51 protein-coding genes (2 of these 51 running past the window's edge) are annotated in these 57,671 nt (G+C 41.7%); 5 read left to right on the plus strand and 46 right to left on the minus strand.

Features of this window, described 5'->3' with window-relative positions; translation table 11 throughout:
* From glgB to parE, 9 genes are all read right to left on the minus strand, one after another.
* A protein-coding gene (gene glgB, locus IGJ44_RS10470; protein ID WP_074535284.1) for a 1,4-alpha-glucan branching protein GlgB crosses the window boundary here: on the minus strand, window positions 1-729 show its 5' end (the start). The gene continues 1,218 nt to the left of window position 1, outside the view; only the first 729 of its 1,947 coding nucleotides appear in the window; the start codon lies at window positions 727-729; the stop codon falls past the left edge of the window.
* A gap of 178 nt (window positions 730-907) precedes the next feature.
* The gene (locus IGJ44_RS10475) at window positions 908-1,315 is read right to left on the minus strand and encodes a hypothetical protein (RefSeq protein ID WP_005229650.1); all 408 of its coding nucleotides are present in this window, start codon (window positions 1,313-1,315) and stop codon (window positions 908-910) included.
* A 98-nt stretch (window positions 1,316-1,413) separates the two neighbouring features.
* A complete protein-coding gene (locus tag IGJ44_RS10480; RefSeq protein ID WP_430605690.1) occupies window positions 1,414-1,860 on the minus strand; it encodes a hypothetical protein in 447 nt (148 codons plus the stop codon).
* 197 nt (window positions 1,861-2,057) lie between these two features.
* The gene (locus tag IGJ44_RS10485) at window positions 2,058-2,867 is read right to left on the minus strand and encodes a DUF1803 domain-containing protein (RefSeq protein WP_074535156.1); all 810 of its coding nucleotides are present in this window, start codon (window positions 2,865-2,867) and stop codon (window positions 2,058-2,060) included.
* An 88-nt stretch (window positions 2,868-2,955) separates the two neighbouring features.
* Complete coding sequence (locus IGJ44_RS10490) at window positions 2,956-3,885, minus strand: manganese-dependent inorganic pyrophosphatase (protein WP_074535155.1); 930 nt, start codon at window positions 3,883-3,885, stop codon at window positions 2,956-2,958.
* A gap of 94 nt (window positions 3,886-3,979) precedes the next feature.
* Complete coding sequence (gene pflA / locus IGJ44_RS10495) at window positions 3,980-4,735, minus strand: pyruvate formate-lyase-activating protein (protein WP_010749400.1); 756 nt, start codon at window positions 4,733-4,735, stop codon at window positions 3,980-3,982.
* A 104-nt stretch (window positions 4,736-4,839) separates the two neighbouring features.
* The gene (gene pflB, locus IGJ44_RS10500) at window positions 4,840-7,068 is read right to left on the minus strand and encodes a formate C-acetyltransferase (protein WP_074535154.1); all 2,229 of its coding nucleotides are present in this window, start codon (window positions 7,066-7,068) and stop codon (window positions 4,840-4,842) included.
* Window positions 7,069-7,337: 269 nt separating this feature from the next.
* The gene (gene parC / locus IGJ44_RS10505) at window positions 7,338-9,800 is read right to left on the minus strand and encodes a DNA topoisomerase IV subunit A (RefSeq protein ID WP_430605691.1); all 2,463 of its coding nucleotides are present in this window, start codon (window positions 9,798-9,800) and stop codon (window positions 7,338-7,340) included.
* An 11-nt stretch (window positions 9,801-9,811) separates the two neighbouring features.
* Window positions 9,812-11,839: a DNA topoisomerase IV subunit B gene (gene parE, locus IGJ44_RS10510; RefSeq protein ID WP_074535153.1), complete on the minus strand. Its 2,028-nt coding sequence runs from the start codon at window positions 11,837-11,839 to the stop codon at window positions 9,812-9,814.
* Between the two features lie 284 nt (window positions 11,840-12,123).
* Here parE and plsY point away from each other — a divergent pair, with 284 nt between their 5' ends.
* Window positions 12,124-12,762 (plus strand): glycerol-3-phosphate 1-O-acyltransferase PlsY, encoded by a 639-nt coding sequence (gene plsY, locus IGJ44_RS10515; protein WP_074535152.1) that lies wholly within the window; start codon window positions 12,124-12,126, stop codon window positions 12,760-12,762.
* A gap of 52 nt (window positions 12,763-12,814) precedes the next feature.
* On the opposite strand, the gene IGJ44_RS10520 is transcribed toward plsY, so the two are convergent.
* The 15 genes from IGJ44_RS10520 to IGJ44_RS10590 all read right to left on the minus strand — a co-directional run bounded on the left by IGJ44_RS10520 (window position 12,815) and on the right by IGJ44_RS10590 (window position 32,686).
* Window positions 12,815-13,690 carry an aldose 1-epimerase family protein gene (locus IGJ44_RS10520; RefSeq protein ID WP_074535151.1) on the minus strand — a complete coding sequence of 292 codons (876 nt, stop codon included), beginning with the start codon at window positions 13,688-13,690 and terminating at the stop codon, window positions 12,815-12,817.
* Window positions 13,691-13,701: 11 nt separating this feature from the next.
* Window positions 13,702-14,493, minus strand: coding sequence for a GTP-sensing pleiotropic transcriptional regulator CodY (gene codY / locus IGJ44_RS10525; RefSeq protein ID WP_005229632.1), 792 nt, complete (start codon window positions 14,491-14,493; stop codon window positions 13,702-13,704).
* A 13-nt stretch (window positions 14,494-14,506) separates the two neighbouring features.
* Window positions 14,507-15,904 (minus strand): ATP-dependent protease ATPase subunit HslU, encoded by a 1,398-nt coding sequence (hslU, locus tag IGJ44_RS10530; protein ID WP_010749393.1) that lies wholly within the window; start codon window positions 15,902-15,904, stop codon window positions 14,507-14,509.
* Window positions 15,905-15,918: 14 nt separating this feature from the next.
* On the minus strand, window positions 15,919-16,461 hold the full coding sequence (gene hslV, locus IGJ44_RS10535; RefSeq protein WP_005229630.1) for an ATP-dependent protease subunit HslV: 543 nt from the start codon (window positions 16,459-16,461) through the stop codon (window positions 15,919-15,921).
* 22 nt (window positions 16,462-16,483) lie between these two features.
* Window positions 16,484-17,422 (minus strand): tyrosine recombinase XerC, encoded by a 939-nt coding sequence (xerC, locus tag IGJ44_RS10540; protein WP_080544137.1) that lies wholly within the window; start codon window positions 17,420-17,422, stop codon window positions 16,484-16,486.
* A gap of 195 nt (window positions 17,423-17,617) precedes the next feature.
* Window positions 17,618-19,054: a flotillin family protein gene (locus tag IGJ44_RS10545; protein ID WP_167827073.1), complete on the minus strand. Its 1,437-nt coding sequence runs from the start codon at window positions 19,052-19,054 to the stop codon at window positions 17,618-17,620.
* A gap of 13 nt (window positions 19,055-19,067) precedes the next feature.
* On the minus strand, window positions 19,068-19,493 hold the full coding sequence (locus IGJ44_RS10550) for a hypothetical protein (RefSeq protein WP_016610793.1): 426 nt from the start codon (window positions 19,491-19,493) through the stop codon (window positions 19,068-19,070).
* 119 nt (window positions 19,494-19,612) lie between these two features.
* Window positions 19,613-20,914 carry an FADH(2)-oxidizing methylenetetrahydrofolate--tRNA-(uracil(54)-C(5))-methyltransferase TrmFO gene (gene trmFO / locus IGJ44_RS10555; RefSeq protein ID WP_005229622.1) on the minus strand — a complete coding sequence of 434 codons (1,302 nt, stop codon included), beginning with the start codon at window positions 20,912-20,914 and terminating at the stop codon, window positions 19,613-19,615.
* A 151-nt stretch (window positions 20,915-21,065) separates the two neighbouring features.
* The gene (topA, locus tag IGJ44_RS10560) at window positions 21,066-23,144 is read right to left on the minus strand and encodes a type I DNA topoisomerase (RefSeq protein WP_167827074.1); all 2,079 of its coding nucleotides are present in this window, start codon (window positions 23,142-23,144) and stop codon (window positions 21,066-21,068) included.
* Window positions 23,145-23,286: 142 nt separating this feature from the next.
* Window positions 23,287-24,165, minus strand: a complete 879-nt coding sequence (gene dprA, locus IGJ44_RS10565) for a DNA-processing protein DprA (protein ID WP_121260975.1) — start codon at window positions 24,163-24,165, stop codon at window positions 23,287-23,289.
* Window positions 24,166-24,233: 68 nt separating this feature from the next.
* Window positions 24,234-24,998 carry a ribonuclease HII gene (locus tag IGJ44_RS10570; RefSeq protein ID WP_430605693.1) on the minus strand — a complete coding sequence of 255 codons (765 nt, stop codon included), beginning with the start codon at window positions 24,996-24,998 and terminating at the stop codon, window positions 24,234-24,236.
* Window positions 24,982-25,848: a ribosome biogenesis GTPase YlqF gene (gene ylqF, locus IGJ44_RS10575; protein ID WP_005229614.1), complete on the minus strand. Its 867-nt coding sequence runs from the start codon at window positions 25,846-25,848 to the stop codon at window positions 24,982-24,984. The genes IGJ44_RS10570 and ylqF overlap by 17 nt, the downstream gene beginning before the upstream one ends.
* Before the next feature lie 420 nt (window positions 25,849-26,268).
* Window positions 26,269-27,165, minus strand: a complete 897-nt coding sequence (locus IGJ44_RS10580; protein ID WP_167827076.1) for a class C sortase — start codon at window positions 27,163-27,165, stop codon at window positions 26,269-26,271.
* Between the two features lie 22 nt (window positions 27,166-27,187).
* On the minus strand, window positions 27,188-29,056 hold the full coding sequence (locus IGJ44_RS10585) for a SpaH/EbpB family LPXTG-anchored major pilin (protein WP_167827077.1): 1,869 nt from the start codon (window positions 29,054-29,056) through the stop codon (window positions 27,188-27,190).
* 54 nt (window positions 29,057-29,110) lie between these two features.
* Window positions 29,111-32,686, minus strand: a complete 3,576-nt coding sequence (locus IGJ44_RS10590; protein ID WP_167827078.1) for a SpaA isopeptide-forming pilin-related protein — start codon at window positions 32,684-32,686, stop codon at window positions 29,111-29,113.
* Window positions 32,687-33,029: 343 nt separating this feature from the next.
* Between IGJ44_RS10590 and IGJ44_RS10595 the strand changes: the two genes are divergently transcribed.
* Window positions 33,030-34,523 carry a helix-turn-helix domain-containing protein gene (locus tag IGJ44_RS10595; RefSeq protein ID WP_081116400.1) on the plus strand — a complete coding sequence of 498 codons (1,494 nt, stop codon included), beginning with the start codon at window positions 33,030-33,032 and terminating at the stop codon, window positions 34,521-34,523.
* Window positions 34,524-34,652: 129 nt separating this feature from the next.
* On the opposite strand, the gene lepB is transcribed toward IGJ44_RS10595, so the two are convergent.
* From lepB to IGJ44_RS10630, 7 genes are all read right to left on the minus strand, one after another.
* Window positions 34,653-35,201, minus strand: coding sequence for a signal peptidase I (gene lepB / locus IGJ44_RS10600; protein WP_005229602.1), 549 nt, complete (start codon window positions 35,199-35,201; stop codon window positions 34,653-34,655).
* Window positions 35,202-35,232: 31 nt separating this feature from the next.
* Entirely contained in the window at window positions 35,233-36,663 is a 1,431-nt protein-coding gene (locus IGJ44_RS10605) for a S41 family peptidase (RefSeq protein WP_430605696.1), read from the minus strand.
* Window positions 36,664-36,731: 68 nt separating this feature from the next.
* On the minus strand, window positions 36,732-36,953 hold the full coding sequence (locus tag IGJ44_RS10610) for a YozE family protein (RefSeq protein WP_005229600.1): 222 nt from the start codon (window positions 36,951-36,953) through the stop codon (window positions 36,732-36,734).
* Window positions 36,946-37,467, minus strand: coding sequence for a peptide-methionine (S)-S-oxide reductase MsrA (gene msrA, locus IGJ44_RS10615; protein ID WP_005229599.1), 522 nt, complete (start codon window positions 37,465-37,467; stop codon window positions 36,946-36,948). Before msrA ends, IGJ44_RS10610 begins: the two co-directional genes overlap by 8 nt.
* Window positions 37,467-38,117 carry a YpmS family protein gene (locus IGJ44_RS10620; RefSeq protein WP_430605698.1) on the minus strand — a complete coding sequence of 217 codons (651 nt, stop codon included), beginning with the start codon at window positions 38,115-38,117 and terminating at the stop codon, window positions 37,467-37,469. The genes msrA and IGJ44_RS10620 overlap by 1 nt, the downstream gene beginning before the upstream one ends.
* On the minus strand, window positions 38,114-39,100 hold the full coding sequence (locus IGJ44_RS10625) for an SGNH/GDSL hydrolase family protein (protein WP_010749380.1): 987 nt from the start codon (window positions 39,098-39,100) through the stop codon (window positions 38,114-38,116). The genes IGJ44_RS10620 and IGJ44_RS10625 overlap by 4 nt, the downstream gene beginning before the upstream one ends.
* Window positions 39,101-39,312: 212 nt before the next feature.
* Complete coding sequence (locus IGJ44_RS10630) at window positions 39,313-40,155, minus strand: DegV family protein (RefSeq protein ID WP_026008095.1); 843 nt, start codon at window positions 40,153-40,155, stop codon at window positions 39,313-39,315.
* A gap of 126 nt (window positions 40,156-40,281) precedes the next feature.
* Here IGJ44_RS10630 and trhA point away from each other — a divergent pair, with 126 nt between their 5' ends.
* Entirely contained in the window at window positions 40,282-40,935 is a 654-nt protein-coding gene (gene trhA, locus IGJ44_RS10635) for a PAQR family membrane homeostasis protein TrhA (protein WP_167827081.1), read from the plus strand.
* 64 nt (window positions 40,936-40,999) lie between these two features.
* Here trhA and IGJ44_RS10640 read toward each other — a convergent pair whose 3' ends face one another.
* The 11 genes from IGJ44_RS10640 to IGJ44_RS10690 all read right to left on the minus strand — a co-directional run bounded on the left by IGJ44_RS10640 (window position 41,000) and on the right by IGJ44_RS10690 (window position 53,145).
* Complete coding sequence (locus IGJ44_RS10640; RefSeq protein ID WP_081116397.1) at window positions 41,000-41,488, minus strand: dihydrofolate reductase; 489 nt, start codon at window positions 41,486-41,488, stop codon at window positions 41,000-41,002.
* Window positions 41,489-41,493: 5 nt separating this feature from the next.
* Window positions 41,494-42,240, minus strand: a complete 747-nt coding sequence (locus tag IGJ44_RS10645; protein ID WP_167827082.1) for a hypothetical protein — start codon at window positions 42,238-42,240, stop codon at window positions 41,494-41,496.
* A 43-nt stretch (window positions 42,241-42,283) separates the two neighbouring features.
* A complete protein-coding gene (locus tag IGJ44_RS10650; RefSeq protein ID WP_010749378.1) occupies window positions 42,284-43,231 on the minus strand; it encodes a thymidylate synthase in 948 nt (315 codons plus the stop codon).
* Between the two features lie 16 nt (window positions 43,232-43,247).
* Entirely contained in the window at window positions 43,248-45,155 is a 1,908-nt protein-coding gene (locus IGJ44_RS10655) for an ABC-F family ATP-binding cassette domain-containing protein (protein ID WP_010749377.1), read from the minus strand.
* A gap of 203 nt (window positions 45,156-45,358) precedes the next feature.
* On the minus strand, window positions 45,359-47,395 hold the full coding sequence (locus IGJ44_RS10660) for a cation:proton antiporter (protein WP_005229585.1): 2,037 nt from the start codon (window positions 47,393-47,395) through the stop codon (window positions 45,359-45,361).
* Between the two features lie 3 nt (window positions 47,396-47,398).
* Window positions 47,399-47,680 carry a hypothetical protein gene (locus IGJ44_RS10665; protein WP_015510017.1) on the minus strand — a complete coding sequence of 94 codons (282 nt, stop codon included), beginning with the start codon at window positions 47,678-47,680 and terminating at the stop codon, window positions 47,399-47,401.
* A 190-nt stretch (window positions 47,681-47,870) separates the two neighbouring features.
* On the minus strand, window positions 47,871-49,991 hold the full coding sequence (locus IGJ44_RS10670) for a peptidoglycan D,D-transpeptidase FtsI family protein (RefSeq protein ID WP_167827084.1): 2,121 nt from the start codon (window positions 49,989-49,991) through the stop codon (window positions 47,871-47,873).
* Between the two features lie 407 nt (window positions 49,992-50,398).
* Complete coding sequence (locus IGJ44_RS10675; RefSeq protein WP_074535133.1) at window positions 50,399-51,424, minus strand: LCP family protein; 1,026 nt, start codon at window positions 51,422-51,424, stop codon at window positions 50,399-50,401.
* A 254-nt stretch (window positions 51,425-51,678) separates the two neighbouring features.
* Complete coding sequence (locus IGJ44_RS10680; RefSeq protein ID WP_005229578.1) at window positions 51,679-51,879, minus strand: cold-shock protein; 201 nt, start codon at window positions 51,877-51,879, stop codon at window positions 51,679-51,681.
* A gap of 141 nt (window positions 51,880-52,020) precedes the next feature.
* Window positions 52,021-52,626 carry a superoxide dismutase gene (locus tag IGJ44_RS10685; protein WP_167827085.1) on the minus strand — a complete coding sequence of 202 codons (606 nt, stop codon included), beginning with the start codon at window positions 52,624-52,626 and terminating at the stop codon, window positions 52,021-52,023.
* A 75-nt stretch (window positions 52,627-52,701) separates the two neighbouring features.
* On the minus strand, window positions 52,702-53,145 hold the full coding sequence (locus tag IGJ44_RS10690; RefSeq protein ID WP_167827086.1) for a GtrA family protein: 444 nt from the start codon (window positions 53,143-53,145) through the stop codon (window positions 52,702-52,704).
* A gap of 132 nt (window positions 53,146-53,277) precedes the next feature.
* Here IGJ44_RS10690 and IGJ44_RS10695 point away from each other — a divergent pair, with 132 nt between their 5' ends.
* Window positions 53,278-54,087 (plus strand): DUF1189 family protein, encoded by an 810-nt coding sequence (locus IGJ44_RS10695; protein WP_167827087.1) that lies wholly within the window; start codon window positions 53,278-53,280, stop codon window positions 54,085-54,087.
* A gap of 26 nt (window positions 54,088-54,113) precedes the next feature.
* Window positions 54,114-55,109 carry a phosphoglycerate dehydrogenase gene (locus IGJ44_RS10700; RefSeq protein ID WP_205821346.1) on the plus strand — a complete coding sequence of 332 codons (996 nt, stop codon included), beginning with the start codon at window positions 54,114-54,116 and terminating at the stop codon, window positions 55,107-55,109.
* A gap of 64 nt (window positions 55,110-55,173) precedes the next feature.
* Here the strand turns inward: IGJ44_RS10700 and IGJ44_RS10705 are convergent, their stop codons facing one another.
* From IGJ44_RS10705 to IGJ44_RS10720, 4 genes are all read right to left on the minus strand, one after another.
* Window positions 55,174-56,118: a glycosyltransferase family 2 protein gene (locus tag IGJ44_RS10705; protein WP_162985184.1), complete on the minus strand. Its 945-nt coding sequence runs from the start codon at window positions 56,116-56,118 to the stop codon at window positions 55,174-55,176.
* A 57-nt stretch (window positions 56,119-56,175) separates the two neighbouring features.
* On the minus strand, window positions 56,176-56,475 hold the full coding sequence (locus IGJ44_RS10710) for a HesB/YadR/YfhF family protein (RefSeq protein WP_005229567.1): 300 nt from the start codon (window positions 56,473-56,475) through the stop codon (window positions 56,176-56,178).
* Between the two features lie 11 nt (window positions 56,476-56,486).
* On the minus strand, window positions 56,487-57,152 hold the full coding sequence (locus tag IGJ44_RS10715; protein ID WP_005229566.1) for a potassium channel family protein: 666 nt from the start codon (window positions 57,150-57,152) through the stop codon (window positions 56,487-56,489).
* An 86-nt stretch (window positions 57,153-57,238) separates the two neighbouring features.
* Window positions 57,239-57,671 carry the 3' portion of a response regulator transcription factor gene (locus IGJ44_RS10720; RefSeq protein ID WP_005236913.1) on the minus strand. It continues 197 nt past the right edge of the window, so only the last 433 of its 630 coding nucleotides appear in the window; its start codon lies beyond the right edge, outside the window; the stop codon is at window positions 57,239-57,241.

A 57,671-nucleotide genomic window follows, 5' to 3' on the forward strand; every position in this document is an offset into this window, starting at 1 on the left:
ATCAACGAAGACACCTATATTTTCCAAATGACAAGCCTCTACAAAGTCTTGAAATTCTTCTGGTGTCCCATAATAGGAGCTAAGTGCAAAGTAACCAGTCAATTGATAGCCCCAGGAGGTTCCTAAGGGATGTTCCATCAAAGGCATAAATTCGATATGGGTGTAGCCCATTTTTTTCACGTAAGGAATAAGTTCATCTTTTAATTCGGAGAAGCGATAAGGGGTGCCATCTTCGTGGTGCTTCCATGAGCTGGCATGAACTTCATAAATATTAAGAGGTCGATTAAATGTTTTTTGTCTTTTTTTCCGTCCTTGCCATAACCCATCCCGCCATTTTTTTTGTGGGATCGAATGCAACACGGCAGCAGTTCCTGGTCGAGCTTCAAAATGGACAGCAAAAGGATCGATCTTCAATACTTCTCGTCCATTTGATTGTTTTACTTTGTATTTGTAAAGCTGTCCTTCTTTTACTTGGTTGGTCTCAATTTCCCAAACACCGGATTCCGTCCTTTTGTTCATCGGCAAGGTATCCGTCCATTGGTTGAAGTCGCCAACAAGCCAAACTTGCTGAGCATTTGGTGCCCAAACGCGAAACACGTAGCCATCATCTACTTGATGGGCGCCTAAGAAATGCTGTACATAAAAATTTTCACCACTCAGAAAGTCTTTTTCCGCAGTCAGTACCTGTTGTTTGGTAACCACTCTCTCATCAGTCCTCCTCAAATTCATTTTGATCGTTGACTGAAATGCCAACGAACTTGTTACGCTCTTTCATCTTTTAGAAATCGTTTCAAAATCAACTACATCTCTATATCTAGCATAGCATAAAACACTGCGCTAGTAACGCAATAACCTTAGTTGCCAGCAAATAATCTTTGACAGAAAAAAACAGCTTGAACGTATCAGTTCAACCTGTTTCAGCTCTACTTTTTAGCTTTTGGAAAATGAAGTATGTGACTACCCATAACTGAAACAAACTTGCTAAAACAAGAATGAAAACTACCATCACTGGAAGTGTTTCAGTTAATTCAAAATATGCCAACAGTGTCCCAAATGCAGAAGAGGCGGAGCAAAAACACCAAAATCGAAACCCATAAAAACTGGTCACCACGGTATAAAGACTGATAATCCCCAACAAGAAGAGCTGAGTAAATCGGTCAAATACCGTATCGGTATAATAAATTTCACCTAACAAGGCTTGGATCGCACCAAAACTTGTCGGTACTTTATAAAGCGTCAGCAGAGCGCCGAGCAAGCTGAATGCACCAATCAGAAGATGACTGCCAGCTAAGCCGATTCGAATGTTTAGTTTCACGCGTCTTTCACAACCTTCAATCTAAGAAAATCCTTTTTCCGCTAACTACTGCTTACACAGCCGTTTTCCTTATTCACTAGAGCCGAAATCATCTGTACTTATTTTGCCTGCCAAAGCTCTTTTACTTGTCCATCCGTGTAAACTTTATAGACTTTATTTGCCGATGAGGAGGTGTTTGTGCGAGCAATCAAGTAATAGTTCCCGTCACAATCAAACTCACCCTCACTTAATAATTTGTAACTCGTAACTGGCCCATTTGCCATTTTCTTTGCTAAGTAACGCATGGCATGAGCTGGATTCACCAGATAGTTTTGATTGATGAGCCAATCAATGATCACGGAAACGATCGTATTTGCCCCAAACCGTTCCTGTTGTTTTAAAGCAAGAATGAGATCGCCATCAGAAAAACGCGTTTCATCGATCCCCGCTTTTGTAATTGCTTGCCGAGCAGCTTCTATTTCTGACATTGATACGAACGTGATCATTTCTGCTTTCGTTTTGTTTTGTTCCAACTGTTCAAAATCAACCATTTTATATCCTTCCATTTTTATATCCCCTTTCAAAGTTCTAGAATCATCATATCATCAAGAAATCAAAACTCCAAACAAAACGATTGTTGTTTTTTAATTTTTATTCATCAAATTATCATTTGAATAAATAAGAAAAAAAGCTGCTAGAATCGAATCTAGCAGCTTTTTAATAGTCAGAAAATTTAAAACAAATAACATAATTATTAGAAATTTTAATTATTATTGAAATAAAGCGTATTGTATGAACCTGATTTGTTTGCCAAGTGAGCGATCACAAGGCGTTGGACGAACAGATCCTTTTCAGAAGACAGATAACGCTCGTTTTTTAGATTATCACAATTTATTTCTTCCAGCAACAAATGTAGCTCAGGACTTATGATCTCGACCCGTTGAAGTGATTCCAGAAAAATACTCGGACGGACTTTTTTGTTTTTACGAATGCGTTCAAGGATCACACTCACTTGGTCTAAGTAATAGACTGGATCGACATCACCGATCAAATCCAATAATTCATCAAAGATCGCAAGGGTGCGCAACTGTTCATTCGCTTCAAAAAAAGCAGGCAGTGTTGGTGGCCACTGTGTTTCTGAGTAAGAGATCAACTGAAATTGTTCATGACTCAATGCATAGACGGCTCCTTGTTCAACTCCTTGCTGACAACCGTAAAAGTATTTATTTTCAACACTTGACGCAGCAAAGCTTTTGATAAAACCAGCGATTTCTTGTGTTGACCAATTGCGCGCTGCTTGATAGAAATCATCACTTACTTGTATCTGCTGTTGATCATGTTCAGTATAGATGGGGAAGCCTAAATAATAGCGTCGTTCTTGACGGATGATCAACTTTTCTGCGATCAAGCGGTCAAGAATTTTATCAAAAGAACCATCTGTAAACTTCGCTTTTAATGCTCGTAGTGTCGGCGGCTCTTGGCTATTTAATAGCTCCTCTACCAATTCATGGAATTTCGAAGATTCCAGTATCGGTTGCAATGAGCGAAAGTGGGGACTATAAAAAAATTTCACTGCGTGTACTCCTTATCCAAACAATCATGAAAAATGCTGGTTTGATCTACCAAAACAGATCTCACCAGCATTCAGACAGTTAGCTTAATTATCCTTCAAAAACCTCTGTTAATTGAGGTACGATTTGTTTTTTACGAGAAACGACACCAGGTAAAAACGCACGATTGTTGGTTAATGTCGTTTTAAAGGCTGCTTCTACTGGGGCAGTTGGTTCACCAACGACTAGCAGCTCAGAATTACTATCTAAGATATCAGTGGCAACCAGCAAGAACAGATCATAGCCATTTGCTGCCATTGAATCCTTCATAGCCGCTTCCAACTCTGCTTGACGGTCAAAGACTTCTTTTAAATCGACCGTATTGACTTGCCCGATACGGATGTTTTTCCCGCCCATTGGGAAGCTTTTGGCATCTAGGTCCAGCAATTCTGCTGCTGATTTCGTTCCAAGATTCGTACCAGCTTTTAACATATCTAATCCATAGACTTCCAGTTCTACATCTGCTATAACGGCTAGTTCTTTGGCTGCTGTTACGTCTTCGTCGGTACATGTTGGTGATTTAAACAACAATGTATCAGAGATGATCGCTGAGAGCATGATTCCTGCGATCGCTTTTGGAATTTCCACTTGATTTTCTTTGTATAATTTCAACACGATCGTACTTGTACAACCGACCGGCTCTGCACGATAATACAGTGGATTTGCCGTTTCAAAGTTAGCGATACGATGATGATCAACTACTGCCAATACAGTGACATCCGTAATATCCGCTGCACTTTGTTGAAATTCATTATGATCCACTAACATTACTTCTTGGGTTTCCTTTGCCACTGAATCGATCACCCGAGGGGCAGTTAGGCCAAAGGTATCTAACGCAAATTGTGTCTCTTCATTCGGTGTACCAAGCGCTACTGCTTCACAATCTTTTCCAAGTTGATTTTGTAAATTTGCAAAGGCAATTGCTGCACCAATGGCGTCGGTATCAGGATTTTGATGACCGAATACTAATATTTTCGACATTTCTTCATCGCTCCTATTTCAATTGATATTCACTTTCTAATCATAGTAAAAAAACAGGAAAGAAGCAATAGCAATCTCTTCTTTCCTGTTTTGATCAACGGGTTAAGTAACCTTTATAGTCGTCTACATGAAGCAAACGCTTGGCATTTTTCACCCGATCTTCTGTTGGTGGTTCGATCCCTTCAAGGGGATATTTCAAACCAAGCTCATCCCACTTGTATTTCCCCATCGTGTGATAAGGCAAGATCTCTACTTTGTCGACATTCTTCAGTGTTTTGATAAACTCATCCAAACGGATCAAAAATTCATCATAGTCGCTTCTAAAAGGAACCAGCACGTGACGAATCCAGACAGGTTGATTGATCTCTGAAAGATAATTCGCCATATCCAAAATATTATCATTGGATTGAGTAGTTAGCTCTTTATGGGCTTTGTTATCGATGTGCTTGATATCAAACAATAACAAGTCAGTAACGGTCATCAGCTCTTGAAACTTGCTAAAAAATGGTTCTTCCCGTGTAAATGGTTTTCCACAAGTATCTAATGTCGTGCTGACACCTTCTGCTTTGGCTTTACGAAACAGATCGATCAGAAAGTCCATCTGAAGCAATGGTTCCCCACCACTGACGGTGATCCCACCTTTTTGTCCCCAGAATTCGCGATATTTCAATGCCTCTTCTAAGACATCATCAGTCGTTCGTTCGACACCGGTGCCAATCTTCCATGTATCTGGATTATGACAAAACTGGCAACGCATGCGGCATCCTTGCATGAATACAATAAAACGGATACCTGGTCCATCTACTGATCCAAAACTTTCTGTTGAATGTACTTGTCCTGTTACTGCCATAATGCTCTTCCTTTCTTCGAAACGACGGATGACCACGCTCCGTCTGATACTTTCAAAACAAGAGGCGGCGGATTTTCCCGTCCGCCGCCTGAAGTTGTTGCTTATTACATTGCTTCGTGCATTGTACGAGCAATCACATCATCTTGTTGTTCTTTTGTTAATTTAATGAAGTTTACTGCATAGCCAGATACCCGAATCGTTAATTGTGGGTATTTTTCTGGGTGAGCTTGCGCATCAAGCAATGTGTCACGGTTAAATACGTTGATATTTAAGTGGTGACCGCCTTTTGCTGCATAGCCATCTAGCATTGTTGCTAGGTTTTCTTGTTGTGTTTCGTCGTCACGTCCTAATGCTTTAGGTACGATTGAGAAGGTGTTTGAAATACCATCTAATGAGTAATCATATGGTAATTTCGCAACTGATGAAAGACTTGCCAAAGCACCATGCGTATCGCGACCATGCATTGGGTTTGCACCTGGAGCAAATGGTGCACCTGCACGACGGCCATCAGGCGTGTTTCCTGTTTTCTTACCATAAACCACGTTAGAAGTGATAGTAAGGATCGACGTTGTGTGTTTTGCATCACGGTATGTTTTTGTGCGTTTTACTTTCTTCATGAAGGCTTTCAACAAGTTGACTGCGATATCATCTACGCGGTCATCATTGTTTCCGTATTTCGGATAATCGCCTTCGATTTCGTAATCTTCAACAATGCCGTTTTCATCACGGATCGTACGAACTTTCGCATATTTGATTGCTGATAATGAATCAACTGCAACAGAGAAACCAGCGATACCAGTAGCCATCGTACGTAGAATGTCTGTATCTTGTAGCGCCATTTCAATGCGTTCATAAGAATATTTGTCGTGCATGTAATGAATGATGTTCAATGTGTTCACATACAGATCACAAATCCAGTCCATCATTGTGTCATATTTTTCCATTACTTCGTTGTAATCCAAGTATTCAGAAGTAATTGGTTGGAATTTTGGTCCAACTTGTGCTTTTGATTTTTCATCGACCCCACCGTTGATTGCATACAACAATGTTTTCGCTAAGTTGGCACGAGCACCAAAGAATTGCATTTGTTTCCCGATGCGCATTGCGGATACACAACAAGCGATTCCGTAGTCATCGCCCCAATGTCCACGCATCACATCATCGTTTTCATATTGGATCGCTGATGTTTGGATCGACATTTTCGCACAGAATGTTTTGAAGTTATGAGGCAAACGTGTTGACCATAAAACAGTCAAGTTTGGTTCTGGCGCTGGGCCTAAGTTTGCTAGAGTGTGTAAGAAACGGAAGCTGTTTTTCGTTACCATGTGACGTCCGTCTTCACCCATACCAGCGATTGATTCAGTTACCCAAGTTGGGTCACCAGAGAACAATGCGTTGTAATCAGGCGTCCGAGCAAATTTCACAAGACGTAGTTTCATGACGAAATGGTCAACGATTTCTTGTGCTTCTTCTTCAGTGATCACGCCATTTTTCAAATCGCGTTCAACATAAATATCAAGGAAAGTTGACGTACGTCCCAATGACATTGCTGCACCATTTTGCTCTTTGATAGCTGCTAAGTAGCCAAGATATAACCATTGGAATGCTTCTTTCGCCGTTTGAGCTGGTTTAGAAATATCAAATCCGTAAATGTTTCCTAATTCTTTCAATTCGCTTAACGCACGAATTTGTTCACTTAATTCTTCACGTTGGCGGATAATGTCTTCGGACATCGTTCCGTTTCCGCAATACAATAGGTCTTGTTGTTTTTCTTTGATCAAGAAGTCCACACCGTATAATGCCACACGACGGTAGTCACCAATGATCCGGCCACGGCCGTAAGCATCAGGAAGACCTGTGATTACACCAGAACGGCGCGCTGCTCTGATTTCAGGTGTATAAGCATCAAAAACTCCTTGGTTATGTGTTTTACGGTAGTCACGGAAAATGTGAGAAACTTCTGCATCAATTTCATAGCCATAAGATTCTGCTGCTTGTTCTGACATGCGGATGCCACCAAATGGTTGCAAGCTGCGTTTAAATGGTTTTTCCGTTTGGAAACCAACAACTGTTTCTAAGTCTTTGTCTAAGTAGCCAGGTCCATGAGAAGTGATCGTTGAAACGACTTTTGTATCCATATCCAATACGCCGCCAGCTTCACGCTCTTGCTTGTTCAGTTCCATGACTTGATCCCATAGCTTCGTCGTTGCTTCAGTAGCATCTGCTAGGAATTCATCTGTTCCGTCATAAGGTGTGTAGTTTTCTTGGATGAAGTCGCGTACGTTTACTTCTTCTTTCCAAGTTTTTCCTTTAAATCCATTCCATTGTTCCATTTGATGGACCTCCTTAAATTTTCTGTTCACTAATGTAACAGCTTTACGTGAACAGTATAACACACACCTTAATGATTGCAAGCATTTTCAAGAATTATTTTTAACAATTTATTTTTTTTTAAGATATTAATTACTAAAAATGTTGATTTATAGGTATTTATTAAATGTGAAACTTTTATTAAAGTACCTTTTTCGTTAATGTGAAAGATTAATTATGAGAAAAAAAGCAACCCTTCTGTACTGGTACAGAAGGGTTGCTTTGTTATAATTTATAGTACAGAATCCTTTGCGATTGCAGGACTGATTTGAGTTTTCACTTCGTAGATTTGTCCCCCTGTTTTCTCATCCATGATAAATGAGCCGTTGGAGGTCCGATCATTGATCGGGATTTGGTTGGTGATCACTTCAAAGGATTGTCCTTTTTGATTCGTCACTAGCAGTTGCTGATTTTCCCCACTGCCCATATAGACGACGCGATGAGGATTTTTCTTCAATTCCCGCAAGACCATCAATCCGCGCTTCGCCCGACCTAATTGGTTGATTTCTTGAGCCAACATTCGTTTTGCTGCGCCACGTTGGGTGATCAAAACGATCGGTGTATCCCCTTCTGAATAAACGAGCAACCCATTGATAAGATAATCATCCGCTTTAAGGTTCATCGCTTTGACCCCAGCTGCTTTTGGTCCCACAACAGGCACTTCATTAAGCGGGTAGCGTAAGCCAAAGGCAAGATGACTGACTAAGAATACATCCATTTCTTCCGTTTGATCCGTCAAAAAGACGTTGACCAATTCATCTGATTCATCTTTCAGCTTCATGATCGTCATCGGCCGTGTTTTATAGGTGCGCCAAGGTTCAAATTCCGTCATTCGTGTCTGTTTGATCATACCGTTTTTACTGATCAGTACGAAATTTTTCAATGGATCGATCTCTTTGTAGGCAAAGACCCCAATGATCATTTCATCTTGCGCCAGTGTCATGACTGTTTGCGAAATATGTTCCCCTAAATCTTTCCATTTTAAATCAGGTAATTCATGAACCGGTCGATAGATCGTGTTCCCTTTATTAGTAACCAACAATAGGTGATCCAACGTGTTCATTTGGTTACTGTAAAGTAAAGAGTCGCCTTCTTTCATGCCGATCTCTTCTGGTTTTGAAGCACCGTAAGAACGCAAGCTGCTGCGTTTGACATAGCCGTCTCTTGTGACCGTCACGACGACTTCTTCTTGCGCGACCAAGACTTGTGTTTCGATCTTGATTTCTTGAATTTCTGCTTCGATCTCAGTCAACCGAGGCGTCGTATATTTTTTCTTGATCTCTCGCAGTTCTTTCTTGATCACTTTCAGCAATTCATTTTCTTCATTCAGAATCGTTGTCAATTCAGCAATCGTTTCTGCAAGTTCTTTTGCTTCTGCTTGCAATTGTGTGATGTCCGTATTGGTCAAGCGGTACAACTGTAAGTTCACAATGGCTTCTGCTTGCTCTTCCGTAAAACCGTGCTGAACAACCAGATTGTTTTTGGCATCTTTTTTGTCTTTACTGCCGCGAATAGTGGCGATCACTTCATCAAGAATCGATAAAGCTTTGATTAACCCATCGACGATATGCTGTCTCTTTTGGGCTTTTTGCAGTTCAAAACGACTGCGTTTTTCGATTACTTCACGGCGATGCTTGATGTAGCTTTCTAAAATCCGTTTCAAACCGACTTGTTGGGGTCGCATATTGTCGATAGCCACCATGTTGAAGTTGTAGTTGATCTGCAATTCGGTATTCTTAAATAAATAATTTAAAATCCCTTGCGCATTTGCTTCTTTTTTCAGCTCGACAACAATCTGTAGTCCAGTACGATCTGTTTCATCTCGTACTTCAGCAATCCCATCAATGCGTTTATTCAAACGGATCTCATCCATTTTTTTGACTAAGTTGGCTTTATTGACCTCATATGGGATCTCATTGATGACGATTTGCTGTTTGCCGCCTTTGATGTCTTCGATCTTGGTTTTCGAACGCAGAATCACTTTGCCTTTGCCTGTTTCATAGGCTTTTTTGATTTCTTCTTTCCCTTGTAAAATGCCCCCTGTTGGAAAATCAGGGCCAGGAATGTACTTCATCAGCTGATCCAAAGAAGCTTGCGGATGGTCGATCAAATAGATCGTTCCATCGATGATTTCCCCTAAATTGTGGGTAGGGATCTCTGTTGCATAGCCAGCTGAGATCCCAGTTGAGCCATTGACTAACAGATTCGGGTATTTTGCTGGTAGAACAGTTGGTTCTTTTTCAGTATCATCAAAGTTCCAAACCAATTCGACGGTGTTTTTTTCAATATCTTTTAATAGCTCACCACTTAATTCTGAAAGCCGTGCTTCCGTATAACGCATGGCAGCTGGCGGATCACCATCCATACTCCCGTTGTTCCCGTGCATTTCAATCAAAATCTGACGTAGCTTCCAGTCTTGACTCATGCGGACCATTGCTTCATAGATACTCGAGTCGCCATGGGGGTGAAAATTCCCCATGATATTTCCGACAGATTTTGCTGATTTGCGGAAGCCTTTGTCATAGGTATTGCCGTCTTGGTTCATGGCAAATAAAATCCGCCGCTGAACCGGTTTTAACCCATCACGAATATCTGGCAATGCCCGTTCTTGAATAATGTATTTGGAATATCGACCGAAGCGATCTCCCATCACTTCTTCCAATGTCAATTCTTGTATATTGCTTTTGTGTTCCAAGAGACCACCTCCTATTCCTTAACTAACTGTTTGCTGTCTGCTTGTTCGGTATCCATTAATTTTTCATCAACTAATTCAGGTACCGTATCTTCTTTTTTATCCAAAATACTGCCATCTTCTTCTAAACTAAATTGAACATGACTTTCGATCCACTTCCGACGAGGTTCTACCTTGTCCCCCATCAAAGTGGTGACGCGACGTTCTGCTTGGGCAGCATCATCGATCCGTACCCGAATCAGTGTCCGCGTTTCTGGGTCCATGGTCGTTTCCCACAATTGGTCGGCATTCATTTCTCCTAACCCTTTGTAGCGCTGTAGGAGATAGCCTTTGCCGATTTTTTGGGTCAGTTTGCTTAGTTCATCATCGGTCCAAGCGTATTCGACTACTGCTTTTTTCCCTAACCCTTTTGACACTTTGTACAGAGGCGGCAAAGCAATGTATACTTTCCCCGCTTCGATCAAAGGTTTCATATACCGGTAGAAAAAGGTTAAAAGCAGCACTTGGATGTGCGCCCCATCGGTATCCGCATCGGTCATGATGATCACTTTATCATAGTTGCAGTCTTCAATTGAAAACTCTGGGCCAACACCGGCACCGATAGTATAGATCATCGTATTGATTTCTTCATTTTTCAAAATATCCTGCATCTTGGCTTTTTCAGTATTGATGACTTTGCCTCGCAATGGCAAGATGGCTTGGAACTTGCGGTCTCGTCCTTGCTTTGCTGAACCACCCGCAGAATCCCCCTCCACCAAATACAATTCATTTTTCTTAGGATTACGAGATTGCGCAGGTGTTAATTTACCAGAAAGCAGTGACTCGCCTTTTTTGCGTTTCTTTCCAGTACGGCTTTCTTCTCTCGCCTTTCTGGCAGCTTCACGGGCCTCTCTTGCCTTGATCGCTTTACGAACCAGCATTTGACTCATTTCACTGTTTTCTTGTAGATAATAGCCTAGCTGCTCACCAATCACATTGTCTACCGCATTTCTTGCTAAGGGTGTCCCTAATTTCCCTTTGGTCTGTCCTTCAAATTGCAAAAGATTTTCTGGCACGCGGATCGACAGAACTGCCGCTAACCCTTCACGGAAATCACTGCCTTCAAGGTTCTTATCTTTTTCCTTCAACAAATTGACCTTGCGGGCATACTCATTGAAGGCTTTGGTCATTGACGTCTTCATCCCAACTTCATGGGTACCGCCATCTTTGGTACGTACATTGTTGACAAAGGACAAGACGTTTTCTGAATACCCATCATTGTATTGAAAGGCAAGCTCTACTTCGATGGCTTCTTTCGTGCCAGAAAAATAAACCACTTGGGTCAAGGTATCTTTTTCTTCATTTAAATAATCAACAAATTCTTTGATGCCTTCCTCATATAAAAAGACTTCATGAATCGGTTCTTCCCCACGTTCGTCCGTCAGGGAGATTTTGACCCCTTTCAACAAGAACGCTGATTCTCTCAAACGTTCAGCGAGAATCTCATAGGAGAATTTGGTTGCAGAAAAGATTGTATCGTCTGGTTTGAACGTAACGGTTGTTCCCGTTGGTTTACGGGTTTTGCCGATTTTTTTCAAAGTACCTGCTGGTTTCCCGCCGTCTTTGAAGCTCTGTTTGTATTCGATACCGTCTCGAACGATGACCACTTCTAGCCAGCTGGATAAGGCATTTACAACACTGGCACCAACCCCATGAAGGCCGCCAGAAGTTTTGTAGCCGCCTTGGCCAAACTTTCCGCCAGCATGTAACACGGTGAAGATCACTTCAACAGTTGGGATTCCAGATGCATGTGTCCCGACCGGCATTCCCCGACCATTGTCTCGAACACTGATACTATTGTCTTTATGGATCGTAACATCGATTTCATTGCCGTATCCTGAGAGTGCCTCATCAACCGCATTATCGACGATTTCATACACTAAGTGGTGCAAGCCGCGGCTATCGGTCGAGCCGATATACATTCCTGGTCGTTTTCTTACTGCTTCCAGACCCTCTAAGACCTGAATGGAAGCATCATTATATTCTGTGGTTTTCTTTGCCAAACCCACCGCTCCTTTAATCTTGATCAGTCCTTTTCTAATGTTGAAAGGACTGCAAAAAAAATCTTAACACAAAATACGCTTTTTTCAAGCGAACATTTTTCTAAACTATCTTATCCTTTTTCCTTTGTTTGCACAAGCTAGAGTCGCAAAATGGCTTGTTTGTGTTTCACAGCTCTGAGAAAAGCTGTTTTTCTTCTTTGTCTGACCAGCGAAAGATTTTCTTATTGTTGGAAAGGCGTTTTCATGCTAAAATTGCCCTAGCCTTGCAAAGAAAGTTGGTTATTATGAATACGATTCTTTTATTTATTGTTGCTTACCTTTTAGGTTCGATCCCCTCTGGTGTTTGGATTGGCCAACTGTTTTTCAAAAAAGATATTCGCCAATTCGGCAGCGGCAATACGGGAACGACCAATACATTTCGCGTCTTAGGAAAAAAAGCCGGCATCGTTGTTTTATTGATGGATATCTTAAAAGGAACTTTGGCGACCAGCTTGCCAGTCATCTTTGGTCTCCATACTGTCAATCCGCTCTGGTTTGGGGTCTGTGCGATCTTAGGTCATACCTTCCCGATCTTTGCCAAATTTAAAGGCGGCAAAGCAGTGGCGACAAGTGCTGGGATGCTCTTAGGATACAATCCGCTCTTTTTCATTTATTCTTCATTGATTTTCGTTATCTGTCTTTATGTGACAAGTATGGTGAGCCTAACCAGTATGATCGCGGCGTGTTTGATCACCTTATCGACGATCGTCTTGCCTTTTATCGCACCTGCGATCTTGCCTGAGCAAAATTGGCTGCTGACCTTCATTGCGATCGGCGTAACGATTTTTATCTTTATTCGCCATCGTGAAAACATTACCCGCATCAAAGATGGGACCGAAAGTCGGGTACCCTTTGGACTAAATAAACGTCAAACGAACAAATAAGCAGAAGCTGAGAAAAGTCATTGCGCTTTTCCCAGCTTCTTTTTTCATACGTTTATTTAACTGTAATGGAATACTTTGTTTCAAATAATTCTTCAGGTGGAAGTGCTTGAATCCCCAGTTTTTCTGACAGCTCACCGGAGGCTTCTAGCGTATCTGCGATGCCGCACCATGGTTCAATACATAGAAATGGCGATTTCACTGGATATGTGGACCAAAAACCGACATACGGCATATTATTGTAGCTTAACGTGACACTATGAGGCGATTTTTCACTGCGAATCGAGTAGGAATGTAATCCTTTCGTTTCATAAACTAACGCATCATTTGCAAACATGTCATGGGTCAAGCGTAGATCCGTATTCGTTTGACCGAGTGTGCGTTGCTCATAATCAATATAGTTGCCTTTTAACGGCAATTTCACCCGTGATTTCTTTGGAGAAAAAGAAAGATAATAGTCTTCAAAAGTCAGCCCTTTTTCAAGTGGGACGTTGAATGCAGGGTGTCCACCAATGGAGAAATAGAGTTCCTTTTGACCGCTATTCTTCACTTGGTATTTGACGACTAAGCCATCACCGCCTAATTCATAACTGACATACAGCTGAAAATCAAACGGATACTTTGCTTTGGTTTCAGTCGAACTTTCTAGTAAAAACAAAGCGTAATCTGTACGTTGTTCAACGACAGTAAATAACATGTCTCTGGCAAATCCATGGCGAGGCAAATGATAACTCTTGCCCTCATGTTGATAGGTGTCCTCTTTTAACGCACCAACGATTGGAAATAAGATCGGTGCATGCTTTCCCCAGTGGTTTGGATCAGCTTGCCAAATATATTCAAGGTCATTGCTCGTATCGACTAAGCTTTGCAGCTCAGCCCCTTTTTCTGCAACCTTTGCTTGCAGATGCCCGGCCGTGATGGTAACTGTCATGGTCTCATCTCCTAATATTGATGTTTCGTCAATTCCTCTTTAAAGCGGCTGTTAAGCACTTTTAAATAGGTGCCTTTCATCCCCAAAGAGCGGGATTCAATAATACCGGCAGACTCTAATTTACGCAAAGCGTTCACGATAACCGAACGGGTGATGCCGATACGGTCAGCGATACTTGATGCGGTCAAACGACCTTCGTCTCCTTCTAATGCCTCAAAAATTGCTTGAACAGCTTTTAGCTCACTATAAGAAAGCGTGTTGATCGCCATTTGAACAGCTGTGGTACTGCGAACATCTTCTTCGATACTACGGGATTTTTGGTACAAGAATTGCATACCAACAACTGTCGCACTGTATTCCGCTAATACCAAATCATCATCATCAAAGGATGTATCGATTCTGGAAAGAATGATCGTCCCTAAGCGTTCTCCTGCACCGTAGATTGGTACGATGGTTGTTAGACCATTGGGATACAGCTCTCGGCCTTCCACAGGAAAAGCCGTCATATCGTCACTGATCGGCACATTGGCTTCTGTGGAAGTCAGGTGATCGACTAAATCTGTATAATTTTTAGGAAACTGTTTTTCGACAAACATTTTTTTGATGCGTTCATTATTGACATCATGGTTCTCAACAAAACCTAACACGCTGCCGTCGACGCTAATAATATACGCATTACTGTCTAGAATGTTTCCTAAAATGACAGCCATTTTGTCGTAAGGCAAATCAGAAGCTAAATTAAAGGTGTTTTTTTGCTGCAACAATTCGTTGATTTGTCTTGTCTTTTCTAATAATGTTTTCATTGGTCCGCTCCCTTTATAAAATATACCGGCTTAAGTCTTCATCTTTTGCGATTGACGCAAGTTTTTCTTCCACATACGCTTCTGTGATCGTGATTTCACCCATTTGCATCTCAGATGCTTCAAACAATAGATCTTCAAGTAGTTTCTCTAGAATCGTATGCAAACGACGGGCACCGATATTGTCGGTATCGCGATTCACTTGATACGCGATTTCGGCAATTTTTTCGATGGCTTCCATCGTAAAGACCACTTTGACATTCTCGGTTCCTAACAAGGCAACGTATTGTTTAACTAAGGCATTGTTTGGTTCCGTTAAAATTTTAACAAAGTCTTCCTTCGTCAAGTCATCCAGCTCCACGCGGATCGGGAAACGCCCTTGCAACTCAGGGATTAAATCGCTTGGTTTTGATAGATGGAATGCGCCTGAAGCGATAAAGAGAATATGGTCGGTTTGTAACGTTCCATATTTCGTATTGACTTGTGAGCCTTCAACGATCGGCAAGATATCTCTTTGCACCCCTTCACGAGAAACTTCTCCTGATTGCTGTGATTTCGAAGATACTTTGTCGATTTCATCAAGAAAAATGATGCCGCTAGATTCCGCCAAACGTAATGCTTCGCTATGAATATCCGCGTCGTTGACCAGTTTGGAGGATTCTTCTTGAATTAACAATTCCCGCGCTTCTTTCACGGTTACTGTGCGTTCAATTTTCTTTTGCGGTTTCAATGCACCTAATGTTTCATTCAAATCAATGCCCATTTGTTCTAAGCCATTGTTCATCATTGGCGCTTGATTTTTCGGTTCATCGACTTGGATCGTCACTTCTCGGTTATCCAAAAGGCCTTTTTCTAATTGTTCGAAAATCGCTTGGCGATTGCTGCGAATCTCATCTGTCAATTCTTCTTTTGGTTCTTCTGGTTGTTGTGCGGCGTTGAACATATTCATCATTTGTTCATAAGGATTGGTGTTCTTTTTCTGTTCCTTTTTAATACCGGGAACTAAGACTTTTACTAAACGACGATTGGCTTTTTTCTCCGCTTGGATGCGCACGTTTTTATATTGTTCTTTTTTCACGATTTGGATCGCGTTTTCTACAAGGTCACGAACCATCGATTCTACGTCTCGACCGACATAACCGACTTCTGTGAATTTCGTTGCTTCTAGCTTAACAAAAGGCGCATCAACGATTTTCGCTAGCCGTCGCGCAATTTCCGTTTTCCCAACGCCCGTTGGTCCAATCATCAAAATATTTTTTGGTGTGACATCTTGCTGCATTTTTTCATCTAATTGCAGACGGCGGTAACGATTTCTTAAAGCAACCGCCACTGATTTTTTGGCATTGGTTTGTCCAACGATGTATTCATCTAATTCTTTCACGATCTCTCGTGGTGATTTGTTTTGGTTTGTCATATCGTCATCCCTCTTTAAAACTCTTCTACAATGATATTGTGATTTGTAAAGACACAAATGTCTGCTGCGATATTCAAGGCACCTTCAGCGATTTCTTTGGCAGATAGTTCACCGCCATAACGTTTCATCGCACGGGCTGCCGCCAAGGCATAGTTTCCACCTGAACCGATAGCTAAAATCCCTTCATCTGGCGAAATGACCTCACCTGTCCCTGAGACTAAGAGCATCTCCTTGTCATTCATGACGATCAGCATCGCCTCTAATTTTTGCATCGATTGCTGCGTCCGCCATTCTTGTGCCAATTCTACTGCAGCTCGTTGCAAGTTTCCGTTGTATTCATTTAGTTTTCCTTCAAATTTTTCTTCCAAGGTAAAGGCATCTGCCACACTACCGGCAAAGCCAACGATCACTTCACCGTTGTAAATTCGACGGACTTTCCGAGCGGTTCCTTTCATAACGACCTGTTCTCCCATCGTTACTTGACCGTCACCAGCCATGGCAAACTTGCCATCTTTTTCAACCGCACAGATGGTGGTTGAATGAAATTCTGACTTCATTTACGTTCCTCCTGTACCAATTTTACGCACGTGGATGAAATTGGCGATAATTTTTTTGTAAACTGTCTTTGGTGACATGCGCATAGATCTGTGTCGTAGATAGATTGGCATGCCCCAGCAATTCTTGAACGGTCCGCATATCGGCGCCGTTGTTTAATAGATGGGTCGCAAACGTATGCCGCAGCATATGAGGATGGATTTTACTGTCTAAACTGCTTTTTCGGATGATTTGATTCAACACATACTCGATCCCTGTTGCAGTGATCCCATCACCTAGATGATTCACGAAGAGAACCTCGTGTTCCTTGTTCTGCTTTTCCATCAGTTGCTTGCGTCCTGAGGAAAGATAGCGCTTGACTGCCGCTTGTGCGTAACTGCCGAAAGGAACATAGCGATCTTTGTTGCCTTTTCCGTGGATCAGCAAAACGCCGCTTTCCCAATCGATCGCGCCCAGCGTCAGACTGCTACACTCGCTGACCCGCAGTCCTGAACCGTAAAGGACTTCTAACAATGCTTGATTGCGCTGTTGTAATGGCTCATCACCAGCGACACTTTGAAAAAGAGCATCCATTTCCTTTTCATAAAAAAAACGCGGCAATTTAGCGTTTTTCTTTTTTAAATGAATGTAGGCGAAGGGATTCTCTTTGACGATCTCATGCTTGGTTAGAAATTGGTAGAATGAACGCAAGCTAGCCATTTTCCGACTGATGGAATTACGGCTATACCCTCGTTCCGTCAAGTAGCTCAAATAGACACGAACATCACGATACTCCACCGCTAACGGGTCTTCATTGCCAGACTCTTTCAAGAAGTGAAAAAAATCGTTCATATCTTCTTGATACGCTTTTTTTGTCTTTTCCGAATACCCTCTTTCAACAATAAGATAACGAAAAAACTCTTCTTGTAATTGATCCGTTTGCAAAGTAACCCCCCTTTTCATGATTCGAAATAACTTTAGCATAGACCACAAAAAAAAACAAATGAATTGTCAGAATTTAATCAATATTTCAAAGTTTAGACATAATTGTGAAAACTTTCTAAGAATCTTCGTAAGATTCTTATCATTCTTCAGAAAGATCACTCAAAAGAGCCATAAAAACGTACCCGTCCCTTTCTCAAAATAGAGAGGGACGGGTACGTTTCCATTTATTTCCTTTTATTCGATCCGCTCCGTTGTTGGCTGAGGCGAACCATTGCTTTGTGAAACAGCCTGAACTAGCTCTTTGTTTCCTTGTTTTGTGGACATGGTGTCATTGATCAACGCCACTAAGTCTAATCCGGTGGTTTCTTTGATCGTATCAAAGGTTCGAGCTAAGCCAGCTTCTCCCATTGATTGAAGCCCATCATTGCCGCCAAAGCTAACCACTTTATCGATATTGCTAAGGGGTGCATTGACTTCTTTCGCAATTTCAGGTAGCACTTTGATAAATTCCATCAAAATACCAGCTTCGTTCAGCTTGGTCAAAGCGATCGCCATTTTTTCTCGGCTTTCCGCTTCGGCTTGACCGACTTTTGCGATTCGTTCCGCATCGGCACTACCTAATTTTTCAATTCGTTCCGCTTCCGCTTGTGCAGCCAATTTGACTTTTTCCGCTTCGGCTTGTGCTCGGGCGATTTCACGTGCTTTGTCTGCTAATGCGTTTTGTTCAACGACATATTTATCTGCTTCGGCTTTTTTACGGACAGTTGCATTCAATTCTTTTTCTGTCAATTCCGCTTGTTTCTCTTGAATCTCAATATTTTTTTCTTGCTCGATCAATTGTACTTTCATTTGCTCACCGACCGCGATTTGCTCTGCTTTCGCATCCGCAACCTCACGTTCTTGTTTGTACTGCGCTTGTTTCAACGCCATATCTTTTGTCGCTTCTGCGATTTCTGTTTGGCGACGGATCTCTTCATGCTGTGCCAACTGTTCATTCTCGGCTTGCTTGATCCGCGTTTCTCTTAAGGCATTGGATTCTGCTACTTCAGCATTCTTCTTCACTTCAGCAATCTGGGGACGCCCTAAAGCATCGAGGTACCCATTGCTGTCGCTAACGTCTTTGATCGTAAATGAAACGATCTCCAGCCCCATTTTTTTCAAATCCGTAGAGGCAACTTCTTGTACTTGTTCCGCAAAATCATCGCGGTTTTTGTAGATGGCTTCCACCGTCATCGTTCCTAGAATTGCTCGTAAGTGACCTTCTAAGACTTCTTGCGCTTCATCTTCCAGTTCACCAGTGGATTTGCCTAAGTATTGTTCAGCGGCTGTCTTGATCGACTCGGTACTGTTGCCGACTTTCACTAATACCGTGGCACTGGCTTTGATCGGTACGCCTTGTTCTGTATAAACTTCTGGTGTCCCAATCTCCAACTTGTGGGTCAGTAAACTTAATTTATGTGCCTTTTGAACAATAGGAATCACAAACGTCCCACTGTTTTTTAAAATCTTGATACCTTCTTTTCCTAAAAACGATCCCGTGACGATCAACGCTTCATCGGGTTTTCCGATTCGGTAGCGTATCATCAAAAAGGCGATCATTAAAACAAGGAGGACAACGCCCCATAAAATCGGATTACTTAAAAAATCAACTGCTGATCCTGTATCCACCATAACCTAACACTTCCTATTCTATAAAATTTTTACTTTCAACCACCAACGCGATCCCTTTTTTATCAAAATCGACAATGATGACTTTGGTGCCGACTGGCAATCGAACATTGTTTTCACGATCTTCTTCTCGAAAAAAACGAGCAGGATAAACAGAACGTGCACCTTGACTCCCTATTTCCATGACTTCGCCGATTGTATCTCCGACAATCTTTTCCGTCAGTTCGCCGATCACAAACTCATTTCGGCTAATGACATTGCTGCGGTTTTTGTCTGTGATGCGATTGTAGAGCCACATAAAGGGCCCCAACAGCAAACTAAATGCAACAAAGACAACGAAAATGCCCCCGACCAAGAGGATCAGCCAACCTAAAAATTGGATCACTGTAGGAAAACGCTGTAAATAGTTTTGAATCAAATGAATCCATTCTCCGATCACCATCTTCACCACCTTCTGTCATTGTTACTGTCTATCATAAGTCACCTTGATTAAAGTTTCAAGACAAATTAAAAAAAAACTTTCTCACCAATTATCAGTAAGAAAGTTTTCAATCATCGTGCTTATAATTGTTCCTTGGCTTTTTCTAAAGCAGCTAACGCTCGATTTGCCAATGCTTCATAACGGGATTTCTTGTCTCTGATTCGCTCTGGAAGTTCTGGCAACAACCCAAAGTTTGCATTCATTGGTTGGAAGTGTTTGCCTTCAGCATGGGTGATATAATACGCCATACTACCAATCGTCGTTTCTTGTGGCATAATGATCGGTGCTTCGCCTTTTGCAAGTTTGGCAGCGTTGATGCCAGCCATCAACCCGCTGGCTGCACTTTCCACATACCCTTCGACCCCTGTCATTTGTCCAGCAAAAAAGAGGTCCTCACGTTTTTTCGATTGATAGGTTTGTTGCAAAAGCTCAGGTGAATTCATAAAACTATTCCGATGCATCACGCCATAGCGCACAAATTCAGCCTCTTCCAAGCCAGGGATCATCCGGAATACCCGTTTTTGTTCGCCCCATTTCAAATGTGTTTGAAAGCCAACGATGTTGTAAAGAGAAGCCGCCGCATTGTCTTGACGCAGCTGAATCACTGCGTAAGGACGCTTGCCAGTTTTCGGATCTTCTAACCCAACTGGTTTCATCGGACCAAACAACATGGTTTTCGGACCACGACCAGCCATGACTTCGATCGGCATACACCCTTCAAAGAATTTTTCTTTTTCGAATTCTTTCAAAGGAGCCACCTCTGCATTGACCAAGGCCTCACGAAACGCATAAAACTCCTCTTCATTCATCGGACAGTTCAGATAGGCTGCTTCACCTTTATCGTAACGAGATTTCAAATAAACTTTATCCATATTGATGGTTGATTTGTCAACGATTGGTGCTGCGGCATCATAGAAATAAAATCCTTCAGATCCGTTAAAGGCTTGGATCGCTTTTGAGAGCGGTTCAGAAGTCAATGGACCTGTTGCGATCACAGTGATGCCTTCTGGAATTTCAGTGATCTCCTCTTCGATGACTGTAACTAAAGGATGCTCCTTGACACGTTTGGTGACCAACTCTGAAAAATCATCGCGATCCACAGCTAAGGCACCACCTGCTGGAACCGCTGTTTTGTCTGCAGAAGTGATAATCACTGAATCCAAGCGACGCATTTCTTCTTTCAAGACACCGACCGCATTCGTTAGATTGTTGCCTCGTAGTGAATTGGTACAAACAAGCTCGGCAAAATTATTTGTGTGATGGGCTTCTGTCGACTTCTTAGGACGCATTTCATAAAGATTTACTGCGACACCTGCTTGCGCTGCTTGCCACGCAGCCTCGCTTCCGGCTAAACCGGCACCAATAACATTGATTTCTTTCATAGTGCTCTCCTTTTATTTCAAAAGCTCGTCTCTTTTCATAAGAAACAGCTTGTATTAATCAAAAGGACCGGCGCTTTCTTTTGTCAGCCAACGATGAGGCTGACCGTTCAAGAGAATACGCCGATTCTTTTTTAACAGGATATCCTGCTAGTTATTTTTGCACATTTTCTTCATAGTCGCCTTTGATACAAACGACTTGTTTCCCGCCTTTGACTTTCTTTTCGACTAAATAATTATCACACTTCGGACAATTACGACCCACTGGTTTGTCCCAAGAAGTAAAGTCACATTCAGGGTAGCGGGTACAACCATAAAACAACCGGTTTTTCTTCGATTTGCGTTCAACGACTTGCCCTTGATGACAGACAGGGCACTCAACGCCGATTTCTTTCACGATTGGTTTTGTGTTGCGGCAATCTGGGAAATTACTGCAAGCATAAAACTTTCCGTAGCGGCCTAATTTGATCACCATCGGATGACCACAAAGATCGCAATCAAAGCCTGCAGGTTCATCTTTGATTTGAATTTTTTCGATACTTTCTTCTGCAGTTGTCAATTCTTTTTCAAATGGGCGATAAAACTGATCGACAACTTTGACCCATTCTTCTTTCCCAGCTTCAATGCTATCCAAGCTATTTTCCATTTCAGCAGTAAAATGCATATCAACAATTTGCGGGAAGAATTCCTCGATCAACGAATTGACGATCTCACCAAGTTCAGTTGGCTCAAAACGTTTTTGCGTCAATTTCACATAATAACGCCGCTGAATGGTTTCTAACGTCGGTGCATAGGTTGAAGGACGACCCACACCGTTTTCCTCAAGGGTTTTGATCAACGTTGCTTCGCTGTAACGAGCAGGTGGTTGGGTGAAATGCTGTTTCGGTTCGATCGATACGGATTGAACGACATCTCCTTCGACTAACTCTGGCAAGATGTTCTCTTTGTCTTCTTTGCCATCATCGCGTCCTTCCACATAGACCTGCATAAATCCTTTGAATTTGATCTTTGAACCATTGGCAATAAAGATGACACCATTTTGATTCAAAGTAACTTTCATCGTATCCAAAATGGCAGGCGTCATTTGACTAGCCACAAAGCGAGACCAGATCAAGCGATACAATTTTAATTGGTCTTTGTCTAAGAATTTCTCCATGGCTTCTGGCGTACGCAAAACACTGGTCGGTCTTACTGCTTCATGGGCATCCTGAGCCCCTTGTGCATTGGCGCGTTTTTTGCCACCGTGAGCGGAGAACTCTGAACCATAGGTGTTTTCGATAAAATCGGCTGCTTCCCCTTTGGCTGTGTCAGCGATTCGCGTCGAGTCGGTACGCATATAGGTAATCAAACCGACAGTCCCTTGTTTGCCAAGGGCGATCCCTTCATAGAGCTGCTGTGCGACCATCATGGTTTTCCGTGTTCGAAAATTCAGTTTGCGGGCTGCTTCTTGTTGCAAACTACTGGTGGTAAATGGTGCAGATGGATTCCGTTTGCGTTCTTTCTTTTCAACCTTTGTCACTTGAAAGTCTTTACCAGAAAGGCGATCGGTGACTTCTTTAATACTTTCAGCATTCGGTAATTTTTTCTTTTTGCCATCTAAGCCCCAAAAATTGGCTTTGAATTTCTTCGTGGCTTTTTTAAAGTTTCCATCAATGCTCCAATATTCTTCAGGAACAAAATCACGGATCTCTTTTTCACGATCAATAATGATCTTAAGCGCCACCGATTGAACACGTCCAGCACTTAACCCTTTTTTGACTTTGCGCCAAAGGATCGGACTCAATGAATACCCGACTAATCGGTCTAAGATCCGCCGTGCTTGTTGAGCATCGACGAGATCCACATCGATCGTTCTTGGCTCTTTGAAGGCTGCTTTGACCGCATCTTTAGTGATTTCATTAAAGACGACACGATTTTTATCTTTTAAATCTAGTCCAAGTAGAAAAGCTAAATGCCAAGCAATAGCTTCTCCTTCTCTATCCGGGTCACTTGCGAGGTAGACTTTTTCAGCTTTTTTCGCAGCAGAACGGAGACTTTTGATCACGTCACCTTTTCCACGGATGGAAATGTAATGAGGCTCATAATCATTTTCGACATCGATCCCCATCTTACTTTTAGGGAGATCACGAATATGACCGACACTTGCGACGACTTTGTAATTTCGTCCAAGGTATTTTTCAATGGTTTTCGCCTTTGCGGGCGATTCCACGATTACTAAATATTTATATGCCATATAAAGAATGGCTCCTTCCTGAATTTTTCCTACTATTATATTCTATCAATCAGTGAACCTATCGTATGCAGATGAAACATACAAATCGTAGCTTATCATAGCTTTCAAGAAAAGGTTTGTCAAGGAAGGTTGATTGGAAAAATCAAAAAAAGGCTAACTCTTGTAAAATATCCGACACGCTAATCGTACATTTTGCACCATCTTGAATCAAGCGGTGACAACCTTTTGACTGATCCGAAATCATTTCACCAGGCACTGCAAAAACTTCTCGTCCGTTTTCCATCGCTAACTGTGCCGTAATCAAAGAACCGCTTCTTTCCTTGGCTTCAATTACGCAGACCCCTTTTGAGATCCCAGCAATAATGCGATTGCGCAGCGGAAAGTGGTATCTTTGCGGTTTGGTATCGTGCGGATATTCGCTTAGCACCAGATGTTCTTGACGGATCTGCTGGAACAAACGGTAGGCAGATGACGGATAACAATGGTCCATCCCAGAAGCAATCACAGCAATGGTTTGTCCACGATTTCTGATGGCTGATTCATGGGCAAAGCTGTCGACACCATTGGCCAATCCGCTAACGATGGTATAATTTTCCGTCACTAGAGGTGGAATCAGCTTTTCGCAAACTTTTCGTGCGTATAAGGACGCCGTTCTTGCACCAACAAAGCCAATCATGGTCGTTTGTAGCAATTGCAGATTCCCTTCATAAAAAAGCATCAATGGCGGGTCCGCGATTTGTCGTAAAAGCATCGGATACTCCGCCGAGAAGAAAGTGAGGTAGTTTTGTGCGCCCATCTTTTGCGCGATGTGTTCGTCTGTCAATCGCTCCCATGATCGCCGAAAAACCGCACGGTGCTGTGGAAGGACCCCGATGGCAATCATCTCTTCCAACGAACAATTCATCTCTTTTGTTTCCAACCAATGCCAAATGATCTTCCAACAACCTTGCAGACCAATTCCCTGACAGTAGTACAGTTTTATCAACTGTTTTTCAAAATCTGTTGCTTGTTGATACTTCATAAACAAAGCCCTCTTTTCTTAGTAATCTTACTTATAAGATTCGCTAAAAAAAGAGGGATGGATGAAATTTATAGATATTGTTTTACTGGCGCAAATGTTTTTCGATGAATAGGACAGATTCCGTGGGCAGCTAGCCCTTCTAAATGGACTTTGGTCCCATACCCAGCATTTTGATCAAACCCATAAAAAGGATAGACTTCATGAAAATCTTTCATTAAGTTGTCTCGATATACCTTGGCGATGATACTTGCTGCGGCAATGGAAATGGAACGGGCATCTCCTTTGATCAAGCTTTGTTGAGGGATTTCCGTATCGATCGTCATCGCATCGATCAGTAAATACTCGGGCTTGACTGCTAAGTCGATCAAGGCTTCTTTCATTGCTAGACGACTGGCTTGATAGATATTGATCCGATCGATCTCTTCTGGACTGACCACACCGATACCGACAGCAACGGCTTTGTTTTGAATTTCGATAAACAGCTCTTCTCTTTTCTTGGCAGAAAGCTGTTTGGAATCATTTAGACCTAAGATCTGACATTCCTTAGGCAAGATGACCGCAGCTGACACAACGGGTCCTGCTAATGGTCCGCGCCCCACTTCATCTAAACCAGCAATAAAACGGGCGCCTTGCTGAAATGCTTCGTTTTCAAAACGCATCATTTCTTCGTATTTTTCCTGCAATAGCTGGTGTTTCACTCGCTGTTTCTCATATTGTTGCAGCAGCTTTTGGACCCCCGCTCGTTCATCTGCTTGCAGCGCCTGCAAATACGCTTGGTCATTGAAAGCTGGATCAAATACTCGCTCTTTGATTGTCTTAATCGGTTGTTTCATCTTGGCTTTCCATTTCCTCCACTCGATCTAGTGTATATCGGCCCAATTTCCCTTGCCGAATGTCGAAGACAACGAGTTCGCTTCCTCGATCGTAATTGTCTTTATAGCCACGTTTTTCCGTGATTTTCATCAACAGATCGGGCGCTAACAACGCCTCTTCTTCCGCTTTTAGTTGGTAACGATTCGCGATTCTTTCAGGATAATAGCGGGCAAAAAAATCAAGACCATACAATGCAATATCATCCAAATGGATCAGCTGGTCTTTGATCGCTCCGGTCAATGCCAACTTCTTGCCGATCTCAGGATCTTCAAATTTTGGCCATAAGATCCCAGGCGTATCTAGAAGCTCTAGATCAGTCCCAAAACGCAGCCATTGCTGCCCTTTCGTCACGCCGGGTTTATTGCCCGTCTGAGCGATTTTCTTCCCTACTAAGCGGTTCATCAAGGTCGATTTTCCGACATTCGGGATGCCGATCACCATTGCTCGAATCGCACGAGGCTTCAAGCCTCTCGCTTTGTCGCGAGCAATTTTTTCCTTCAAGACTTGTTTTGCTGTAGGAACAATGGCTTTAACCCCTTGATTGTCTTGGGCGTTGATTGCCAGTGCTAGATAGCCTTGTGCTTGGAAATAATGCTCCCATTTTTTGGTTTGAACGGGATCTGCGAGATCCGCTTTATTGATCAAGATCAATCGTGGTTTTTGTTGTAATAATTGATCTAACATCGGATTGCGGGATGAAATCGGCAAGCGTGCGTCCACGAGTTCAAAAACGATATCCACGAACTTTAATTTTTCACTTACTTCACGTCTGGCTTTCGCCATATGGCCTGGAAACCATTGAATGGTCATTTGAACGTTTTCCTCCTTGGTACTTCTTCGAATTGATAAAAAAGACAGTCGTTTTTATATTCGTGTAGTCTATAGGTGACAAGAACGAAGGCTACTTGCTTTTTTTGAGTCTGAAAAACCCATCAGTGCAGCAAACTAGCTGAACTGTTTGCGGATCAAGGTTCTTTTTCCAACCTGATGCATAGGAAAAGCTTCGAGCGCGTTTGTTTCAACGCTCCTTGACTTTTAATTTTGGGGAAGTGGTTGAATGAAGCATCCTTACCGCTTTATTTTGGTTTTTCCTAACACACTCACAATAGTCTGACTGCTTTTTTGCTATCTTTTATCTTAGTTATTGTACCATATTTCACACGACATGTTTCATTCTGACTTAGGTTAAAAAGTCATTTTCTTCTACTTAGTGAGAAAAACAAACGATCCTTACTTTTCATCAATGGAAGTATTCGAATGAAGACGTTTTTTCCGCTGAATCCTATTACTAATCAACAAGAGGAGGATAAGAACAGTGATCACGCCTAGCATCAATCCTACTTTTTGCTGCTGTGCTTTTTTGGCGGCGGCTGTTTCTTTTTCTTCAACATAAGGAATTCTTTTGCCCCGTACCAATAAACGATGGCTATTGACCATATAGGGGGTACAGGTCAACAGCGTGACGTAATCGCTGCCTCTCACAATTTTTAATGCCTGAGTATCATCAGGGTCGACCGTTTTTATCTGATCTACTTGATACGCCAATGTATCATCAAACGTTTCGATATAAAACTCATCACCGATCTGCAACTTAGGCAGATCAGTAAAGAGCGTTGCACTCGTTAACCCACGGTGCCCACAAAGAACCGCATGGGTATCTTCACCACCTATTGGATACGAAGCGCCCTCCAATAATGTTGCGCCTCTTTTTAACAACGTATCGGTGGTTTGATCAAAAATCGGGAGAGCGACACCAATCACGGGGATCTTTAAAACACCGATCGTATGTCGTTCATAGTAATCAGGTGTATCAACTGATTCTGAGTCTCTTGTTTCTGATAAATCTTGCGTTTCTTTGATTCCAGGATTGCTGGGTTGCTGTGCCAGCTCTTGATTTGCTCGTTCCAACTGGTTCCTTTTTTGTTGTTTTTCTATTTCACTCATTTTTTTGGCTTGGCTCTGGTAGAAACTGATCAACTGTTGATCCAAAAACGTGTTGAGCTGATTACTTACAAAAGGATAACTGATGATCAAAACCCCTAGCAGCAGCAGAACACCCATCAAAAAATCCAATAAAGTTACTTTTCTAGTTGGTGCTTTTACGCCATTTCTTCGTCTGATACTCATCGTGCTTTTTCATCTCATTTACTTACCCTTTCCGTTTTACAAAATAACCCCCTGCTAAACCAACGATCATCACTCCGATTGCGCCCATTAGATACGTGCCGACACCACCAGTTGCTGGTAAGGTTCCTTTGCGGCGGTTAGGAACTTTTTCGGGCTCTCCCAATTGCTCTTTCGTTCCATAAGACGTTTCATGGACTTCAAAAGCGATGCGATTTGTTAGCAGCACGTAATTTTTCGGTGCTTTTACTTCTTCCAAATAGTACGTGCCAAATTTCAACCCGATGATATCAACCAATCCATCTGTTCCTGTTGTAAATTTCGTCGCTTGATCCGCTGTTTGCACCCAAGATACCTGTTTGGCTCCCTCTTCGATTTTCAAGTAGTTGGCATCATCACGGTCTTGATCTCGTACAACAAAAACTGCATCTGCCAGCGCTTCGGTAGCGGTCACAGCCCCATCGACTTTTAAGAAGCGTTTGCCCCCTGTCAAAACTTCCACGCTTGGCGGCGTTTGATCCGTCATGAAATCTGTTTCTACATTTGCTTCATTCTTAAAGCCATTGATAGGCATAGCCTGTTCATTTAAATACATATAATACACAAAGCGCAATTGATTTCCCGGCGTTAGTTGCGGCACAAATTCTGGATTGATGGTTACCGTAAAGCCATGCTCTTTTTCCGCTACTTGATAGTTCGTTGAATCGATTTTCTTTTCTCCATCATACAACGCATAGCCAGTTTCTCCCTCTGCTGTGTTTTCAAAAGTCAATGCTGGATCGTGCGCATCGATCAATTGGAAATGTTTGTATTTGTTTTCTGCTCCTACTTTGTCTTGGATACCTAATGGGATATTGACCGTTAGGTGATATTGAATTCTTTCGCCGATTCCCACGTCTTTGCCGTCTAATTGTGGTGTTGTTTTGGTAACATTTGTCGTGTCATTCTTGACTGTTAACTCAACCGTGACGTCATTGCCTGCTGCGATCGAAAAATCCTTGATGGTTTCTTGCTCGATCAAGGCGGCTTGACTTGGGGCTTTCGTTTCTTCTAATTGATAGGTGCCTGCTTCTAACTGCTCAACTTTTAACTGTCCTTTTTGGTTTTCTTCAACATCGATGGTCGTTTCTCCAGCAGCATATTGTTTACCTGTTAAAAAGCGGTACGCTGCTTGTTTGTCAGTCGTCCACGTATAAAGTCCATCGGCTGCACTTAAAATATATTTCTTGATCTGTGCGTTTTCTTCTTGCTTTGAGATGACAAATTCCGCATCATTCAGTGGTTCGTTTTCCCCCGTTCCTCGTTTATTCACAAGGAGCGTTCCTTCATTTGTGACAGTATTTTTAGGATAAAGATGAATCGTGTCTAATTCTTCTTCCCCGTAAGCATACGACCCGTCTGCTTGTTGGATCATTTCGTAAACAGGAAAGGCGATCACCATGTTCTCAGCAGTGGCAACACCTTCTTTAGGGTCTTCTACAATGGTGTAAACTGCATCCCGATCGGCTTGTTTTTTCGGCAATTCAAAAACCAAATCACCGGCTGCATCTGTTTTCCCGCTAGCTACAGGGGAACCAGGCGTCAAGGTTTGGACTTGACGCTTCGCTTCTTCAACGGATGCCCCTGCAGATCGTTTTTCATAAAATGCTGTGGTCACATCATAGACAGAAAAAGTGACATCGGCTAAGCCTTGGTATTGATCAAACTCTGCCATCTCAGTCCCACTATTTTGGATCAATGAACCTGGCAAATTGACCATTTTCTTTTTATGCAGATGGACCTGTGCCAAATTGCTCTCTGCGGATACTTGCTGATTTTTCGTTCCAAAAAAGACAAATGGCAGAAGTAAAAATAGGAGACAAACCATTTTCGTATGATTAAAAATCTTTTTCATTGTTCTTTCCTCTCTTCTATGTTTGATATTTTCGTTTTTTCACGAATGGTCAAATTACTTTGATGAAGGCTTATCTTTGCGCGTAACGTACAGATAGCTACCTGTTATAAGGACTAGTAGACCTGCTGTAAGAATCGCCAGCCACCCATGCCAATTCCCTCCTGTTTCAGGAAGAGACACTTTTACTTGATTGGTGACGATCAATTCTATTTGATTGTTCTTTTCTCCAGAAACAAGAAGATTCGGCTGCAATTTTTCGTCAATCAAGACACTGCCATCCTCTTCGATCCTAATTTTCACAGGTGCTGTTAAACCAGCATAGCCTGTAGGCGTAACAATTTCTTCTAAGGTATAGCTGCCTGGTGTTAGATCATGGAAATGAAATACCGCTAGCGATTCTTGGAATTCTGGTAATTCTATCGTCTGACCGTTTCCGCTTAATCGGAATTTGGCTCCCTCAAGCGCTTGTCCCAGTTCATCCTGTTTATTGACCACCAAATCAAAAGGTTTTAACTGATTGCCATGGGTAAGAGTCCAACAGTTGGCATCTGCAGCGACGTTTTCCCCTTGATACTGGATCTTTCCGTCTGAACCAACGACAAACTCATAATCACCAGCAATCGTATCGTATCCAAGCGGACCAGCTGTTTCTGAGATGCGATAAGCGCCCGGCTCAAGGATCGTAAATTCAGCCGTCCCCACATCATTCGATGTTTCTGAGGCAATTTCTTGATAATCCCCCGCTGCTGTTTTTTGTTGCAGAGAAAAGACAGCCCCAGCTAACAGTACTTGCTGCTCTTTTTGTACCGTATATTTTCGAATAGCAACTGGAATTTCTGTAAACGGATTGGTGATCTCCAGCGTAATCGTATGATCGTCCACTGTGACGGGTTGCCCATCGATCGTCGTATTCCCTTGCGCATCGATATGAATTAGCCACTCTGTCTGCTTAGACAAATGATGTCCCGCCGGTGCAGTGACTTCCTCCAAACGATAGGTCTGATCTTTTTGCAACACAGTATCTGCTGGCAGCCCATACGTTCCATCCCCATGATCCACAAGGGTCACTGTCTCTCCTGCCCCCGTTAATTCAAAAACGGCACCTGTCAGCTTCACCTCTCCTACAGCGGATTTTTTGATCAGGTTTAATGCCAAGGGCACAAACGCCTTTGTGTTTTTCCATGTATAAGCGTCCACTTTTGTCGCTTCATAACCTGCCACTGCTCGTTCATTTGTGACTTGATAATCAAAAGTTTCTCCTTGATTGTTATACAGCGGTAGTAAACGGGTTTCTTCGTACTCCGGCCCATCCTTTTCAGAAAGCGCGTAAACCTTGCTTCGTTCCCAAGTTGTCTGGTCTTGGGCATCGGTCTCAGTAAGTTTGAGATACCCTGTTTGCCAGCTTTTCTCATTGCTGACAGGACTCCTGCTTATTTCAAAATAGATCGTTTCAGGACGACTGGAGGTATCGCCATCGTATTCTTCCCAGTGCTTTTTGATCGTCACCTCCTTCCCAGGTGCTTTGGCGGATGGCACACCAAACAATGCCTTTTGATTGGACTGATGATTCGGATAAAACACCGTTTCGCCATTCATTTGATACCAAGTATCTGGTTTAAAATCCGCTGCTTCTGTTTGAATCCGCACTTGATAATGAATTTGCAGTTCTTGCCCTTCGCCTAAATAAAGACCTGAAGCATGGATTGTATTGTCAGACATCGAAATGTCAGGATGCACCGTTAGAGCAGCAGACCCGACACTTTTGACGGACAAGCTATTTTCTTCGTAGACAAATGGCTGCGAAATGGGGTCAGTAATCTCGCCATCGGTGACTGTTGCCGCAATGTGAAGGGCTTTTTTCTCGAGATAGTCGGCAATATCCGCTGCTTCATTGGCTGACTCATAATAAAGATGGCCGTCTTCATCAGCAGAAACCATCTGTCTCATTTTTTTCTCGACATCGGCCTTTGTATACCCAGCCGTTTGATCTCCTTGCAGTTGAATCCCCAACCCATGAATCTCGATACCACGTTCTTTTAACGCCATCGCTTCACCAATCGTGGCGATAAAGGTATTGTTGATCCATTTATAATTGTTCTGTTGATCAAACGCAAAATAGCCATTGTAGAGAAACGATGTATTCATCGGCTGGTCTTGAGTAAGAGAAAAGGCGGTTCCATAATAACTGCCGTCTGCCTGTGTATGCACTTTAGACACATGATAACTGTAAGTAGGAACGCCATCCGTTAGCAAAACGATGACTTTCTTATGTCCATTTTGCGTCGATAGCATATCCCCTGCTTGACGTAGCCCCCTTTGTGTAAAGGTTCCCCCAGCTGCTGTTTCTGGCGTCATCGATCGGATCGTCTCTTTGACTTCAGAAAATTTTCCTAATTGGCAGGTTTTGTTTTGATAATTGCTGCCATCACTGGAATAACCGACATAGCCCATGTAGACACTATCCTGAATGCCGCTTCCTTCAATTTGATTCAAAAAGCGATCCACGCCTTTTTTCACTTCTGTGATCCGTCCCATCTCATTCATACTGCCTGACCAATCCACTACCAACACGACATCGATGGGATCAATTTGACGTTGAACATTCCCTCGTACATTTAGGTAGACATCAAATAGTCCCGGGGTATTCGTCTCTTTGGCAAATTTTCGTAGCGCGAAATCTGCTTCGTCTCCTACACCACCATATTCAATATATGAATGGGTCAAATTTGCTGGATCGCCATTCCATGTAGTTATGCCGTCCCACGTTTCGCCTGCATCCTTGTTCCCCTGATGATTTAAGACGTTACTGTTTTCATCAGTTTTCCAGTTCGCCACAGGATACGTCCCGCTTTGGTCTGTCGTATAATCTGGTTCAATCGAAGCAAAAGCCTGTGAAACGGTCGTTTTTTGATAAAGACGTTCTTGTTTAAATGGTTCAATGAGCGTTTCCTCTTCAGAAGCACTTGTCGCCGTTCCTGTCTCGTTTGTCTCTTCCTTCGTTTCTTCGTTCGAAACTTCTTTTGAACTTTCAGTCGACGCTTGCTCCGAGGTCGACTCACTCACGGCTTCTGAAGAGGATCCAGTGCCAGAATTGACTTCTGACGTTTCTGAAGAAGCAGAATTTGTGGCAAGTGGGATTTCAAAAACTGATTCATTCAAAGACAGTAGGTTGTACGATTCTTCACGTTCCTTGTCATATTCTTCGATCTGAATCATCAATTTTAGCTTTTTCGTTTCTTCAGGCAGCTGAAAGATTAGTTCTTGTTCCGTTGGTGTTTGCAAGAAAGATTGGGTTGTAAGCCAAGACTGTGCGGAATCATCCTTGACTTGAGTCATCTCTTCATTGCTTGTTTTTAATAACGACTGTTCCTTCGTTTCATCGATCGCGTATAGTTGTACCCAGAGACGCTGCTGTTTGTTTTTTTGCGGTAGTTGATAGCATAAAGAAAATTGATGGTCCTCTTGGTGACCAGTCAGTTTGATCTGCTTCGTTTCAGCAATAGTGATCGTATGTTCTTCTTGTGCACTTGCAGTCCCGTTTGTTTGCAAACTCGAATAAATGAAAAATAGTATCCCCCCTAACATACAGAAAATGAAAGAGAACCAGTGGTGTCTCTTTGTCAAAAACATAAAAAGACCTCCTTTCAAAGAATCAAAAATTACAAGCTGATCATACAAGAAAGAAGCAAAAGACACCTCTTTTTTTTATTTTCTGAAAAATAGAACTAATTGGCACACCTGTAGTTATTCATAAGAAAAAAAAGTTGGTTATTTTAAAGTTAATTCATTATCGATATGTTATTTAATAATGTAAAAAAACTATCGTTTTTCAACTGCGATTTCTATTTTTGTTCTTTATGAGACAATTCTATGAAAAATTTGTCTCAATTTTTCTAAAAAAAAGCAAAAGTTTTGAGACGTGTCTTTACACCGTTATATAAATAAGTTATTAATAAAATAAGAAGGTGATCATTTGATTGAAAAAATACTCTTAGATACCCGAGCGTTAGACAAAATCGGACTCTACGGAAAACTATTATCAATTGCTCCGGGTGAATACAACCTAGAGTTCGTGAAAAATCTGACCCACTTAAGTGCAACACGATTGAAAAGTTTACTTTCCTCGATCCAAATCGACTTGCAAAACCTCTCCCCAGTGAATCTTTCATTACATAAAAACACCCTGAATCTTCCTAAAAATTTGATTGAATACAACCAATATCAGCAATTTTTAGCGCAAGAAAGTATTTCTTACAAATTATTGTTAAGCATCTTGACCAATCAAGATGAAAGTTTACTGGCATTTTGCCAAAGAAACTATATCAGTCGTTCGACTTGCTTTCGGCAAACAAAGAAGCTGCAAGACCATTTGAAAGAATTCAACGTGACGTTAAATCAGTCCGCTATGGCACTTACAGGTTCGGAGATGGTGATTCGCATCTTATTGTTTAATTTTATCTGGCACATTTCTTTAGGAGATAGTTTGGCGAAGGCATTTGATCAAGAGATCGAAGAACTTTTTGTGACTTACGAAGGAACGAAGTACAAAAGCAAGTATGAGATTGGCAAAAAAGAAGCCTTGCTTCATTGCAAAATCTGTCTATTTCGTATCAAGAATGGCCACGCGACAAATCTTTATCAGTTAACGAACCAGTCCTTTATTCCCAGTGGTGAAAATCTTGATTTCTTTTCAGCGTTTTTTGAAATCATTGATTCAGCGATAGATATTCTTGAGATCAATGCTTTGTTTTTCCTTTTTTATTACTGGCCGATGCTAACTTCAGCGGCAGACGTGCGCCTTCCGATCATTCAAGACTGTTACAAGCATGAAAAATCGGAGTTAAAGGAACTGATGGCTGAATTTGAAGCACACTGCCAAAAATTTCTCTGTGATTTTGATTTCGACCATCAATCGTTTCTTTATATGAATACATATCTTACATTGCTGAAGTTCTGCATATTCAAGCAAAAAGTTCCTCTTTTAAATTTTTTTGAAGCTACTATAATCAAAGATAAGTACCCATTACATACGATTTTGACAAATACGATTCAGAGCTTTTGGCGTAAAATAGCAAACCGCAAAGGCTACGAGTGGTTAAAAGCCTGTTATACGGATCTTGCTTTTTATCAAGCGTGTTTGCTTTACCCCATTTACATCGAAAAGGAACAGAAATATAAGCTTAAAGTTGCTTTTGTCTATGTATCCAATTACTTGGTCTCAATGGAAGTGTTTAATATATGTGAACGATTGCCCTATGTTGAAATTGAACGGATCACGCTGCCAACAGAGGAACCTTTTGACTTTTATATTCTGAGTTCCCCACAGCTTTTACCTCCTTTTACAACTGAGGAAAACACGGCGATCATTGATTTTTGCCGTTACCGTGATTTTGAAACGAATTTGTGTCAGAAACTTTTGGCTGCTTTTAATGAAAAAATAAAAAGAATAACTGCCAATAGCGCCTAAGTCCACCCTTTTCTCGATACAAACCACATCCTTTTGAAAAAGGATCATTGCTATACAAAATCCCCCCTTGGAATCAACAGATGATTCCAAGGGGGGATGTTTAGTTAGGAACATTCTATTTTTCTCAGTCTAAATCAGCCGAATATGAGTCAATGGATAATAAACAAAGCGGGCATTGCCTAAAATCGCATCGCCTGATATAGGACCAAAGGAGCGGCTATCTTTAGAGGCACGTCGATTATCACCAATGACAAAATAACTGTCTTTGCCTAATTTCTCAACGCCCAATAAAGATTCCAAATCAAAATCATTGGTATAAGAGGCAGACTCATGATCGTTGCTGCGGTTTTTCACTAGAAAATCTTCATCTACCGGTTCATCATCAATGTAAAGCTGATCATTGACATATTTCACCGACTCACCCGGCAAGCCAATCACCCGCTTGATATAGGTCGAACCATCTGGCAGCTGGAAAACAACGACATCAAAACGCTGGATCGGTGAAATCTTTTCGATGACTACCATATCTCCTTGTTGCAACGTTCCTTCCATGGAGTTCCCTTCAACAGGAACCGGAATCAGTAAAAATGCCCGAATCAAGAAGGCTGTTGCAAAGGCGATCAAGGCATATTTTACGACTAGCCAAAAACGATCGATCCACTGTTTCTTGGCATTCACAAATCTACCTCCTCTCCGATTTATTCCTTACTTATTTTTCTGAAAGCAAGGACAGTGCTTTTAAGTACGCTGGGTCCTCTGCTTTGAGTTTTTCTGCTACTTCTTTTTCAATTGCTTGGGCAGTGTCGGCATCGACTTCACCAGTTGCCTTTAGGTCATGAGCTTCTTGGAAGGCTTTCACAGCTGCAGTCGTCTCGTCATTGAAGGTATCGCCGCTCGTGGCATACCCTAACGGTTCAAGAAATTGATTCAGATTGTTGACAGCCGTTGACGATTGTCCAGCTTTTAAGGCATTATCACGAGGTAATGGCGGGAAATACGCATATTCTGGATAATCCTCTTCATAGTCTGGCATCACACCTTGATCGTTGACCCAATTTTCATTCGGTGTCAGCCATTTCATGACCGTCATTTTTAATTCACTATTATCCCCCAAATCCTTCACATTTTGAACGGTCCCCTTACCAAAGGTTTCCGTACCAACGACTGGGATATCCGCTGATTCTTGCAAGGCTGCGGCAAAAATCTCAGCTGCGGAGGCACTGCCACCGTCGACTAAAACAACGACTGGCTCTGTGACTTTGAATCCTTCATCCAATGCTTCGCTCGCTTTGGTCTCACTGACAACCCCTTGATTGTTGGCAAACTTCACGATCGTTTGGCCGTTTTCTAAAAACATACTTGCCATGATCTGGACTTGATCCAGCAATCCACCAGGATTTTGTCTTAGATCAAGAACAAACGACTTCGCACCGTCTTCCCGCAACTCGGTGATCGTTTCTTTCAACTCAGCTGCTGTGTTTTCGGCAAAGGAGGTAATATCAATTCGACCGATCGTATCATCATTTTCAACCAGTTCACCATGGACTGTTTCGATTGGGATCACGTCCCGAGTGATTTCCACATCAAAGGTATCTGCTCCACGCTGAATCGTTAACGTCACCTGCGTGCCTTTTTCCCCTCGAATCTTACTCACGACTTCAGACAATTCCTGTCCTTGCGTATCTTCCCCATCAACTTTGACGATTCGATCATTCATACGCAGACCACTTTTTTCTGCAGGGGTGTTTTTGATTGGCGCTTGTGCGACCTCGGGATAGTCTTCCACGATCGACAAAGTAGCACCGATCCCTTCAAAACTTCCTGAGAGGGACTGATCCAAGTTATCCGCATCTGATTGGTTCAGATACGTCGTGTAAGGATCGTCAAGCGCATCGGTCATCCCTTGAAGAGCACCCTCAATCAATGCATCCTCATCGACTTCTTGGTAATAATTCGCAAGAATCTGGTCATACAACGACTGGATTTTCTCCATCCCGCTGGCTTCTGTCGTCGTTTCTGTCGCAGGTTGTGTCGTCTGCTGATTTTGCTGGGCTGTTTGCCATAAGTAGACACCGCCTCCCGACAAAATCGCGACACAGACAAGAGAAACGATATATCGGCTTGTCGTTACATTTTTCATTCACAACACCTCTCTGAGAAAAAACAACTTCGTTCTGAGCATTTGTGCAGGCAAAACGAAGGACGTTTTTATTTGTTATTTTCGAGATACTCTGCCCAGATACGATCAAAAATATCCATGGATGGCAAATAATCAACGTTTAGTTCCAGATAAGAAGAGACTTCATCATAATCATCACTGTGCTTTGGAAACTGAATATCATGACTCGCATGAGTGGCAAAGATCTGAGCCTCATCTGTATGACTCGGACCTTTGACTGCCATTAAATAGCTATAAAAACTTTTACGCATGTTCTTGCTCCCAATGATCTTCTAAAAAGGCTGCTCGACGGGCATGATTGCGAGCAAAATTTTCAGGATTCTTTTTGTAGTACTCTTGATGTTCTTCTTCCGCTAAATAAAAGGGTTGCGCTGGTTCGATCGTAGTCACGATCGGATCGGTAAAGCGACCGGAAGCCTGAAGTGCTGCTTTGCTAGCTTCGGCTTTTTTTCGCTGCTCTTCGTTAAAATAGAAGATAACCGGACGATAATTGTCGCCGCGATCTTCAAATTGGCCAAAAGCATCCGTTGGATCTGTTTGCTGCCAATAAATCGTCAAGAGCTCTTCAAAACTGATTTTTTCTGGGTCAAAAATAATTTCTACTGCTTCAGTATGCCCTGTTTGATGGCTTTTGACTTCTTCATATGTTGGATTTTCGGTATGTCCTGCGGTATAGCCAGAAAAAATCGAATGCACCCCTTCGAGTTCATCAAAGGGCTGGATCATACACCAGAAACACCCACCTGCAAAAATTGCTCGTTCCATTATTCATCCTCCGTTTCAGCTGGTAAATATAAGCTCATTTGAATTTCATCATTTACAAGATTGATTTTGTTTGCCTTGATGAACAATCCGTTTTGCATGCGGAATTGATCCAATCGTATCAATATAGTTTGTTCATCGGCATTGACATCGATCCATTCGGGAAATTTAAAACTACGTTTGATCATTTTCATTACTTCACTGGTGGGCAAATCCAAGGTGCCAATCGATAAACTTTTGGCTTTTAATTGGACATTGCCTTCTTCTGTCACATAAGGATCAAAATAGAGATAAAACGTGATAGGAAACCCTAATACTTGAAACTCGCCTGTTAAGAGTGCTTCGTTTCTCAGCTCAAAATTATATTTTACCTCTTGATCCTTTTGAAAATCAGATAGATAAAAATCAATCAATTGATTGACTTGGCTTTTGTTGCTGTTAACGGTCAGAACAGGACTGCCCTCCCGTTGAACAAGTTCAGCACTTTCATTTAAGCCAGTTTCTCGCTGCTGAAAAATTCTTGAAGCAAAGAAAACCGTTGTCCCCAAAAGGATGCCGACCAGAACTAGAAAAGCAATTTTCCAGTAGTTGATCGATTTTTTAGTGCTTACAGCTGTTTTTTCCGGCTGCTTCGTTGATTCACTTGGTTTCATTTTGCTTCCTCCTCTAGCAACCAATAGTTTTGTGTTTTGATCACTTCATCGCGAACGGCATTCGCCATCAGTTGATACCCAAGATTATTGGGATGGAAGCGGTCGCCTTCATACAAAACATTGTTGGTGATATTATTCCCGACAGCTTGCGATGAGTCGGTAGTCGCCGACGTGCTGCTTTGTGTCTCATCAGCATTTGGCGCCGATGACTCAGGTAAACTTCCAGTGTCGGTTGTTTGTGTTGTTTCCTCAGTTGCGTCTTCTTCTGTATCCGCAATACCGACCTCATCACTTAACCCTTTATAGAGCAAATCGTTGATAGGAATAAAAAAGGCATTTTCTTGCTGATTGACGAACGTTTCCGTCTGTTTATTCCAGTTATCAATGATCGTCTGCATGTCGGTGATCTCTGGAAAGTTCAGATAAAATGGATTGTAAATACCCAAAACATAGATTGGGGCATCGCTATTTAGTTCACGGATTTGAGCGAATAAATCTTTTAAGCGTTCATTATATTCTGCCATCGGTTCCGTAAACGTCTCGATACTCAGACCGAAGAAATTGCTTTGGATCACTTTTAAGACGTCATTTCCGCCGACAGTCAAAGTAATCAGGTCCGCTTGACTAAGGTCTTGGCGCAAGTCTTCATCATTTTTGACTCGTTTTAAAATCTGGTCGCTTCGTTCACCAGCGACCCCATAATTTTTGGTTACTAAATTGCTCAGATCATAGCGGTCCTCTAGATCTCCTGCCAAAATAGGCACAAAGCCGCCCCGAGCTGTTTCATCCCCAACACCCTCTGTCAATGAATCCCCAAGTGCGAGGTATTCAATGGCGGATTTTTTCGAATCATTGGCTGCTAGCTTATCCACAGGGGTCAGCAGTGGTTGCGCTTTGGGAACAGCTAAATGAAACAGTACACCCGTTCCAACGGCTATCAGGCCCACAACGATCAAATAAGTTACTAATTTCTTCCATTTCACAGGTATTCAAACTCCTTTGTAATCTTTGCTATTTTAACAAAATTCTCATAAAATTCCTAGTCGCAATCCTTCAAACTTAAGAAAGAAAACAGCTCCCTACTCTCTGAATAGACAAAGAATCGCAGCTTCATTCTGCTTTTTCTTCCTTTCAGCTTTTCATACACCAAAAAGCGATTCGTCGTCAAACGAATCGCTGAAAGGAAGCACCTTTTTTATTCCGTACTGTAAGTGATCGCAAACGCACCTCTACCTGTATGAGTGGCGATGATCGGTGTTGTGTGAAGCAATGGGATCTCCAAGTCAGGAAACAATTCTGCTAGTTCTTTTTGGAAACGTTCCGTGATTTCTAACCCTTCTGCATGAGAAATACCAATTTTCGTCACTTTTGGCATATTCTTCAATTCTGCTTTTAATTCCTCAAACCATTTATTGAACGTCTTGACGCCGCGTCCTTTGACGACTGGAATCAGTTCTGAATGATCAAAATCCATGATCACTTTCATGTTCAGTAAGCTCGATAAAAGACCTTTGGCGCGACTGATGCGACCACCTTTTACTAAGTTTTCTAACGTTGAAACGCCGATAAATAATTTCGTATGCTCACGCACCAGATCCACTTCTGGTAAAACTTCTTCTAGTGTCTTACCGGCTTTAGCCAATTCTGCTGCCCGAATCACTTGAAAAGCCAACGCTTGGTCTGTCGTGTCGCTATCGATCACGGTGACTTTGGCTTTTGATAAATGACTGGCTTGACGAGCCGCTTCCACAGTTCCACTAAGACCTTTGGTCATATGGATCGATAGTATTTCACTGCCATCTTTGCCTAATTCGTCATACAGTTCTACAAAATGACCGATCGGCGGCTGACTAGTTTTAGGTAATTCTTTGGCTTGCGCCATCATTTGCATAAATTTTTCTCCCGGCAGCGTTTCATCATCTGGATAAACGACACCATCGATCATTACAGATAAAGGCACGACATGGATAGCCAAAGCATCACGGACACTTGGTTCCATCGTACTGGAAGAATCTGTCACAATTTTAAGATTTGCCATCATATATTCACTCTCTCTTTAAATCAAGTCTTTTTTCGTGGTAAAATAACCACAGACCATTTATACTAAGTATAACAGAGAGAAAATTTTTTTTCATCTAATTTCGATTCGAAAGGACGGTGCCGAATGCAGCACATGAAGTTTAGTCGCAGATATTTGATCGTCAATGAAGTATTAAATGCAGTAACCCACGGGATCGGATTAGGACTGAGTATCGCAGGACTGGTCATTCTCTTAATCAAGGGGGCAAATCTAGGGTCACCTATCCACATCGTTTCCTATGCCATTTATGGATCGATGATGGTTTTGCTCTTCCTCTTTTCTACCTTATTTCACAGTTTGATTTTTACCAAAGCAAAAAAGGTCTTCCAAGTCTTTGATCATGCCTCCATTTTCTTGCTGATTGCTGGAAGTTATACACCTTTTTGCTTGCTTAGTATCCAAGGCTGGCTTGGCTGGTCACTCTTTGTCTTGATTTGGCTACTAGCAATTAGCGGCATCGTTTATAAGTCACTGACTCTTCATAAAAAAGAGACCGTCTCAAAAATCTCCACCCTGATCTACATCATCATGGGCTGGTTATGTGTTATTGCCTTTAAACCTCTGATCGAACATTTAGGCTACTGGGGAACATTTTTACTAGCAAGCGGTGGTGTTTCTTATACTGTAGGTGCGCTATTCTATAGTTTAAAATCCGTTCGGTTCATGCATGTGGTTTGGCACTTATTCGTTATGTTAGGTGCTGGATTGATGTACTTTTCCGTCTTGTTGTATACCTAAAAATGAAGCACTGCTTACAAAAAAAAGAACAGGAAACTTTCGCTGCAGAAAGCTTCCTGTTCTTTTATTTTCTACGATAAAATTCAAATTGATGGGGATAATGGTTCTTTTCATCGACGATCCCATCGATCACATGATCAAGTTTCCATTGCGTCCAATCAATCTCTGGGAAATACACATCTCCGTTAAATTCCGCAGCGATCACTGTACGGTACAATTGATCGCAATCGTCAATCATCGCTTCAAAAACACCTGCTCCACCAGTTAAAAAAACGGGATGCTCTTGCTGCTTCACATACGCCAAAATTTCCTCACGGTCATGCATCACTAAGGCGCCATTGGCTTGATAATCCCGATCACTCGTCAAAACGATCGTCGTACGCTGTGGCAGTAATTTTTTTCCCATGCCTTCAAAGGTTTTGCGCCCCATTATAATCGTATTATTGATGGTTTGCTCTTTAAAAAATTTCAAATCATTCGGCAAATGCCACGGCAGTGTACCATCCGCTCCGATCAACCCCTTTTGATCTTGTGCCCAAAGTGCGATCAACATAAAAATTACATCCCTTCTGTATAAAATGATTCCGAAATAATAGCAGCAACCTGCAGCCGCTGCATCAGCTGAAAAGCTGATTCATGCTCAAATGGATCTTTGTTGCGCTCCTCAAAGCGCAAGCCATCACAGGCTTGGTAAACAATTGTGCCGCCGCTTCTTTGGACATTTCGCGGCCATTCCCCATCGTTTAAATGCGCGTTGTTGTTTTTCAGCAAGGTCGGTATCAGGGAAATTGGAAAGAGAGCACTGCCAGCTGCGACATCAACTTCTTCTATTTGAAAGAAGTCAGCAGCGATCTCGTTGATCAGGCGCTCCGTTCTTTGCCACGTTTGCGGATGACTCGCAAATGCCCTTGCAGTTCGTCCAAGGATACAATACGTATTCGCAGGTAAAGGCTTTTTGCTTATTGCCACTAGTTCTTCTGGATAGGTCTTCATCCACGTCACCACGCGATCAAAATCACAAATATGCAGCGAATCCAGAGCTGGCAGGTGGTGCTGGGCAGCAAAAACAAGCCTTCTGCGGGCATCCGCTGCTCCTTTTGCTGGTATAAAAATGGCAGTACACTGCTGATTTGATCGAATGGCTTCCTTTAGCTCTGGCACTGTTTCTTCGGATACGGATAGCCAAACTGCAGCATAGTGCTGATGCAAGAAATCGATGACTTGCTCAATGAGCGCTACAGTAATCGATCCAGCATGTCTCTGATGAAAGGTCGCCGCAAAGCCTCGCTTGTGGGTATTTACCATTACGCCTCATTCCTTTCTTTATGAAATGAAACCAAACAACCACTTAAACTGCGATCGGTGCTTTGATCGTTGGATGCGGATCATACCCTGCCAAGGTAATATCTTCCATTTCAAAATCAAAAATCGACTGTTTTTCAGGATTTAACTGTAAGGTTGGCGCAGGACGTACCGAACGAGTCAACTGTTCCTTCATCTGTTCCATATGATTGCTGTACAGATGAGCATCGCCTAATGTATGGACAAAATCCCCGACTTCTAGTCCAGTTTCATGAGCAATCAGGTGCGTTAATAGCGCATAACTAGCAATATTGAAGGGAACGCCTAAAAAGACATCGGCACTGCGTTGATACAGCTGACAGCTTAAGCGACCCTCATGAACATAAAATTGAAACATTGTGTGACAAGGTGGCAACGCCATCGTCGGTACATCTTCAGGATTCCATGCGGAGACGATCAGACGGCGAGAATCCGGCGTCGTTTTGATCATGTCGATCACTTCTTTGATTTGATCGATAAACCCGCCCGTACTTTTTTCCCAATGCCGCCATTGATACCCATATACATGGCCCAAATCGCCGAAAGTTTCAGCGAAAGCATCATCGGCTAAGATTTTTTCACAAAATAGTTTCAACTCATGTTGATACTGTTCATTGAAAGCTTCATCCACTAATGAACGGCGACCAAAGTCTGTCATATCAGGACCTGTATAAGCATCACTTTTAATATAGCGTTCAAACGCCCATTCATCCCAAATGTGGTTATTATGTTCCAGCAGGTAGCGGATATTGGTATCTCCCTTTAGAAACCACAATAATTCGCTCTTGATCAAGCCAAAAGGAACTCTTTTTGTTGTCAGCAATGGAAAGCCTTGGGACAGATCAAAACGCATTTGATGACCAAAGACACTGCGTGTTCCCGTTCCTGTACGATCACTTTTATCATTGCCTTCTGCTAATATTTTTCTTCCTAGATCTAAATATGCTTGTTCCATCGTTCTCTCCTTTACTCTACACAAATTCGCTCAAATATTCCCAACGATCCATTTTTTCTGCCAGTTGCGTTTCAACCTCGCTGATTTCTTGCTGTAATTTTTGCAGCTTAGTAAAGTCCGCGCCTTGATGATTCATTTCTTCGGTCAAAGCGGCTGCTTTTTCTTCTAATGCCGCGATATCATCTTCAATCGTCGCCCACTCTTTTTGTTCCATATAACTCAGTTTCTTTTTGACAGGCGCTGCAGCAGACGCCTCACTTTCAGCAGAAAGTGAATCGGTTTTTGTTTCTTTTGGCTCTAGTACACTCGAACTAGCTTTATTGGTATTGGCTGCTAGATATTCATTGATGGAACCAAAGTAGGACGTAATCCTGCCATTTCCTTCGAAGATCAGCAATTTTTGGGCAACTTTATCTAAAAAGTAGCGGTCATGGGAAACAGTGATGACTGCACCTGGAAATGTTTCCAAATAACTTTCCAAAATCGTCAAGGTATCAATATCCAAATCGTTGGTCGGTTCATCTAACAAGAGAACATTTGGCTGTCCAATCAATAGCTTGAGTAAAAATAGTCGTCGTTTTTCCCCGCCAGACAGCTTGCCGATCTTGGTGCCATGCATGGATCGCGGAAATAAAAACTGTTCCAGCATTTCTGCGACACTGACTTGGGAGCCATCCACTTTTTGCACTTCCTCGGCTGCTTCTTGCAAATACGCAATCATTCGCTGATCAGGGTTCATCGCTTCAATCGTTTGCGTATAATAAGCCATTTTCACAGTCACGCCCATCGTACGCTCTCCTTCTTCTAAAGGCAGGCGTCCAGCTAAAATATTGAGCAACGTTGATTTACCCGCTCCGTTTTCTCCTGTGATCCCTAAGCGTTCTCTTGATTGAATCAACAAATCAAAGTGAGACAAAATCGTTTTGTTTTCAATCTGATAACTCGCATCTTTTAGCTCTAAGACTTGTTTGCCTAAGCGTGTCGTAGCAACATCAATGGCCACTTCGCCGTTTCGTTTTACTTGATGTAGGTTTTCTTTTAAATCATCGAAACGATCGATCCGTGCCTGTTGTTTCGTTGTACGGGCCTTCGCTCCAGTGCGAATCCAAGCCAACTCATGTTTGTACAACTGCTTGCGCTTGTCTTCTTGCGTCTCCTCCACACGTTCTCTTTCTGCTCGAGCATGAAGATACGTCTCGTAATTGCCCTGATATTCATGTAGCTTACCAAAGGACAATTCAAAGATCCGATTAACGACTCGATCCAAAAAGTAGCGATCGTGGGTCACCATCAATAATGCACCCCGATAATTTTTTAGATAGCCTTCCAACCATTGGATCGCATCATAATCTAAGTGGTTAGTCGGTTCATCCAATAACAACAAGTCTGGTTCATCGATCAATACTTGAGCCATAGCCACTCGTTTCTTTTGACCTCCAGATAATTCACTGACCTTTTTTTCTAACTCATTGATCCCAAGTTTTTGTAAAATGATCTTGGCAGTTGTATCTGTATTCCAAGCATCGGCTTTATTCATCGCTTCTTCTGCCAACTGATAATTCCGTTGCGTTTGTTGATCCAAGCCATTATTCTCTAAGGCAATCAGCGCTTTTTCATAGTCACGAACAACGCGAATCAGCGGACTGGTGCCTTGAAAAACAGCATCTACAACAGATAATTCTTCTTGTAACTGATTGTCTTGAGTCAAGAAACCGATGCGATAATCTTGGGCGGCAAATACCGTTTGGCGATCGCCATCACCGCGATCCAAACCGGCCAAGATCCGTAACAAACTCGATTTACCCGTGCCATTGACACCGATCAAACCGATTCGATCTTTTTCATGTATCAGAAAAGAAAGCTGATCAAACAGTGTTTTTTCACCATATGTTTTGGTTAATTCACTTACTTTTAATTCTTTCACAGAATCCCTCCTGAGTTTTTTCTTCGCTCATTGTACCACATTTCATCAGCGGAAACGATGAGAGAAAAAAATCAATTTTTGTAAAAAAAGAATGCCTTCGTCAGTCTACTCCTTCTGATCATCGCTGTTGATCATCTTTTAGGAATAACCTGACGAAGACACTCCATAAAACGTGCCTCAAGTTGTGCGCCTCTTGAGACGTATTATCGGCGAAACATTCGCTGCTTCGGCTGTTCTTCTGCTCGAGACATCGCATACGATTCTAACAGATTGACATTGCGTCGGTATTCATTTGCAGAAATCGTTGAGATTTTTTCCGCCACTTCATATTCATCGATCGTCTTGCGCTCAAGGTAATAGCCCCAAAGGACTTTCTTAACAAAAATCGGGTCTTGCTCGATCATGATCGTTTCAATGAAATTGCTGTGTTCAAATCGTTTGATGCTCATTTCTCGTTGACGAATAAAGAAATTGATCAGCGAGGAATCATAGACATCTTCTAAATTGCTCAAACTATGAAAAATATATTCACTGTTCTTTAAGTAAATTTTTTGTACTTCAGAAATGTCTCGTTGCTTCAAGGCAGCTTTTAGCTGCTGCTGTCGCTGTAAAAACAAGCGAGGATGAATCAAAATACGGATAAATCGCTGAATAAAGAAGAGCCAAAAACTAAAGAATGAGAGAATTTGTTTTGCGAGGGAATGCTGTTGCTGAGAAATAAACCGTGAATAAAAACGGTAGCCATTTAAGCTGACTTTCCCATTTCGATAAGCTTCATCCAAGCCGTCTTGTTCGATCGATAGGATCAATCCTTGAATTTCTTGGATTTCTTGTTTTTCTGAATCAGTCAAACTATTGCGATACAACTCCCAGCGCCGATTTTCATAGGAATTGATGACAGCATCGATCGCTAAACGGCCTTTATCCGAGAGTTCTTGCTTTTCTTCTGCTTCCAATTGTTCGATGACGTCTTCTAAGATCAGCAAGTGATTGAAGTCGACGCTTTCGGCAGCTTCCCCATCTGCCAAGTATGGCAAGACCATCACGCTGATGATCAATGTCAGTAAGATCACACAAGCGGTCAAAAACAGAAGCAAGCCTCTTTCATGAAAGGGTGCATCATGCACCATCACAGGCAAAATAAAGATGGCTGCCAAACTGACTGTTCCCTTGACTCCGCCAAAAGTCAACAAGGCGACTTGATTCATTGATACTTGTTTTTTTGACTGTAAAAACCAATAGTAAAACAACAAAAAGAGAAAACGAACAAGGAAGATCACCGCCGTGATCACCAAAATCGTAATCACTAGATGCCAGTTTGCATAATTATTGCTCTCCCAGATTGGTGAAAATACTTGTGACAACTCGATTCCTAGAAAAAGAAACACCAATGCATTCAATGTAAAGACAATGGTCGACCAAGTACTTTCTGAAATGTTCGCCAGCTCTGCATCAAACAATGAGATCCGGCGTTTTCTTTGGGCTTGGGCTACACCTGCCACAACTGCTGCGATAATCCCTGAGACGCCAATCATTTCGGCCAGCAAATAGGCAGCAAATGGCAAGAGCAGTTCAATCAATAAGTATACTGTGACATCTTGTGCCGAGATTTTTTCAATAAAGCGCAAAATTCGGCGTTTCAGCCACACGATCAAGTAACCGACAAGCCCGCCGCCGATACTAGAGAATAGGAGCTGGAACCCTGCGTTGGCTGCTGAAAAGCTCCCGGTGGTCAAAGCTACGATAGCAAACTGCAATGCGGTAACCCCTGAAGCATCGTTCAGTAAGCCCTCGCCTTCCAGAATGTGCATAATGTTTTTGGAAATTTTCAAACGTTTTGCTAATGAGGAGACTGCCACTGCATCAGTTGGTCCTAACGCAGCACCAAAAGCGAAACAAGCAGCCAGAGGAATCGTGGGCATCAACCAATGGAGCGTTCCGCCGACAGCAAACAGTGTCATTAAAACGCCGCCAAAAGCCAAAAACAATACGATCTTGCTGTTTTTTAGGATTTCAGGTACATCTGCTCGTTCTCCTTCACGAAACAGCAATGGTCCAATGATCATTACTAAAAACATTTCCGGTTCAAAAGCGATTTCCTGTCCCATTTCTGTTAAACCTAGTAAAATCCCTAAGATGATTTGAATAAAAAAGATCGGTACCGAGGGTAATATTTTGCTCGCCACATTTGATAACGTGACGAGAATTGCAATGATAATGACGAGTTCAATAAATTCCATCCATTACCCTCTTTTCTTTCGAATAGCTAATAACAGCTCAAGAAAATCTTCTTTTTTCAAAAGGATCTTATCGTTTAGAAGACCTAACTCCTTTTCGTTATTTTCAATTTCGCATTGGACACGCCGTGATTCCAAGCGGTAAAGATCGTGTTTCATTCGCTCAAATTTACGAAAAAGCAATGGATTTTTCCGTTGCAAGTACTCACGAATCTCTTTTTTTTCAGCTGGTGTAAATTGTCCCAACTGTTTCATCAGTTCTTGTTTGCTTAAACATTCCTTGTTCATGATTGTGCTTTGGGCCCCTTTTATTATCAGTTTATCTTTTTATTTATCGTATAAATCAAAATTATCTCTTGACCGCTAGTATTCTAAGCCAATCATTCAAAAATAGCAAGTCTTTCTCACTAAAAGGTGGTTTTCTATCAGTTTTCTTATAAAACAAAAAAACCGCAGTCTTCACTGCGATTTTTTATGCTTATTTCATATATAAGTCGTAGTAAGCATCCATGATTTCTTTGGCAATTTGAATATTTGGATGCGTATCGGTATCCCCTTTTAATTGAGGCATCACGATCGCAATCGCAATATCCGCATCACTGCTTGGTCCGTAGGCAACGATGTTTAAGTTAACTAAGCTGATGGTATTGCCATTACTATCCACGATGGGTGTTTCGGCAGTACCTGTTTTGGCAGAGACTTCCATTTTCGCAGAAGCCAAGCCTTTGGCAGTTGCCCAAGCATCCGTTCCATGAACCGCATCGTAAAAGCCATTTTGGATAATTTGCATTTGCGCATCTGATAAACCAACCTCGTTCAATACCGTTGGTTCGATGTCCTCAATCAGCGAACCTAGTCCGCCTGTTTCATCATTGTCGTAGATTCCGTCAACGATGTGAGGCTGCAATCTTTTGCCACCATTAGCAACAGTTGCTGCATATTGTGCCAGTTGCAGTGTCGTATAAGTATCAAACTGGCCGAATGCTAAGTCGAGGATCTTTCCGCCATCACTGACAGGGTCCATGTTCTCAATGGATGTGCTGATACCAGTTGCTTCTCCTGGTAAATCGATCCCTGTTTCAGTTCCCATACCAAAAGAGGCAAAAGAGGCACGGAGTTTTTCGTAGACATCCCCTTGACGATCCACTGTTGGAATCGAGATGCCTGACTGATAATTGATGCCCATCAAACGTAAAGCGACTTGCATCATATAGGAGTTAGAAGAAACTTCTAACGACTGCTCTGCAGAAAGATTGCGATTATTTGCCCCAGTTGGGTTGAAAATAGAGGCTTTTACATCGGAGCCGATTCTGATTGGTTGATCCAGCAGCACTTCGTTGCCGTTTAAGACGCCATTTTCCCAACCGGCAGCCAAGGTTCCTGCTTTGACGACGGACCCTGGTACAAAGGAATTAATAAAGGTACCAATGGCATTTTCCTGCATTTCATTTGATCCCGTGTCATGATGATACCCGGACATGGAAAGGACACCGCCGGTTTTCGGATTTAACGCCACTGCGTATACCCCTGGGGAATACTCTGCAGCACCAGAATCAATCAGTTTTTGAAAATTGTCTTGCAAAATCTTGTCAACTTTCGCTTGAAATTCAGCATCGAGTGTTAGAACCAGATTATCCCCCTTTGCGCCTGCAAAGGTTTCTTTTTGACTTTCAATATTGTTGTTGTTGTCAAGCGATATTTCAGAGATGGATTTTGTTCCTTGTAAAACTTCTTCATATTGCTGTTCTAAATAACTACGTCCAACGCGATCATTACGTGCGTAACCTTTTTCTAAGAATTCGTCTAGAACTTCTTCAGGTATTCCTTGTTCTTCACTAGTCACCGTTCCGATCAAACTAGCCAGAGAACTTCCTTCAACGATCTTTCGTGTCCAATCGGTCCCGGTGGAGATTCCTGGTAAATCGACCATGTTTTCAGCAACAACTGCCAATTCTTGGTCAGACACATCCGACGTCTTAATAAAGACCGTACTCAAGGATTGTGCGCTGTTCATCCGCTTGAAAATCGTGGCTGCTTCTAATTCGGCATCGGAAAAATTGATTTCTTCTTCAGTCACTTTCTCAACGGTTGCCGCATATTGTTCAGAAGTACCTAAAGAACGCTCTTCATCACTCAATCGTTCAGTTGCTTTTTCAAGATTGTCTTCATCTGCCAACCAAAAGTCCTTAAGATCTCGATCAGACAAGTTTTTCTCGACTGGCATTTCTATCAACTCGCTCAATTTTTTGGCCGTTTCTAAAAGATCTTGAGCGGTCATTTTGTTTCCACGGGTAAAAGTGATTGCTGCATTGGCTTGATTTTCCACTAAAGCTTTCCCAGAAGCATCGTAAATCATCCCCCGAGGGGCACTTCCTTTTACTTCCACTACAGATGAAGCTTTCAATTGCTGCTCAATATTGTCGCCATTGACGATCTGTAGATAGCCTAATTGAACGATCAAGGACACAAACAAAGCAAAAATAATAAAAAACAAAAAGTTCAATCGAAATGGAACATGAGATTTGCGATACGATTTAGCCTTTGGTTCTTCTGGCCCCTTGCGTATCCCTTGGACAACTTTATCTTTCAAATTCTTCATCTCATCTATCCTTCCAATCTATAATGACTACTGTCCTATTTTACCAAAAAATTCGATTCGAAACAGAAAAAACAAAAAATATCCATTAATCCTTAGAAAAAACTATAAAAACTCAACGATATCTGGCTGAATGTTTCACAGATAGATTGTTTCATTTTCACTCTTTCATGAAAAAATTGTTTTTTTAAGCTTTCTTGTGTTTTTTCATTTGTTGATCTCGTGAAACAAGATATACATTTCAGTTTTTGTGGAAAACTAGATCGATTGAAGCGATGGGATCTTTCATATAAACGAAAAATCGACACACAAGCAGTTGCCCATGTATCGATTCCGCTATCCTATCAAACAGTTGAAGGAGATGTGTAAAGCGACACACCCTCAAATGATCGAAAGACAGCTATATGGTTTTATTCACTCGCATCCTCACCATCGGAAAACACTGCACTGTCATCATAGAACTGATAGTTCACATAGCCTTGCGTATGTTCATCTCCTTGTGAAAGCTGATTGTTTGGAGGGAGGGCCAGTTGTTCTCTGAGTGTATTTTGCATGTGTAAGAGCTGATTGACCCCTAAAAGCTGATAGTAGACATCATTCAACATTTGCCCTTCCCCTTGCAGCTGCTCTTGATGAATCGTCGTAAAAGCCGGTAAATAGTTTTTTCCGATATCCAGCATATCGTCCCATGTCAGATCCGTCTTTGAATTTTTCTCAACTGCTTTTAATATTTTCTGATAATTATTGACTCCATCCAAACTCATTATTTTTTTTAGAATTTTTGTTACGACCTCACGTTGTCTTTTCTGCCGACCAATATCTCCTTCTGGGTCTTCTTTACGCATGCGTGCATAAGCTAGACCAGTTTTCCCATTTAAAGTGATTTTTCCTTTTGGAACATGAACCCCCTCTAGCGTAAAGTCGATATCATTCGTTACTTTGATCCCACCAACTGCATCAATCAAATCTCTCAGGCCTTGCATGTTGATTGTCACATAATGATCAATCGGTATATCCAAAAGATTTTCCACAGAATCCATTGCCATGGCTTCTCCGCCAAAAGCATATGCGTGATTTAACTTATCTAGCGTTCCATACCCGACGATTTGAGTAAATATATCCCTATCCAAGCTAACAATCGTAGATTGCTTTTTTTCTGGATTTACTGTAACAACCATCATGCTGTCTGAACGGCCTTGTTCGGTCCTTCCTAAAGCTCCGGTATCAATTCCTAGTAACAAGATGGAAAAAGGTTCTCTTTTTTCAATGTTGACAGTTTCTGAACGCCTTTTTGTTTTTCGATCTACTGGTTTAGAAATATGTTCAAAAGTTGAACTTGTATCTTTATAAACTTGCAAGCCGTACACAGTTAATCCGATAATTCCCAGGACTAAAATCCCTAATGTTCCTATTACTATTCTTTGATATTTTCGCATCTTGCACCTCGTCCGATAAAAATAACAATCGACTAAATTTTCGCATAATTTATATCATACAGCAATCTCATTTGTTATAAAACTTTTGTTTTAATAAAAATGTAATGTAAATGAAACAAAACGAAAGTATCCCTCACTTGAAGGAAAGAAATAATTTTCTCATTCTTTTCCTTCATGGTTTTGCCAGAAACTAGCTAGGACGAAAAAAACCTTGCTTAGCTGCAAGGTTTTCAGTCGATTCTGTAATTAAGTAATTAGACTTTGGTTACTTCCGCTGCCTGCGGTCCGCGGGCACCTTCAACGATCGTAAATTCAACTTCTTGTCCTTCTTCAAGCGATTTAAAACCATCTCCTTGAATGGCAGAGAAGTGAACAAATACATCATCGCCACCGTCAACTGTAATAAAACCAAACCCTTTTTCGTTGTTGAACCATTTTACTTTCCCATGTTCCATAGTGTGTAAAGCCTCCAATAATTATAATCCGACGATTCCGTCGATTTCATTATAGCGGAATATGTAAGCGTTAGCAATAACGAAATTTCTTTCCATCAACAAAAAAGAAGCCCTTAGACAGGCTTCTTCCTAATAGTTTGATTAAGCTTTTGCGAAATATTCGTTCACTTTATCCCAGTTAACAACACTCCAGAAAGCATTGATGTACTCTGGACGAACATTTTTATATTTTAAGTAATACGCATGTTCCCAAACATCTAAACCTAAAACAGGTGTTTGACCATCCATCAATGGTGAATCTTGATTTGCGGTTGAAGTGATAGCTAGTTTACCGTCTTTAACGACTAACCATGCCCAACCTGAACCAAATCGTCCAGTTGCAGCAGTTTTGAATTCTTCTTTAAAGTCTTCAAAGCTACCGAAAGCTTCGTCAATTGCCTCTTTGATGGCTCCAGTAGGTTCGCCACCAGCATTTGGGCCTAAGATTTCCCAGAAGAACGTGTGGTTGGCATGGCCACCACCATTGTTACGAACTGCTGTTTGAATATCTTCTGGTACAGAAGAAAAGTCAGCTAATAATTCTTCAACTGTTTTTTCACCTAATTCAGGATGTTTTTCAATCGCTGCGTTTAAGTTTGTTACATAAGTGTTGTGGTGTTTATCATGATGCAAATGCATCGTTTCTTCATCAATATATGGTTCCAATGCATCGTATGCGTAAGGTAAATCTGGTAATGTGTAAGTCATAAAAAAATCCTCCTCAATGATAATGTTTACATAAGTAACATTATCAGACTATCAGACTTTGTTCAAAAAATATGCTTACTTTTTCTCACTTTTTTTCGTATTGAAAATCAAAAATTTACTAAACACATAATTTGCCAAAACAACAACGACTTGGGTGACCAGCTTGGCAACAAGATCGCCGGTAGCTAAAACTGAGATAAAGAAATACATACAGAGCATGTCCAAGCCTAATGATAAAACGCGAAAAAAAATGAACTTTCCAAATGCCGCCCAAGACTCTTGCTTCGTTTTTGTTTTTGCTTCAAAGACCCATAACTTATTTGTAAAGTAAGCGAATAAAACAGAAGCGATCCAAGAAATCACATTCGCTGTCTGATAATAAAAACCAAACCCTTCACAAAAGATAAGATAGACGACAATATTGACTACAGTGGTCAAACCACCAAAAAATAAATACGTGAGTGGCTCCCACAGTTTTTTTTGTTGTAAGATTTGTTTGTATTCAATAAACTTTTGCATATATATGCCTACTTTCATTGCTTTATTTACTTATTCAATAGATATTTGGCTCTTTTTTTGTGAATTCCTTGTAATCCTAAGAACCCTTCGTTACAATTACTCTAGTTATACCACAAAGGAGTTTATCAGCAAATGACTATCGTCCAACTATTTAAAATTGCTTTTTTTCGAATACCAGAACTAAAATTCGTCAAAAAAGCAGAGTTTTCCAAAGTGATCGTTTTTCTATTAGGTGCAGCCGTGATGATGGCTTTGCCAATTACCATCAATGTCTTAGGCGTCTTTCGTGATGTGCAAGCAGATGGACAAAAAATCGGAGAAACAATTCCTGATTTCACGATCGAAAATGGACAGCTTTCTGCCGCTCCAAATACGCTAGGATTCATCTATCAAACCGATTCGATCATCTTTACTTTTGATCCTGATGGCAATCGTACACCAGCGGATATTGCATCTGATGTTACCGGCTCGGTGATCGCAGTAGGTTTGTTAAAAGATCAGCTGGTCATTCGTATCCCTTCTTCTGGTTTCTCAACGTCTATGTTCGATTCAAACCAATTAGAGTTTGATTATAGTGAACCAGCACTGCGTAATCTTAACGGTCAGGCGATTCGAGAAACCTTATCCAACCAAGCGATCCCATGGCTGATAAAAATCATTGTCTTTTTTGTCGCCTTATATCCCACGTTTGTCAGCTTACTGATCACCTTAATCATGGGAACCTTTATTGCAACGATCTATACGAAATTGAAGCTATTCTCTTATACCTTTTTCGAAAATTTAAAGATTCTCATTGTCAGTGCTGCATTGCCTACACTCATTAGTGTTATTGTACAACTAGCGCTGCCTTCCTTTGATGCTACCACCTTTATTTTGTTTGGTTCCCTATTCTTATTTACACAAGGTGTCAAAGATTCACCAAAAATACAATTAAAAAAATGATCTATGCCATGTTCAATTCATTGAACATGGCTTTTTTCTCATTCTTTGCTACACTTAAGATACAAGGAGGCTTGGCAATGAAAAAAATAATCTTAGCCACTCGCAACTTTCGCGACACTTATGTGGAACAAATGGAAAAAGACTATCAATTTCTCGTGTACTCAAAGGACCAAGCAATTGATTGGTCACAAGTGGAAATCACTATCGGTTGGAAGCCAGCATGGAACGAACACCTGTTAACCGAAAAAACAAATTTGAAATGGGTCCAAGCGATTTCGGCTGGTGTGGACACCTTGCCATTAAAAGAGTTTGCAAAATACGACATTCTCTTATCAAATGGCAGTGGCATCCACGCAGAATCGATTACAGACCATTTATTGGCTTTGCTCTTTATGGAAAACCGCGGGATTTTCCAAGCAATCCAACAACAAAGAAAACAGCAATGGGCACCGGATACGATTCCTTATGCAAAGCTATCTGATCAAGAGATTTTGATCGTTGGTACGGGACAAATCGGTCAAAAATTAGCCCAAGCTTTAACCTTTTTTGGTGTACATCCGATTGGCATTAATACAAGCGGCCATGAGGTGACAGGTTTTGAAAAAACGTTTGCGTTATCTGACTTACACACTTGCGCAAAAACCGCCGATTGCATCATCAATATTCTTCCCCTGACAGAAGAAACCACACATTTGTATGAGGAAGCCTTTTTTGCACAAATGAAGCCTTCCGCTTCATTTTATAATGTCGGTCGCGGTCCTAGCGTGGATACTGCCGCATTAACAAAGGCATTAGAGAAAAAGCAGCTGGCATTTTCCGCACTAGATGTTTGTGAAGAGGAACCTCTACCAGAAAATGATCCGCTATGGCATACCGAAAACCTGCTGATTACTCCCCATATCTCAGGACACACGCCCCATTTTCAAAAGGCATTTATGGATATTTTCTTAGCGAATTTCCAACAATTTTTAACGAAACAAGAACTTGTAAAAAATGAGATAAACTTGAATAAGGGATACTAACAAATTCTTTCCACAAAAAAAGTGTACAGTTGAAGGCAGCCCCTTCAGATTGTACACTTTTATTTTATCGTAGTTTTTCTTGGTCTTTTTCGGTTTCTTTCAAGAAGTACAAAGGTCTATTTTTAGTCTCTAAGAAAATTTTTCCAATATACTTGCCGATGATCCCTAAACAAAGCAATTGCAAACCACCAACAAATAAGAAGATACTGACCATTGAAGGCCACCCTGATGTCGGATCTCCAAAAATAAAGGTTCTTATCACAATAAAGATCAAAGCAATCAGAGAACCAAAACAGGAAAGCGCACCAATAAACGAGGCGATATTCAAAGGTGTATCTGAAAAATTGACGATGCCATCGATCGAATATTGGAATAGCTTCCAGAATGACCAGGACGTCTCACCCGCTACTCTTTCTCGATTCTCATAGGCGATGTATTCTGTATCAAACCCAACCCAGCTAAAGATCCCTTTTGAAAAGCGATTGTACTCTGACAGCTGTAAAACTGCATCAACCATATTGCGGCGCATCAAGCGAAAATCTCGCGCACCGTTTACCATTTCAGTATCGGCAATTTTGTTGATGATGTTATAGAACGAGTTCGAAAAAAAACTGCGAATCTTTGGTTCACCTTTTCTATCGGCACGTCTCGTCCCCACACAGTCAAGCTCTGGTTTACTTCTTAGCAAAGCAAACATTTCAGGTAGTAATGACGGCGGATCTTGTAAATCTGCATCCATTACAGTGACAAAATCGCCTCTAGCAGCTTGTAGCCCCGCATAAAGAGCAGCTTCTTTGCCAAAGTTTCTCGAAAAAGATAGATAGCGAACACTTTTAGGGTGGGCGTGATACAAGTCTCTTAAAACAGACAGAGTTTGATCTGAAGACCCGTCATTAACAAAAATATATTCAAAAGGCATATTTAAGTGTTTCTTCACTTTTTCTGTTTCTTCAAAGAAAATCGGCAAGCTTGCCTCTTCATTAAAACAAGGTACAACAATTGATAGCATCGGTTTCATCTCCTAGAGCCAATCGTGGGAAATCGGTCAGCTGGGACCGAATCCACATTATTTTTTATCTTCGCTAAAATCATATTTCGGTTCATCTAACGTTTCATCATAGTCCACAGTTAGATCATAGCCTTTGAAAAACCATTCGTCTGCTTCATCAATAAAAAAAAGCAAGCCATCAATGGTTTGTTCGACGATCGGACGTTCTGGTTTATCCACTGACATTCCCACGGAAAATCCGTCATGCACTTGTGTTTTGCCATAAATTTTTCCGAAAAAACGAATCCCGCTTCCTTGGTCTACCACCAATTCTTTTTTAAACCATTGCATTGCTTCAGGACTTATTGTTAAGTTCATTTTCTTCACTCCTAATCATTCATATGTTCATCAAGTATATCTACATCATCTGTATTACCGATCACGAGTAAATTGTCATTTTCACGCACGATCGCCTCTGCATCAGGCGAAACGATCACTTGTCCTGGTCCCCGACGAATCGCAACGACTGTCAAACCATACTTTTGTCGAAAATTCAGCTCAATCAGGGATTTATTGAAAAAGCGTGGATTGGACACACGAATTTCTGCTAGAGAAAATTCATCAGATAGTTCAATATAATCTAAAATATTTTTGGAAACTAGATTATGGGCGATGCGAATCCCCATGTCACGTTCGGGATGGACGACACGGTCTGCGCCGAGTTTTTCCAGTACACGGGCATGGTATTCGTTTTGGGCTTTCGCTAAGATATTAGGAACACCCATTTCTTTAACCATCAGTGTGACCAATATACTGGCTTGAATATCCTCACCGATCGCAACAATGACATGGTCAAAGTTACGGATCCCCAGTGAACGTAACGTCATCTCATCTTGTGCGTTACCAACCACCGCATGGGTGGCGATATTCATGTATTCATTGACACGATCTTCATTGCTATCGATCGCCAGTACTTCTTGCCCAGATTCAATCAACGTACGACAAATACTGCCACCAAAACGCCCCAGACCGATTATTGCATAATTTTGCTTCACCACAAACGCTCCTTTTTTGCCAGATCATAATTTAGTATAACAAAAACCTCCTCTGCTTGCCATGAGGAGGTATGATTATTAAGACTTTATTTTATCAAACCATGTTTAAAAGCATATATCGTAGCTTGTGTACGATCTTCTACTTCTAATTTTGATAAGATATTTGACACATGTGTCTTCACTGTTTTCAGCGTAATGAAGAGTGAATCCGCAATCTCTTGGTTGCTCTTTCCTTCGGCGATCAACAGTAACACTTCTTGTTCCCGATTGGTCAAATCTTCATGTAGGATCGGTGTCCGATTCGTCAAACGATCCATCATTTTCGTGGTGACTTCGGGTTCTAAGACCCGCTCTCCTCGCTGGGTTGCACGAATGGCTTCCGCAATCTCATGAGCAGTAGACGTCTTTAACAGGTAACCTGCCGCACCCGCTTCAATAGCAGGATAGACTTTTTCGTCATCAATAAAACTAGTGACAATAATGATTTTTGCTTCGGGCCAATCATTTAAAATCAATTTC

This window comes from Enterococcus sp. DIV1368d, from assembly GCF_050542975.1.
GTDB classification, from domain to species: Bacteria; Bacillota; Bacilli; order Lactobacillales; family Enterococcaceae; genus Enterococcus_D; species Enterococcus_D casseliflavus.

What these genes read in the sequence shown, in the direction of transcription:
- trhA (WP_167827081.1), top strand. Translation starts at nt 40,282, where the DNA reads ATGCAGCACATGAAGTTTAGTCGCAGATATTTGATCGTCAATGAAGTA.
- IGJ44_RS10710 (WP_005229567.1), bottom strand. Translation starts at nt 56,475, where the DNA reads ATGAACTTAACAATAAGTCCTGAAGCAATGCAATGGTTTAAAAAAGAA.
- trmFO (WP_005229622.1), bottom strand. Translation starts at nt 20,914, where the DNA reads ATGAAAGAAATCAATGTTATTGGTGCCGGTTTAGCCGGAAGCGAGGCT.
- IGJ44_RS10645 (WP_167827082.1), bottom strand. Translation starts at nt 42,240, where the DNA reads ATGGTAAATACCCACAAGCGAGGCTTTGCGGCGACCTTTCATCAGAGA.
- IGJ44_RS10550 (WP_016610793.1), bottom strand. Translation starts at nt 19,493, where the DNA reads ATGGTGATCGGAGAATGGATTCATTTGATTCAAAACTATTTACAGCGT.
- pflA (WP_010749400.1), bottom strand. Translation starts at nt 4,735, where the DNA reads ATGGCAGTAACAGGACAAGTACATTCAACAGAAAGTTTTGGATCAGTA.
- xerC (WP_080544137.1), bottom strand. Translation starts at nt 17,422, where the DNA reads ATGCTAAAGTTATTTCGAATCATGAAAAGGGGGGTTACTTTGCAAACG.
- IGJ44_RS10685 (WP_167827085.1), bottom strand. Translation starts at nt 52,626, where the DNA reads ATGACTTACACATTACCAGATTTACCTTACGCATACGATGCATTGGAA.
- ylqF (WP_005229614.1), bottom strand. Translation starts at nt 25,848, where the DNA reads ATGACCATTCAATGGTTTCCAGGCCATATGGCGAAAGCCAGACGTGAA.
- hslU (WP_010749393.1), bottom strand. Translation starts at nt 15,904, where the DNA reads ATGACAAACCAAAACAAATCACCACGAGAGATCGTGAAAGAATTAGAT.
- IGJ44_RS10665 (WP_015510017.1), bottom strand. Translation starts at nt 47,680, where the DNA reads ATGAACAAGGAATGTTTAAGCAAACAAGAACTGATGAAACAGTTGGGA.
- topA (WP_167827074.1), bottom strand. Translation starts at nt 23,144, where the DNA reads ATGGCATATAAATATTTAGTAATCGTGGAATCGCCCGCAAAGGCGAAA.
- dprA (WP_121260975.1), bottom strand. Translation starts at nt 24,165, where the DNA reads ATGAAGTATCAACAAGCAACAGATTTTGAAAAACAGTTGATAAAACTG.
- IGJ44_RS10680 (WP_005229578.1), bottom strand. Translation starts at nt 51,879, where the DNA reads ATGGAACATGGGAAAGTAAAATGGTTCAACAACGAAAAAGGGTTTGGT.
- IGJ44_RS10610 (WP_005229600.1), bottom strand. Translation starts at nt 36,953, where the DNA reads ATGCGTAAAAGTTTTTATAGCTATTTAATGGCAGTCAAAGGTCCGAGT.
- IGJ44_RS10705 (WP_162985184.1), bottom strand. Translation starts at nt 56,118, where the DNA reads ATGCTATCAATTGTTGTACCTTGTTTTAATGAAGAGGCAAGCTTGCCG.
- IGJ44_RS10675 (WP_074535133.1), bottom strand. Translation starts at nt 51,424, where the DNA reads ATGCGAAAATATCAAAGAATAGTAATAGGAACATTAGGGATTTTAGTC.
- pflB (WP_074535154.1), bottom strand. Translation starts at nt 7,068, where the DNA reads ATGGAACAATGGAATGGATTTAAAGGAAAAACTTGGAAAGAAGAAGTA.
- IGJ44_RS10520 (WP_074535151.1), bottom strand. Translation starts at nt 13,690, where the DNA reads ATGACAGTTACCATCACGGCCGGGCATCTGCAAGCAAAGGTTGCAGAA.
- IGJ44_RS10690 (WP_167827086.1), bottom strand. Translation starts at nt 53,145, where the DNA reads ATGCAAAAGTTTATTGAATACAAACAAATCTTACAACAAAAAAAACTG.
- IGJ44_RS10585 (WP_167827077.1), bottom strand. Translation starts at nt 29,056, where the DNA reads ATGAAAAAGATTTTTAATCATACGAAAATGGTTTGTCTCCTATTTTTA.
- IGJ44_RS10545 (WP_167827073.1), bottom strand. Translation starts at nt 19,054, where the DNA reads ATGGTGGATACAGGATCAGCAGTTGATTTTTTAAGTAATCCGATTTTA.
- IGJ44_RS10570 (WP_430605693.1), bottom strand. Translation starts at nt 24,998, where the DNA reads ATGAAACAACCGATTAAGACAATCAAAGAGCGAGTATTTGATCCAGCT.
- IGJ44_RS10605 (WP_430605696.1), bottom strand. Translation starts at nt 36,663, where the DNA reads ATGAAAAATGTAACGACAAGCCGATATATCGTTTCTCTTGTCTGTGTC.
- IGJ44_RS10580 (WP_167827076.1), bottom strand. Translation starts at nt 27,165, where the DNA reads ATGAGTATCAGACGAAGAAATGGCGTAAAAGCACCAACTAGAAAAGTA.
- plsY (WP_074535152.1), top strand. Translation starts at nt 12,124, where the DNA reads ATGAATACGATTCTTTTATTTATTGTTGCTTACCTTTTAGGTTCGATC.
- msrA (WP_005229599.1), bottom strand. Translation starts at nt 37,467, where the DNA reads ATGGAACGAGCAATTTTTGCAGGTGGGTGTTTCTGGTGTATGATCCAG.
- IGJ44_RS10695 (WP_167827087.1), top strand. Translation starts at nt 53,278, where the DNA reads ATGACTATCGTCCAACTATTTAAAATTGCTTTTTTTCGAATACCAGAA.
- codY (WP_005229632.1), bottom strand. Translation starts at nt 14,493, where the DNA reads ATGAAAACATTATTAGAAAAGACAAGACAAATCAACGAATTGTTGCAG.
- IGJ44_RS10640 (WP_081116397.1), bottom strand. Translation starts at nt 41,488, where the DNA reads ATGTTGATCGCACTTTGGGCACAAGATCAAAAGGGGTTGATCGGAGCG.
- IGJ44_RS10630 (WP_026008095.1), bottom strand. Translation starts at nt 40,155, where the DNA reads ATGGCAAATCTTAAAATTGTGACAGATTCTTCCAGTACGATGGAACCA.
- hslV (WP_005229630.1), bottom strand. Translation starts at nt 16,461, where the DNA reads ATGAAGTCAGAATTTCATTCAACCACCATCTGTGCGGTTGAAAAAGAT.
- IGJ44_RS10490 (WP_074535155.1), bottom strand. Translation starts at nt 3,885, where the DNA reads ATGTCGAAAATATTAGTATTCGGTCATCAAAATCCTGATACCGACGCC.
- IGJ44_RS10670 (WP_167827084.1), bottom strand. Translation starts at nt 49,991, where the DNA reads ATGAAGAATTTGAAAGATAAAGTTGTCCAAGGGATACGCAAGGGGCCA.
- IGJ44_RS10590 (WP_167827078.1), bottom strand. Translation starts at nt 32,686, where the DNA reads ATGTTTTTGACAAAGAGACACCACTGGTTCTCTTTCATTTTCTGTATG.
- IGJ44_RS10650 (WP_010749378.1), bottom strand. Translation starts at nt 43,231, where the DNA reads ATGGAACAAGCATATTTAGATCTAGGAAGAAAAATATTAGCAGAAGGC.
- IGJ44_RS10660 (WP_005229585.1), bottom strand. Translation starts at nt 47,395, where the DNA reads ATGGAATTTATTGAACTCGTCATTATCATTGCAATTCTCGTCACGTTA.
- IGJ44_RS10620 (WP_430605698.1), bottom strand. Translation starts at nt 38,117, where the DNA reads ATGAAACCAAGTGAATCAACGAAGCAGCCGGAAAAAACAGCTGTAAGC.
- IGJ44_RS10700 (WP_205821346.1), top strand. Translation starts at nt 54,114, where the DNA reads ATGGCTTTTTTCTCATTCTTTGCTACACTTAAGATACAAGGAGGCTTG.
- IGJ44_RS10480 (WP_430605690.1), bottom strand. Translation starts at nt 1,860, where the DNA reads ATGGAAGGATATAAAATGGTTGATTTTGAACAGTTGGAACAAAACAAA.